We start from the raw sequence: 54130 nt of genomic DNA, 5'->3' as shown, positions 1-54130 counted from the left end.
GCGAGCTCATGCTGCACTGGGCTGATGGTTATGCGCGCCATGGTGCACTGACACAAGCCGACATTGAGGAATTCCCGACCTTCCTTATGCAGCGCCGCTTGCAACTGCTGGCCTGGATGGCATCGCACAGTGAAACCGAATTGGCACAAAGCCTCGGTGAGCGCTGGGTGGCAGACACTGCCGAGTTGGCAACGGACTATCTGCACCAAATGGGCTAATGGTCTGAAAATTGCTAGCACGGTCGAGAAATTATTTACCATGAAAATGGAGTCCGACCATGCCCAGTGCGCCGCGCGTATCTCCCGCTACCGACCGCCAGTCGTGCATCCTTTCTGCGGCGGCAACGGGCCTGCTTGAATTCATCCAGAGCGAAGGCGGCGACCCTGAACGCATCCTCGGAGCCGCGGGCGCCGACTGCAATGCCATCGAGCAGCCGACCGCGACCTTGAGCCTCGACATCTATTGCAACGCGATGGAGCAAGCCGCACGCCAGACGCAAAATGAGCACTTCGGCTTGCGCTTTGGTCAACAGTTCATGCCTGCAGGGCTCGGTATGCTGGGCTATCTCGGGTTGACCTCTCCCACGGTAGGCGAGGCTCTGCGCAACATGGGTGCGATGTTCCATCATCATCAGCAGCGTTCTCATCTGGGTGTTACCCAGGTCGATGGTCTTGCCTACGTTGAATACCGCATCACTGACCCCCTCATTACGCAGCGCCGCCAGGACGCCGAATTGTCCATTGGGATGTTCTTCAATGTCCTGAGACAGGCCTTGGGCCAGCAATGGTCGCCATTGGAAATTCATTTTGAACATGGTGCATTGCACGGTGACGAGGAGCACGAGCACATTTTTGGTGCTCCGATCCAGTTCTCTCAGGCAACCAATGCCATCGTGCTTCGCGGAAATGACCTCAATGCGCCGATGCCCGGGGCGGATGCGCATCTCCACAGCCTGATGCGCAACAACCTCCGTCAGCTCGGGCTGGCCGCTTCGATCGCTGACACATTGGTGGATAAGGTGCGCGCTGCAATCCAGCAGCGGCTCGATGACAGCGAGCCGACCCTCGATGAAATCGCAAACGCACTGGGCATGGCGAACTGGACACTGCAACGCAGATTGCGCACCGCCGGGCTGACCTATCAGGAAGTTCTGCTGGATGTCCGCAAGAATATGGCGCTAGCGTATCTGAAGGACCCTGCCCTGCAGATTTCCGAACTCTCCTTCCTATTGGGCTACTCGGAGATCAGCGCATTCTCACGGGCCTTTCAGCGTTGGCACGGCATTTCTCCAACGGAATGGCGGCGCCAGCATCTCGCCGCGCGCCCGCGCGTTCAGTGAGATGGCCAGCCGGCAGCGGGCTGGGCGACGGCCTCCTTGGAGGCCGCTTTTTTATTGTCGTTGACTATCAAGAAGCTGTGTTTCCGGGTCAAACGGAAAACCGGGTTGAGGCGGCAAGATACCAAGGCGATAAGGCGGAAGCTTGACTTGTTCCGTCGCCAGTTCGCGAGTCAGCAGCTCTCGCCAACCCATTGATAGGGACCTACCGTGCAACCACAACTCAGTAAACAACGCCAGGTCATTGCCGCGATCGTCGGCAATGCCCTCGAATGGTACGACTTCATCGTCTATGGTTTTTTCTCGGCCATTATCGCCAGACTGTTCTTCCCGGCCGACAACGAATACACCTCCTTGCTGGTCGCCCTGGCGACCTTCGGTATCGGATTCTTCATGCGCCCGGTGGGTGGCATCCTGCTCGGCCTCTACGCCGACCGCAAAGGTCGAAAGGCTGCGATGCAGGTAATCATCGTGCTGATGACGCTGGCCATCGCCCTCATTGCCTTCGCACCCACCTACGCGACCATCGGCATCGCCGCGCCCATCATGATCGTGGTCGCGCGCATGCTGCAGGGTTTCGCCACCGGCGGTGAATATTCCAGTTCGACCGCATTTCTGGTCGAGAGTGCACCCGCCGACAAGCGTGGCCTGTACGGCTCGTGGCAGTTGGTCGGCCAGTGCCTGGCGGTGTTCTGCGGTGCCGGCATGGGCGCCCTGGTGACACGCAATCTGTCGCCACAGGCACTGGACAGCTGGGGATGGCGTCTGCCATTCGTGATCGGCCTGCTCATCGGCCCGGTCGGTCTCTGGATCCGTCGCCACATGCATGAGACAGAGGACTTCATGGCCAGCGCCAACAAGCCCGATGCGGTGCCCATCAAGCTGCTCGATGTGGTGAAGACAAATATGCGCGGCGTGCTGGTGTCGATGGGACAAGTCATCAACGGCACGGTGGCCTTCTACGTCGTTCTCGTGAACATGCCTACGTTCGCCAACAAGCAACTAGGACTGCCTCTGGACCAGGCGTTCATGGTCCAGATGATTGCGGTGGCGCTGCTCACAGTCGTCATTCCGCTTGCCGGCGCACTCTCGGATCGCATTGGCCGCCGAGCCGTTCTGCTCTATAGCGCGCTGACATTCCTAGTGATGGTGTACCCATTGTTCGTCTGGGTCTCCGCAGCGCCCAGTCTGCCGCGTCTACTGGTGATGCAAGTGCTCCTGTGCATCATAATCGGCGCAAATTACGGCCCGATGCCCACCGCTTTGTCTGAGCAATTCCCCACGCGTGTACGCTCCACGGGTCTTGCAGTCGCCTACAATCTAGCGGTGATGCTCTTCGGTGGCTTTGCTCCGTTCATCGTGACATGGCTCACCAAGACCTCGGGTTCGCCGGTAGCGCCGGCCTGGTACGTGCTCTTCGCAGCCTGTATCGGTGTTGCGGCAGCCTGGGCGATGCGTGACCCGAGCCCGGCAGCGAAGAGCCGGACGACGGAAGTCTTCGCTGGCATTGGAGAGGCCAAGTGACAGAAGCTGTGCGTGCGCAAGCAATTAAAGGAGCAGAAAAGATGGATCAACTTGTCACGCTGGATGCACTAGCGTTGTCCGCTTCCATTCGTAGCAAGGAAATTTCTTGCCGTGAAGTGATGCAGGCGTATCTGGACCATATCGAGAAGATCAATCCGCTTGTCAACGCTATCGTTTCGCTTCGTCCGGCAGAGGAGCTGCTCGGCGAAGCGAAGCGCGCTGACCAGTTGCTTGCGCAAGGCATGTATCTGGGTTGGATGCACGGGATGCCCCAGGCGCCCAAGGACCTTGCTTCATGCAGAGGGATACCTACCAGCAAAGGCTCTCCGCTGTCCTCGTTGAAGCCGGACCTGAACGATGCAATTTGTGTAGCGCGGGTTCGTGAAGCGGGTGCAATTTTCATTGGCAAGACCAACGTCTCCGAATTCGGACTGGGCTCGAACAGCTACAACCCGGTGTTTGGAGTGACCAGGAATGCTTATGACACCTCGCGCATTGCTGGCGGGAGCAGCGGTGGTGCCGGCGCGGCGCTAGCGATGCGGATGTTGCCAGTGGCGGACGGCAGCGACATGATGGGCTCCTTGAGAAATCCTGCGGCTTTCAACAACGTCTATGGCTTCAGGCCGACGCAGGGCCGTGTCCCTTACGGCGCAGGAGGAGAACTTTTCCTGCAGCAATTGAGTACAGAAGGTCCGATGGGACGAACCGTGGCCGACGTCGCACGGCTTTTCGCTACGCAAGCAGGCTATGACCACCACTGTCCCATGTCCGGCGACACGGATGTGACGGGAGATGCCGGGCAACTCGAACGCGATTTTAAGGGTGCAAGAATTGGCTGGCTCGGGAACTACGATGGTTACTTGCCGATAGAAGAGGACGTGATGGCGCTGTGCGAGGCAGCGCTATCGGACTTTACGGACCTTGGCTGTAAGGTAGAGCAATGCCAACCTGACTATCCGATGGAAAAGCTCTGGGAGACTTGGCTCGTTCACCGGCACTGGCTGGTGGGCGGAAACCTGGGCGCCTGCTTTGCCGACCCGGCGCAGCGCGGCTTGCTCAAGCCAGAGGCGCAATGGGAAGTGGAGTCCGGGCTACATTTGACGGCCGCCGATATTTTCCGCGCGTCAGCGGCGCGCAGCGATTGGTACCGTGCGATTCACAAGCTCTTCGAGCAATATGATTACCTGCTCCTGCCCAGTGCACAGATGTTTCCGTTCGACACGGCGACGAAGTGGCCACGAAAGGTAGCTGGCCGGGAAATGGATACCTACCATCGCTGGATGGAGGTGGTCATTGGCCCGACGCTGGCTGGATTACCTGCTATGAGTGTACCCGTCGGTTTTGGGACTAATGGTCTTCCTATGGGGATGCAAATCATTGGTCCAGCCCGAGATGACCTCGGTGTTTTGCAATTGGCGCATGCACTAGAAGGCTTGCGACCTTGGGCTTCCCAAGCACCGTTGGCAGTCGCAAGGGGCATTTAACCAATAAATGTCGGATTTCTGGTTGAGTCGTTTGAATTCATTCTCAGCCTTCTTGGCGGCTCTAACAGCCGCTTTTTTAAACCAACAAGCACTGTAGTGCTCAAGTCATCCCCGACAGCCACATCAGTTCGACATTGCGCTGCACCTCGCGCTCTAGGCACCGGCTTGTAGATATACATCTTGCGAAGTACTTAGGGATGATTCCCAGACTGGCCAGTTGCTACAGGCGTAATGACCAGCCGTCGAACAAACCCTCCATTTACCCAAAGCCGTTTTGTCAGAATGGGCAAAAAATCCCCCAGCATATGAAAAAGCGGCTTAGCGCAATTTGGCGCTAAGCCGCTCTGATACTGGTGGCCCCCCCGTGAGTCGAACACGGCACCAACGGATTATGAGACTTTCAGACTGCAAATAGACGAACAAGGAAAGTGCAGTCAAATCAACGGCCTGCAGCGGAAGCCATCCCATAGACCGGCTGCACTTTCCCGCCTATTTTGCCCGATTCGCCCCTACTTTGGGCAGGTTTTGGTCACAGCGCGCAACGCTTGTGCATCCGGAATAATGCCTTTCCTTTACTCGCTCAGCTTCTGCTGTCAGGCTGGCGTAAATTTCATAAAAGTTCTCGGGGAGCCAGATGAAAAAGACAATTTCAGTAATCGCCATGCTCGGTCTGACGGGCTGCGCCACCTGGGGGCAGCTTGATGAAGGGCTGACCGCTCTGGTTGGCAAACCCATTACTGCGGCCATTGAAAAGATCGGATACCCGAATACCGAGCAGACCATCGCAGGCCGAAAACTTTATCGCTGGGGCAGCAGCAGTCAGGGAGTTATATCCATGCCGACACAGACCACCACCACGGGGTCTGTGGGCACCGGTCTTGGGTATCGTCCCTACACCGCAACGACCTATGGTAGTGCCATGGTCCCGGTTAGTTACCAATGCACGCTCACCTTGGTGGTCAGTCCCAAAGATGTCATTATCGACTATGGCTACGACGGAAATCTGGGTGGCTGCGAGCGCTACATCAATGCTTTGAAGAAATAGTGCTGCCAAATTAATTTTGAGGGAACGGCAATGGCAAAGTTAATGGTCTATCAATTCGAGTGCTATGACATCACGTCAGATCAGTTTATTCGATCCAGACGATGGGCAACGACGGCTGCTATCGCAATGATTCCTGGCGCTCGCCCACTCCCGGGCTTTGGGGTCGAAGTGGAGGAAGACCTTGTGGAAAGCGATATCGAAGGAATGACAGAAATTGGCTTCAACCCAACAGCAGAACAGGGCTTTCAGCGTGCCATGAAGGACTGACCCTAGTATAACTCTGGAGTATGAATGTTTCTGAATGATGAAGAGCTTTTTGAGCTGACGGGCAAGCAGCGCGCCAGCTCTCAACAAAAAGCACTAAATCAAATGGGGATCACGTTTCGCGTGCGGGCAGATGGCAAGACGCTCGTACTGAAGGAGACGATCCACCAGCTTTTTTCGGAAAAACCTCCAAGCACTCCCAAGAGAGAATTCAAAATGAATTTGGAGAAAGCGAAGTAATCCGACGGAAAGATCGTACATCAGGATCATCGTAGTGCCGCAAAATCAGGCTCTATCCTGAGCGGCTTTTCCACAAGCTGGTTTTCTCCCGACATCCGCGCATCGTGGTATCGCCGCCATACCTGAGGGAAGCCACGGATGTTCTCCACATATGGCCACTCGTTTTTCGTGAGCCAGCGCTTCATGCACGAGAAGCTGTTCGGCCGGCAACCGATGAGTGAGGACAGCTCCGCCGCAGTCAGATACTCACTGATCATTTTCGTCAGCCCGGTCCTTTGTGATTGGATCGATCGCGGCCGCTATTGACATCGCCCAGCTTGCCCATCGCTCTGCCAGATCCCTATCTTCCGGGGTGCCATCCTTGGCGGCCAGCAGCCTGGCGTCAATAAACGCCCTGATCTCCTGTGCTTTTTTCCACTCTTCAACCTCCATCAGGAGATCGCCTCTCCGCTCCTCCTCGGCATTCTTCCAGCCATCGAGCTGCTCCTGTAGGCGCTCCTGTTTATGGCGCTGAATCTCAGCCTCCAATTCAGCCTTCTCTTGCCGAAGCCGCTCAACCCGATCAATTTCGTCACTCCTATAGGAAAATTCAGCGATGATTAGGAATCCCGCCACGATTTCCCTCATCTGTGCCTCGATCGGTCTGGATGCCGAATCGCACCATTCTGTCTTGATTCCAACCGTCGGCTCGCAACTTATCACCAGTTCCAGATCACTTGGCTCATCGCGCTCCTTTCGCCGTCGCGTCAGCTCGTTCATCGGTGCATTTACGTCTTTTAGTTCGAACGCCACCGACACGTCCCCAATTCGAACACTCCATTCATAAGCAAGTCCTTTGGTCTTCGCAGTTCCGGCTCCGCAGTATGCTAGGGCCTGAAGCAGTTGATTCAAGATCAGCAGCCTGCGACGTCCACGCTTTGTAAAGGAAATGACAGGGAAGAGATCGGCATCTAAAACGCGCCCCCTCCATCTCTTCTTATTTTCCTCATCTTTTATGAGCAGTTTAGAAATCGCGTGGTGCTTGTTGGATAGCGTCTTCAGCAATGGGGCGGCCGCTGCTAGCGCACGCGCTCTCAATTCAACTACGTCCATGCCTTCTTGAAATTTTGGAGTAGCCGGTGGCGGCTCCTCCAGAAGCATCCGCCGCCGCACACCGGACCCCATTCGCGATTCGTCAACGAGGGTGACATGTTCTGCCTGACCAAGCAGCCGATCCGGCAACTGCACCCTCTTGGGTTTCCCGCCGCCATTAACACTGTTCCAATACCCCCGACCTGGACGTGGAATCCTGGCCGTTTCACAGGCGGCCTTGAGCTGCTCGGGAGACATGCCAAGACGCTGCGCGACATCCTTCGCTGGCTCAGACCAAATCAGGTCGTGCAGTTCTGATCGAGATATACGAGTGCTGGGCATACATTCCCTTTCTGATAAAGGAAACGACCACCCATAAGCTGAAAGAAAAATACCCGCATCGCTTCGGGGGGATGCAATGCGGGCTAGAAGTCCAGTGCTTACTGGATGGGGAAGCCGACGGAGAATGAAACCGCCAGCCGGCGGACTATACCAAAGATCAGTTTTTCTTGCTTGGCTGCCAGCCGCACAGCCGCTGGCCTGTCATATTGTGCGCCAGTATCTGATCGACCGTGCCCTGGCTCAGCTTGTCGGTCTTGTCAATGAAGATGGGGCGGGTCCAGTTGCAGCCGTTGTCGACGATGGCCGAGCCACCGGCAACCGGATTACTCATGCGTCCAGTCATCTCGCAGCCGCTGCTCACGATCAGCAGCAGGCATAGCAGCAATCTCGTTTTCCACATTTCCGCGTTCTCCTGTGGCCTTGGCCGCAGTCTGGGCGGCCGCAGCGGTTCGATCGGCAACTTCTTGCTTGGTCTCGGCAACTTCTTGCGCTGCCTGGGCTTTGGTAGCCTTGGCCTGCTGACGCATGAACAGGCTGGCGATGATGCCGGCCAGGGCGGCAAGCCATGGGCCGATCTTGAATAAAAGCGCGATCATAGGCCGCTCCCATAAGTAGTGCCGACCGAGGAAAACTTGGCTGTCAGCACCTGGCGACGGGGCTTGATGCCCTCGGCGGCCAGGCCGATGTGCACCCAAGCGCCCTCCTGGATTAGTTGATCAAACTCCACACCCAGCGAATCCAGGCGCTGGCAGATCGCCAATGGGGTGCCGAATCCCGGACAGATGAAGTCGGCAGCCAGGCCCTGCATGTGCGCGCTGGTCTTGGATCCGCCGACAGCAGCATTCAGGGCTGGCGAGCGATACCCGGATGAAACCAGAATCGGCTTGCTGCCCAGAAGAACGCGGACACGTTCCAGAAGCTGCGCAGTGCGGGTCAGGTTCTTGATGATGGCCGGCGACGGGGTATTGTCGATGCCCTTGCGCGCGGCGGTCTCGCTGACGGTCATCTCAGACAAGGAAAAGTGATCAGTGAGCTTGTCCATCGTCGCCCTCCTTCTCGCTCTGCTCTGGCTGCTTGAGATACGCGGAACCGCAGATGCACACCAGGATAACGCCAGCCACCGTCTGGGCAACCCAGATGGGCAATGTACTGCCCAGACCTGCTGTGGTCAGCGCGCCCCAGCCAATCATGCCGGCGGCACCAATTTTCGCCAACTGCACGCTCCAGCGGCGATGGATGACGCTCTTGTCATCTACCAGTTGAATTTTCATTTCGTCCACTTCCCCAGGCTCTGCGGCGGCTTGGTGCCCACAGTCCTTTCCAGGTTCTCGATGCGGATGTCCTGCCGCGCGTCGTTCAGTTTGACTTCTGCCACAGCGGTGAGCTGGGCGGCCTTAAAGGCCTCGTCACGCTGGTCCCGCGCAGCCATTTGCGTTTTCATCTCGCGCTGCGTTTCGAGCAAGGTGTTGATGGTGCTGGTCTGCTGGGATGCCATCCAGACCAGAGTGATAAGCCCTGCCACCACGGTGGCACCGAACGGGGCCAGCCAGGCCAGCGCGATCTTGGTATCAATGACTTTGGTGTCGTTCACGGGTAAGGCTCCCAGGTCGGGGGATTGGCCGTGCCATCGACCAGGCGCCATTGTCCTGGGATCAGGTCGAAGTCCCAAGGCACTTCCACCCACGGATCGCACGGCAGCACATTAGTCGGATCGTTGATGTCCTGCCTACAGTTGGATTCCGTGTAGCCCCACGCCGTCAGCATTTTGGTAGTTGCATCGTAAAAAGCGCGTTTTTCCATTTAGAACCCCGTTTCCCACCCAAGAATTGAGACGGTTTGTTGGTAGGCCTGCGGGCCTGATGGATTGCTATACCCGTAGTAAATAGCAAGTGCTGTAGTCACAGGGAGTGCTTGTGTGAAGATGAGTGCATACTTGGTCCCCGTCGAGGCATATACAGGAATGCTAATGAGCGCCGATGCGGAAAGGTGCGAGAGGTTGAGAAAGGCTGATGCAGCGGTACCCCCACCCTCAAAAGCAAGACTCGTCAGGCTAATCACGGTTGCAGCCTTCGATGGCACAAAGTTGGCATAGCTGGCTGTCGTCGGGAAAGCGCCTGTAACCAGATTCGCAATAATCTGCTGCGCGTTAAATGTGAACTTATTCGCCACAAGCATTCCCTGGTAGAACTGCGCAGAGCCATTCAGCTTATGGTTCATGATTGGCGCAAATTCGGTGTAGCCGGTCGGGCCAGTCGCAAAATTATTCATGGAAGCCACCACACTCAAGCCCCCGCTTCCATTTGGCACATAGAACAGGTTCGGCTCTGCGTAGGCAGCGAATGCGCCGGCCTGGTCACGGCCGCCCAGGCCCTGAATGGTGATGTCCACCGTCTTGGTGCCGACGCCGGTATAGGTCTTGGTCTTGCCGGTGGTGCTGATCGTAGTAACCCGGGATGCCGTCACGTCAAACTTGGTAGTCGGCGTGCCGGCATTGAAGGTACCGCTCAGGCCGGTGATTAAAGGCACGGCGTTGAGCGCAGTGTCCGGAGCGGCGATATTGTCAGCGCGCAGGATGCTGAGATATGCGCGGGACAGGCCCGAGTCGAGCGCCGAGCTGCCATCCATGCGCATGACGATGGTAGTCAGCGTGCTATACGCGCTGCTCACGATAGTGCCGTAGGCGGTGCCGGCCGTGACATTGAACTGCACGCGGCGGCCTACATGGAACTCAGCGGTGCGATTTCCAGCCAAGTTGAATGTGGTTGCGTTGACGTACAGCGGCGACAGCGAATTGGTCACCCACTGGAGCGTTGCCGAGCCCACCGGATTGCCGCCGGGCGTCACGCCGTCATGCACGCGCAGCGAGTTGTCGTCAGTGTTGACGGTGACCTCCCTGGCCGAGCCGGTGAAAACGTTGTGCTCGTCGGTAGTGCCTCCGCGCAGCTTTAATACGGTAGCCATTATGGGACGCCCCCTAAATCAGTGTTGAAAATGGTGAGTGAGTCGGCCACCGAACCCAGATCATAAAAAGTAGATTCGGCAAAGCCAGTGCCGTGTTGGGCGTAATAAAGTGCCTGGGATGCTGAAAGCGTTGCGGAGCTTGCTGCGGCCGTGGCGATGAACTGGTTTGATTGCGCGCTGCTCGCGCTGTCAGCGGCAGCGGCAGCAGAGAATGCTGCATCAGTGGCCTGGTCAGCGTAGTTGTCCTGCGAGACAGTGATATTCCCGTCGCTGTCAAAGATCAACGCCTTGTTGGCGCGCTCTTCTGCGTTCTGGGAAAGAACCTGGTCCGTGGTATCCGTCGCCGGCATCTTGATAGACCGCTGCGCCCACAGATCCTGCTGCTGAACCATCATGACCACGCGGTCCAGGTCATTATTCAAGACATCGGATGGCAGCTCACCCTGATATTGGTAATCGGTGCTCCGGTCAAGGGTCACATCGCGGCGGAGTTCAAGCAGGCCAGCCGGCGGCGCGGTTGCAAAATTGACCTGGCCGCCTTCATCGTCGGAGTTGAAAACTACGGTGTAGCCAGGGAGGCCCGAGACGGACAGGGACACCTTGAGGTCTGCCGCCTCCAGGATCTTAAAGGGGAACGAAAAGGATGTCGTAACACCGTTCGTGTTGTAACCGATGACCGGAGACGTGTTGTTGACCGACATGAAATTTCCTTAATTTTCGACCGTGACTTCGTAGACCGCAGAATTGGGCCTCCAATTATTGACTGGGTGATCTGTCGGAATCCCGACGATTTTCCCGATCCGGACCGGCGTCTGCTTAATGGCGCGGGCGGTCACGTCGGGGAAGTCATCTGGCTGATTCTTCAGCGTGGGATTGAAATCCCGCATCTGGGTATAGGCCGGGCCGTCGAAGACGCTGACGTGCGCCCACAGGAAGCGGTTGGACAGCGGGGCATCGAAGGCGTCCAGAATGTCCAAGTTCTTATTGGTGGTGGCGAAGTCCTCCACCACGGCGCAGCCGGTGCCGGCCAGGTGCTTGCGCAGGATCGGCGGAACGAAGCCCCCCGGACCGTTCGTTTCCACCGTGATGCTGGGGATGTTGAAATGCTCAACCAGCGCACGGACCCGCTTGCACTGCTCATCCAAGTCGCCCACCAGGCCCTCGGCGTGCTGCCAGTACAGGCGGCCGGCAGCGTCCGTCAGGATCAGCGTGAACGCCGACACGTCCGAATTGATCTTGCCCAGCGAGCAGTCCCAGCGGCAGACGGCCCCCATCACCTGGACATTGCCCAGCATCATGACTGGCTGGCGGTTGGCGATCCTGATTGTCGGCACCACGTCGTAAGCAATCATGCGCTCTGGATCAAGGCGCACATCGGTGATGGGCTTGGCCTCCAGCTGGTACTGGCTATCCCAGGCATTGAGCGTGCGGGTTTCCTTACGGCGCTGGGCGATATCGTCACGGGTGAAGCGCTCCGGCCAAGCGCAGCCAGCGCAGATATCCAGAACCAGCCCGGGCGGCTTTTCGAACACAACTTCGTTGCCCTCTACTCGGTAGTCCGCGCCTTCCGCCAGCATGCGCGCCTGGCTGTGGATGCCCAGCATCACATACAGTCCATCTTCGTCCGGCTTGAAATCGAACCGATAACGCGTATTTTTCGTGGTTTCCTGATAACGAACCACCTGCCCGAATAGCGGGATCTTCAGCACGGCCGCTCCGGCGCTAATCCGTTCTGGATAGATAGATTCGTGATGGTGAGGCGTACCGATGTATGTCTTTTGCGCGCCGGGCACGCCGATGTGCGTAGATTCCGAGATGCGGTCTCGCAACTTTTTGCGCGCCTCAGGGGTTTCGATGTTCCCGGGCACTTCCACATCGTCAAAGTCAATGTCGTCAGCCCGTGCAGCTGTCGCATTGGAATCTGCACCTACCGCACGCATGCTGGCATTTCGCTGATCAGCAGCTTCAGCCACCCAGAATCGCTTACGCCCAGGTTTCGTTTTGGTCGGAAGCATATCGCCGCACAGCGGATGATTACGGATCACGTGAATAACATCACGTGTCAGCATTTCCGCCGTCGGCCCATCGGCTGACCATACCAGCGAGCGAAGCCGAGTGTTGTAGCGTAGGCGATACGCCTTGTAGACGGCATAGATGGTCGACTTGGCCGCGCCACGGAAGACCATCAGGACGCGCTCCGGGGCCTTGCACTCATCCAGCCATGTACAGATGCGCACATGCAGCAAGGGCACTTCCCACCCTTGATACTTGGCCCACATCAGGAAAAAGACCAGAAAGCTGACTTTGCGTGGAATCATGCTTGCGGATGCATCCCTTTTTTCTGCAGCTTGGCCATCAGACGAGCTGCCTCTTTTTCGACTGCGTCGATTTCCTTATCCACTGAGTCACTGGTTTCGCCGGCATCAAGAGCCTCGCCATTTTGAGAAGCCGCTCCATCTGGCAAGCGGCGGCGGCTCGCATCAATCACCGTGATGGTTCTCAAGCACAAGCTGAGAGTAGCGGCAGCGTTCTTCTTGCACCAGTACCGGTCTCCTCTCGTCTGAGAATCCATATCTTTAGGCAAGACTTCGCCGCCCGGCCAGTTATCTGGCTCAGCCTCTGCAAAGAAGACATCCATCAACTTTTCATTGAGTGCCTCCAGGCGCTGACGTTGATCGTCTCGCATTACTTTCCTCCAATCGCTGTAAAGTCGGGTGCCCGATCCGGGCCACCGGTGCCAGGTTTCCACCAGAAATCTTGTCCCCATTGCTTATGGGCCCGCTGCTGCATGCGCGATAGGTAGCCTGGCGAAAGGTTCTCTTGCAGCGCATGCATGCCGGCATGGTCCAGCGCGGCCTTGGCGTACCACAGGTTGACATAGGGCAGATGCGAGCGAAGCAACGTGATTGATTCCGCAGCTGCGTGCGATTCCTTGCCGGCGGCGGCCTTGTCGATATTCCCCTTGATGACCTTCAGTGCCAATTCAGACGCGGCCCCGATGGTCGGCCCGGCCAACCCGCTAACTGTCTTGGACGCATATTGCCCCGCCTCCTCGGTGGAATCCGCCAGCAGGATGTCACCCATGATCGAGAGCACGCCACCTTGTGCGATCGCCTTGACCCAAAATTTCCCGGTGGTCATGTCGGCGGGGTCCTTGCCCGAGACGATCTGCTTGGTCTGGTAAGCAATGGCGCCCAGCGCACCCAGCGAAGCGAACAGCGCACCGGCATAGGCCATGCGATTGGCAGCAATGGGCGCTCCCTCCAAGCCCTGCGGGGTGTCCAGCATGCGCCGCCAGTGGCGCGAGACCATGGCGATGGGGAAAGACTTGAACTGCATTACCGATCTGGCCAGCTCACCGCGCATCGTGCCGCGCTGCTCGCCGCCACCACTGGACATGACGCGCGTTGCCAGGTCGGGATTGAGCACCGCATATTCGGATTCGTCGGTGATCAGGCCCAGAACCTTGGCGACCACACGGTCTGCCTCGGGCGAGCCGCTGGCCCGCATGGCCTCGGGGGTCAGGAACTCGCTGCCCCTGTGGGTGGTGAGCTGCGCCTGCCGGATGACTGCCCAGTCGTCCTCGGTGATGCCTTTGCTGGTCATGCGCCAGCGGTCGTATTCGCTGAGCTTGCCCCAGTCCGTTTTGCTCATCTTGGCCAGGCCGCCCATCATGGTCATGGAGAAACTGCGGCGCAGCGTATCGGTCCAGGCATTCATGAGCGACAGCTTCATGGTGCTGTTGGCGATGCGGCCGGACCAGTTGTTCTTGATGTTGTCGCCGCTCCAGCGGTTCATGTCGGAAACCATGGTCTCCGCGATGATGCCGTGCATGGTCAGAAAGTCCCGGGTCTCGCTGCTGGCCTGGGCCGCGATGTTCTTCAGCGCATCCCAGTACGAAAGCTTGTTGAAACCGGTGGTCACGAAGTGCGTGCCCAGGTCGGTAATGCTGGTGAGCACCGCGCCCTGCAGCTTGCCGAAGGTCTGGATGTTGCGCAGGTCCTGGCCGATCTGCGCCAGGTTGCCGTTGTCGGCCATGCCTGTCTTGCCACTGACCACATCCCAATAGCTTTGCGGCTTCAGGCCGAAGGAGCGCTGCACGCCATTGTCAGCCTTCTCGGCCAGGTCGAATTGCAGGCGCATCTGCTGCTCAGGGTTCGGGCCGTAGCGCTCCACCAGCCCAATATCGCGAGACATGCCACCCACGTGCCCCAGCATTGCGTCGTACATGCTGCCGCCGCCGTACTGGCTCAGGTAGGTGAGATAGGCATCGGCATCACGGAAGTGAATCTGGCGGCTCTCTGCACCCGAGTTCGCGCGCGCGCCACGGCCGCCGCCCTTCCCCGGTTCAATCTTGTTGATACCGCCGCTGGCCAGGGTTTCCCATGCGCGGGACAGCAGCGCGGTAACCTGCGCATCGTTCATCAGGCTGCCGTCTTCCAGCAGGTACTGCCGGCGATCGAGCAGCGGCAGCGTCTTCTGCACCCAATCAGCCTGCGCGGCCTGGTCGCCCTTGCCGCGCACGCGCCCTTGGTCATGCGGCTGCGGCAGGTAGCCATAATCCAGCTTTCCGACGTCGCCGCCCGAGGCGTTGAAGCGCTTGCGCATGCCCTCGATGGTATCCAGCCAGGCCCGCGCGCCCTGCTGCGCCAGCTTATTGCCAGTGGTACCGGAAGCATTGCTGAAGATTTCCCGCGCCAAGTCCCGGCTCATGGTGGGGTTCTCAGCGTCGAACAGCAGCATGAGGCCCTGCCGACCGATGCCTGCACCCTGCTTGCTGGTGGCTGCCTCCATCAGGTCAACCAGCCGCGCCATGTTCTCGCGCTTGATGCCTTCGATATACAGCGAGGTCTGATCCAGCTCATGCACCAGCGCACGGTTGCGGCCGGTGGCGTAGCTGGCCATCAGGTCGCCCACGCGGGTTTCCATCGAAGCCGTGCGCAGGATCTGCAGCTGGGCGCGCTGTACCTTGAGGGCAGCGCCAGCCTGGATATCCTGCATGCCGGCCGCAGCGGCTTCTAGCACGCGCTGGTCGGCGGACTTGGCCGCCCAGCCGTTGGGGTCTTGCCGCGCCAGGCGGCGCATGTTGGCGCTCATGGCGTCGTCAATCTTCTGGATCTCGCTGTCGGTCAGCGCGCGGCCGGCGGCCTGCTGCACGGCCTGTCTGCATTTCGGGTGCATGGTTTCCTCTCGTTAAGAATTGCGCAGGAAGCATTCGGCGGCGACCTGCAGCAGCCCGGCGTCCTTGGTCTCGGCTGCGGCCTGCTCTTTCACCTTGGCCAGCGCGTCGGCCAGCGGCAGCGGTGTGTCCATGCCTTCCAGCTGCACCATCATGTCGGGGGACAGGCGGGCGATTTCAGCGGTCTGCCCGTCGAGTACGGCCGCGACTGCACCGGCTTGGCCACCTGATGTTCCAGTTTCTGCGGCAGATGTTCCACCTGGAGCCGCTTCTGTTGCGGCTTTCGGGGCTGGTGGTGCAGCTTCGGGGGCTTTTGTTGCAGCAGATGTTCCACTCTCGGCAGTGCCAGATTTGGCACTTTTCGCGGGCGGTTCGGCCAGCGCTTGCTGCACGGCCAGAGCGCTGCGCTTGGGGGTGGGGGCATCGATGGCGGCGCGCTGCTGCCGCACCTGGGCAATCTGCTGATCGAGCTGCGCGATCTGCTCATTGGCGCGCGTGGCCTCGGCGTTGCGGTCGATCTGCTGCAGCAGCAGGTCAATTCGCTGATTTACATCCTGGCTGCGGCCGTCCAGTTCCTTCTTCGCTGCCGCAAGCGCCTGCTTGTAGCTGCCGCCCTCGGCCTGGATTTCCTTGGCGCGGGCGCGCACGGCAGTGTCCGAGGTGTCGGGGAGCTGCTGGCGCAGGGTGGCCAGCTCGTCGCGCATGGACCGGATGGCCCCAGGCTCGGCCACATTGCCGGCGTCCTGCAGCAGTGCCGCGCGCACTTCTTCCATTCGGCTGCCGAAGTCATTCAGCATGCGCGCCTGCGCCAGGTTGTCCAGGTTCAAGGTGTCGCTGACGGAAACTCGCTCACCGGCCCCGATCTGGTCCGCCGCCCGGGCGAAGGCGGCCAAGTGCTCCTGTGCGCCGGCGATATCGGCGGGGTCTTTCAGGTTCCAGGAATTGACGGTATCGCGGATCAGGTTGACGCGCGCGGCGGCCACGGCCTCCGGGTCGGAAGCGGCCGCCCGGCCTGCCTCGGTGCCCTGCCGCTCTGCAATGAACTTGTCCGTGCGTTCCAGGTAGGCGCGGGTCTCAGCGGCCGGCGGGGCCTTCCCTGCCTGCACCGCCTTGCCCGCCAGTGTGCCGCCGTTGTAGTGCGCCAGGGCAGCACGCCAGTCGCCACCGTACTGCTTGCCCAGATCAGCCAGGTAGGCCGCGCCGGCATCGATCGAGGCCACGGGGTCACGCACGTTGCCCTTCCCATACTGCGCCCAGGTGGCATCCATGAATTGCATGATGCCCTTGGCACCCACCGGGGAGGTGGCGGCGCTGCTGCTCGATCGCTCGCCGGCATTCTTCGCGGCGAGCAGAACCTCGGGCGGCACCCCAGCGCGCTGGGCGGCGGTGACCGCATAGGCATCCAGTCGCGCATCGTCATAGCGCAGTGCCTGGCGCTCGTTCATGCCCATGGCCACCAGCTCGCGGGAAGCGGCTGCATCGACCGGTGCGGCAACCGGGCGCGCACCGCGCAGGCCGCGCGAGGCATAGGCACCGAAGCCGGCAGGGATCAGGGTTGCGACGGCCAGGCCGACCGGGTCAAAGGGATCGTACTGCTCTGCGATCTTGTCATAGCCCGCGTTCTGCAGGATGGAGCGCGTAGCCGCCTGCTGGGCAATGAAGCCGCCAGGGCCACCGGCCGCGACTAGGCCGACAGTCTGCGCCACGGTGCGGCCAGCGACCGGTAGGGCCGTTGCAGCTGCTGCCGCGCCGCCGGCCACCGCTGCGGCCTTCGTCCGGGTCTGGAAATCAACGCCCTCGGCCTTGAGCTTCTCAGCCTCCACGAAGGCTTCATCAGTGCCGGTAAGCACCGCGCCGGGGATCGGCGTGGCCGCGATGGAATAGCCCACGGCCTTGGCCGCGAACCTGCCCAGGCCGAAGAGAATGCTTTCGGCAACGTTCGCCGTGGCCGGGTCGGGCATCATGGTACGGGCCGTGGCGCGCAGGCCGGTGCCGGTGTCGCTGGTGAAGGCCGCGCCGGACTGCACATCCGCCCGCGCCTTTTCGCCTTCAGCCCCCTGGACGCGCTCGCGCATGTCCTCATCGAACAGCATAGCCGGGTCGGCTTGGATACCGTAGCCCGCCTGGACAGATCCGAAGGCCCCCAGGATATCCGAGCCGAATGCCGCGGACTCGGTGGCACCGGTGGCCACGCCCTTGGGGAGTGCCTTCGTAGTGTTCCACAGGCTCATGCCAAAGGATGGCTTGGCGGGAGGGGTTGCCACTGGACGCGCCACCCGGTCATCCAGCACCTTGTCGGTGCTGTCTTGGAACATGGACTCAATCATGGGGCGATCCTGAGAGTGATGCGCTGGCCTTGGCTATTCGTGACCAGCGTACCGCCGGCCTTCACGTTGTAGCGGCCAGGGCCTGCGTTGATGAGTTGGGCGCTGGGGAGCTGCTTGACGAAGTCGGCAGCAGGGATCGAGGCTCCTCCGACGTAGACCCGCTGGTCGGTGGACTGGGAAGCGATATCGGCGGTCGTGATCGAATTGAGGCGCTTCTCGAAGTCCTTCTCTTCCATGCCGCGCGGCAGCGGGATCTTCACACCATTGCGATCCACGATGCTGCCCACGGTCAGGCGCAGCGCCCGCGCCGGATCCGAGCTGCCACCATCGGCCACCAGGCCAGCGTTGATCAGGTATGCCGAGTTGATGACCTGCTGCCGCACTTCCTGATTGGGGAAGGCATCACCGACGATGTTGGCGATCGCGCCGCGCCATCCGGTTTCCTTGGCAGCGTCGATCATGATGGCCTTATCCTTGATAGCACGGTCACCGCGCAACAGGAGTTCGCTGCTGTACCGGCCTTGCGTGGTGCGGTCGCCGGCCAGCATCATGGCCAAGCCCAGCGTCTGGTCCTTGTCGTGCATCTGCTTAGCCAGGGCGGCTACGCGGTCGGAGTCACCGATGATCGTTCCCAAGCTGGCCAGTGCGCCAGACTGCTGGTCCGGTGGCAGCGCCTTGACGAGGCGTGCAATCTGGTCAGCCTCCTGCGGCTGCAGAGGCGATACCTTGCGGCCGGCGGCAATCTCCACCTGGCCGATCAACTTCATGCGCTGGGCCAGCACCTGCTGCGCGGTCTGCACGTCGTTGAGCTGGATTGTCGGCGCATCCTTGATGACGCCGCGTTCCTGGGCGGCCTGCCAGGGGTTCTCGGCATATGCCTTCGTGCCGCCGTCGTAGATGCGCTGGAACTGCTCTTGCACCTTCTGCTCTTCAGGGCTGACGCCGACCGATGGATCGGATCCAGCGGCGCGCATGCGCTCCAGCGTGGCAGCCTGTTGCTGCAGCGGCAGCGACGCAAAGCCGGCCACCTTGGCCTGAGACTTCACCAGCTCCTGCACGGGCCCGGCCATACGGGTGCCGGTGGTGCTGGTCACCAGATCATTGACGGCATCGGTCGAGAGGAAGCGGCCCTGGCTCACCAGGTCGAAATACTTGTTGTAGGTATCGACGGCCTTGTTCTCCAGGGCATCCTGCTCACGCTGGGCTCGATCGCGGTCCCGCTGCGCCTGCGCCTCGATGCCATTCTCGTAGGCATAGGCTTTGGTGATAAGGGCGGTGCGCTTGGCCGGATCGATAGCCTCCCCTTCCGGACCCTGCAGGCGTTCGCGCACGGCCCGCACCTGGCCAATGTCACCGGTCTGCGCCGCGCCCTCGATGGCAGCATTGCCGACGTTGAAGCTCGTACCTTCCTTGAAACTCTGCTTGTACTTGGCGATCTGCTCAGGTTGCCAGCCAGCCTGCGGCCCCATGGTGTCGAGGATCTGCTCGTACTTGGTGATCGCGCCCGGCAGGTCGCGCATTGCATCACGCTGCAGCGCTTCCCCGGTATTCAGAATGTCGGCACCGATGTTCTGCTGGGTGCGCTTGATCGCCGCGCCCTGCACCGTTCGGCCAAGCGCCCCGGTGGTAGCAACGAATTGCGGTTCGATGACATCGATCTGGTATTGCGAAAGTCCATCCAGCCGCGTCTTCTTGGCTTCGGCCGCCCTCTTCTGCCATTCGGACATGGCGTCTTCAGGCTTGATCGTGCCCGCCTGCAAATCGCGGTCAAGACTGTCGCGCGCATCATGCAGATCGTTGTTCAGCCCGGCCATGGAGGACACGGCCGCCATGCGCTGCTGCTGCTCGTCCACGCGCTGGTACTGCTGCGCCAGGTCCATGCCGGTCTGCGCCAAGACCTGCAGCGCTTGATTCACGCCGCCATCCGTGTTCACCGTGGGCGTGCGCGTGGCCTGGGGCAGCACAGTACCGAAATTGCCAGTTGGAATTTTTGCCATAGCGATACCTTAGAAGGAGCCGTCAGCGCTGGAAAATACGCCAGAGGCCGTTGGATTCTTTCCCTTCCATCCACTCGCCCTGCCGAATGCCGATAACGCGGTGCTCGCGCCGCGCAGGTAGCCAGCCGTCTGCGCATTGTTGCCGGCGATGGTGAACGCGTCGGCCTGGGAATTGAGCTTGGCCGCCGAGTTCCTGCCGTTGAGGATGGTGGTGAGCGCATCCTGCTCGCCCTGCTGCTGGATGTCGGACTGCACGAGTTCGGCGCTGCCCACGTCTACATTCACCCCCGAGTCAGCAAGGGCCGCCCTCGCCGCCGCTCGCTGCTTCAAGGTGGCTTTGCGGATCTGCGCTGCTTCGACCTCGGCCTGGCCGGCAGCCGCATTAGCGTCGGCCTGCGCCTGGGCAGCCTGATAATCGGCCTGATCCTTGGCCTGCTTGCCCTGCTGGATGGCGCTGTAGGTTCCTACTGCCGCCGAAGCCAGGGCCGCATACGCGACGAGTTCTACTCCTGTTCCCATCACAACTCCTTTTTGAACATGGGGCCGACATTGGTAAAACCGGCCAATTCGTAAAATTTCGACAGGCCATCGACATTCAGCCCGGTCGAGATACCCAGCTGCAGCGCGATCGCACCGCGCGCCTTGCACCAGATTTCCAGTGCGCGAATCAGCTTCAGTGCCGTGATGCCATGGCGCTGGCTGGGCTCAATGAAGAAGGAATAGTCGAAGCCGAGCTTTTCATGCGAGAAGAAATATTCGGTGATGCCGCCGGCCAGGCCGCCGATCACAACACCATCGCGCTCTGCAACGAAGACCACGCCAGCACCTTCCATGAGGGCGTGCATGGTGGCCGCCACCTTCTCTTGGTCGAATGGAATGTTGCGGAAGGACGAGGCGGCGTGCAGCATTGCGCCCAGTTCAAGGATTCGCGGGATATCTGCGGGAGTGCCTGCACGGATCATGGTTATCAGTCGTTGATGGTGATCTTGCGGATAACGTCCAGCAGATGGAACGGTGCCGGATATGGCTGCTCGATGATCTGCTGCGTGGTGTACACCTGGTCGGAGAGAGCCAGCACCCGGTAGTCCCCGGTAACCTTCGGCGATGGCATGTCCAGCACCTGAGTGTCGAACTGGCGGAACTGAACCGGCTTTCCGTTGACGACGGCGGCCTGGGTGTCCAAGACTCGGATGACCACTTCGCGCACCGAGACAGGGTTGCCTTGCGAGGTGGTCCCGTTGGCACCCAGCTCAGGTTGCATCAGCTCAATGCGGGCGGTGTAGGCCAGGCCGATCTGCACGGACTTGGCGGCGCGCGGCAGCGTGATCTGGCCGCCCTGCACAGTGAATTCGCCGCGATAGGACTGATCTGCATAGACCTGGACCTTCAGCCCTTCCAGATGCCCGAGGCCTGTCCAGGTGATCTTCCCTGCCGTGTCGCTGGCGACCACTGCGCAATCCAGCATCACGTCTCGGTCAAACACCTCGATGTAGCGCTTGAGAACGCCGCCGACCGTGCGCGCGACGATGACATAGGTATCCTCTGCCGTGGCCGTGGGGATGGTGGTGATGGATTCGAAGCCACCCTGAGTGATCCAGCGCCCCCAGCCGACTACCTCCTGGTCAACGTCATAGGCGCACACCGCCATCACCCCATCATTGCGGATCGCGTACAGGGTCGAATCCTTCTTCTCGAAGGACATTTCACGGATGCCGCTTCTGGTGATGTGCTCAGCGAAGATCGTGCGGTCAGGTGCCGGGAAGCCGTCGATGTCGTACCGGTATCCCATGGCATGCACCTTCAGGCCTTCGGCGCTCACGAACAGCAGCTCGTTGCCGACCTTCAGCGGCCGAACCGTGCCACTGCAGCCCGCGCTGGATTCGTCGTTCTTGTCAATATTGGTCGGCGCGATGGACTTGTCCGTACCGCCGGACAGGCTCATTTCGTCCGACTCGGTGAGCACCAGCATCTTGCGCGATGGCGCAAGGTGGTTGATCGGGCTGTTATTGGCGCCGTCCAGCTCAAAGGCAAAGGCGTCGTCGTCATTGGTACCGATCTGGAAGCTCAAGTATGCACGGATCGCGCTACCCCATACCGTCTGCGGAAAGGCGAAGGTATTGGCGTAGTACAGGCGTTGCTTATTGATCGTGACGGCACGCGGATAGCCCCGCGAAGGGTTCCACGCAACCTCCATCAGAATCCAGGAATCTGCCGGAGCCTTCACGACAGAGCTTATCGGCGCGAGGGTGCGCGCCTCGACGCGGGCGGAATCAAGAATGTTCGTGATGACAGCCAGACCGCTATTGATCGATACATACTTGCCATAGTCCGCGATAGTCCATATGGCGGGATCGATGGTCAACACGACAGCCTGATTAATCTCTGCTGCCACGCTGGGAGTGAGGGTGGCATTCGGTGTATTGCCCAGATCAGCAAATGGCTCGGTCACGAACGGCGCATTTGCCATCACCCAAGACGCATCCCCCAGCCGCTGCAGGCGCTGCGGATAAACCGACTGATGCGCAAAGAAGGCGGTGTCCGACTTCTGCACATAGCTGACGGCCGGCATTTGGGCGATGGTGTACGGGGTGGCAATCTCATAGGTGCCGATGCGTGCACGGTTCTTGTAGAACCACATGTAGCCGCCGCCCATCAAGAGGACATACGCTTGATCGCGGCTGTAGACGAAGCTGATAAGCCGGCCTGGTTGAGAGTTCTTGATTTCCCCGATGAAGCGCGTGCCCGGCCGGCGGATCGCGCCACCTTGGATCGTCACAATGCAGTTTTCGAGCGTCTTGCAGCCGTTAGCATACTTCGCCACGTCCATGCGGCCCAGCGCCACTCGGGGCGACAGCTCACCGGACGTGAAATTGGTCTGGATGATCGATGCGCGGGCCATATCAGTAGCGCCCCATAATCAGCGGCGAATCATCGCCCAGCATCGGTGATGGGTTCTCCTGAGAGTCCACGTTGCGCGCTACGCGTGCCAGGTCCGCATACTCGCCCTTCAGCTCATCGCGCAGGCTGGTCGACTGAGTGATCGGATACGCAAGCTTCCACAGCAGGCGGGCTGTCATCAGCTCCACCAGTTTCGAATCCCAGACGCTCTCTGGCGCGCGGTAGACATATTCGATCTTCAGCGCAGTGCCTGAAGCCAGAATGTTCTTGCCCTCGATCTTGAAGTTTTGCGCATTGTCGCTGTCGATGGGACGATCACCGATTGCTACCAGGCGCAGAAAATCAGCCGGCAGGGGGAACTGCGCAGTGAAACCGAAGGCCGGGACGGTGGAAGACGGGGAAAGGATGGCGCGAGCGCGGGCGCAGTTCCAAGGGAACTCGCGGAGGATGGCATCACGCTCTTGCGGGTAGAGGTTGCTGCAGAGGCGCGAAGCATCGGTTGCCTCGGTAAAGGACGCGATGGGTGCCTTTCCAAGTTGCAGCAGCGCGGCGCTGCAGATCGAGATATTGGTTGCGATGATGGACTCCTTACGGAAAAAAGGGGCGACCGAAGCCGCCCCGAAGGATCAACAGCAGGAGCGCAGCGAATTAGGGCGCCACGTACTGGACTTCAACGCGAATAGCAGCGTTAGCCAGCGGGGTTGCACCACCGAAGGTGCCGTACAGTTCAACGTCCTGCGGCATGACGTAATACTGGCCGTTGACGATCTTGGTGCCGGTACTGATCTGGCCGGCGCTGGCAGCTGCCAGAGAGGCTGCATTGATCAGTGCGGTGGCGTCGATGGCCACGCCGGTGACCGCATCGCGGATACCGATGCTCAGGGTCGAGGACGCGTTGCCGGCGGCATTCGACAGGTACGGGGCGAGCAAGCGCGCGCCTTTCGGGATGATGATGCCGGTGCCGAAGGTATCGCCATTGGCAGCGCTGTAGGCAGCGGCGGTATCGATGATCGCCACGCGCTCGCGGTTGTTGGCGGTCGCGGTCATCTTGCTGCCGGCGACCTGCGCGACTTTAGTACGGGTGACAGTGCTCAGTTCAGCCATGATTTACTCCAAGAAATTTTTCCTGTGATTGACGACAGCGCCACGCGGGCGCTGCCTGTTACGGATTACTGGTACGAGATCTGAACAACCTTGGCCTCGTCCTGGCGGCCTGCACCGTAGGAACCCTCGATGCTGGTCTGCCACAGGTTCTTCTTGTCCGGACGCTTGTCCACGTCGCCCTGCTCGTAGCCATAGCCGAAGTGCACGGCCGACTTGGAGTAGGCGGCGCTGGTACGCACGCCAGCGACGTTGCGCACGCGCTCGAACGGGATCCAGGTGAAACCCATCCACTTGCCGCCCACGCCACCTTCCTGCAGCATCTTGCCGGTCATGAAGTCGGCGCTGGTCAGCGTGGTATCCGACAGGATCTGAGTCAGCGCCAGCGAGTCGTACAGGAAGAACAGTTCGTCGCCATCACCGTCCACGCCGTCGGTTTCGTTGGCACGGAAGATGGAGCGGGCCTGGATGATCTTGGCCTTGGTCAGGCCGGTACCGCCAGCAGCGATGATCTGCGAGGCAGGCAGCTGGTACGTGGTCTGGCCGTCGAAGCTCACGATGTTGTTCAGCACCGCGTTGAAGATCACATCGTCGATCTGGCGATTGCGCGCGGCGATCAGGGTCTGCATGTACTGGCCACCGGTGACCGGGTTCACCAGCATCTTGGGCAGGTCGGCGCGGTCCATCGGCAGCGCCTTGAAGTAGTCGCGCAGCGGCACGTTGCGGGCGGTGTGATCGATTTCACCGAAGATGGTGTCACCGTGGCGGACGGTGTTTTCGTCCATGTTCACAGCGCCCAGGTTGTTGATGGTGAAGCTGGCACCCACGATCTGGCCACGGTCGGTGACGGTCTTGCGCAGACGGGAAACCTTCTGCTGAGCCAGCAGGCGCAGTTCATTGTCGAATCGGGTGACAAACTGCCGGGTTACGGTATCGGTCATTTTCTAGCTCCGAAAATTGAGAAAAGGTGGTGTTTGCCTTTGCCTGTTTCGGGTTGTCCGTTTCCGGGCCTTACTCGGCTCAGTAGCCAGGTTGTCCAATGCTGGGCCTGATGCGTTGCATGGTATGGAGTTGCCTTGTCGGAATCCCGACAAAATGCAAACGGGCCGCACGATGGCGGCCCGCTGTGTGGAGTAGATCGGAGTGTTACTTGATGCCGTTCGGGTTCTTCGCATACCAGGCGTTCACCTGGTCAGTGACCTTCTTGTGCTCGGGGTGCGCAGAGTTGGTGTAAGCCTCGCTGGTAATGGCGGCCTCGATGCTGAAGCCAGCCGGCAGCGCGTTGTTTGCGGCCGCCGGGGTCTTGTCCTCGGAAACTTCGTCAGCGAAGGATGCGAGGATGCGCAGCGCCATGGGATTGTTGCCCACCGCTGCCTCCACCTCGGAGAACGGGACGCCCATCTTCTCGGCCACGCGATTGGCCACGGTGAATGCACCCGCGAAATTCGCCTTGGCACTCTCGCCCCACAGTTCATTGAGCTGGGCGACGACTTCTTGGCTCTGTGCCTGGGCCTGGCCCTGCACCAGATTCGGCAGCAGGTTGAGGTATTCCGCCATCACGCCGGCATATTGCTCCTGCGAGAGGCCGAGATCGTGGGCCTTCTTGGCGAAGTCAGCGGTCTCCAGCTTCACATCCTTGAGCGCCTCTGGCATGTCGGGCAGCTTGTACTCGGCCGGATCCTTCGGGCGGATGCCACCCGCACCCATGCGCTTTTCCAGCTCGGCGCGCGATTCCTCGGTCTTGCGCAGCATCGCTTCGACGTCGAAGGTACCGTCGTCCTTCTTCACATGGAATTTTTCGGGCACGCTCTCCAGCTTCCATTCCGGCGCGCCGCCAGCGGACAGGGCGGATTGGCCGCCAGCACCTTCCTGTCCGCCAGCAGCGGCACCGCCCTCGCCTCCTGCTGCTCCAGCCGCGGCAGCGGCTGCTGCGCCACCATCACCAGCGCCACCACCAGCCGCACCGCCGCCGTCGCCGGTGGCCGCATCCATCAGCACGAATTTCATCCAGTTGCGATTACGCATCTTCTTCTCCTACGTTGTTGGCCAGGTTGATCTGCCGCACGATGAACTGCACGACGTTGTTTTCCCCACAGTGGGTATAGGTCTTGAGCACCGCATCGATGCCACCGGCTGTCACCGCCGGCTTGGAAAAGCGGCGCACCAGGTCTTCCAGCACCTGGACGCCGCGCGGGTTGTCCTCGAACAGCGCCTTGTAGTCGTCGGCTGTGGTCATTTGGGCTTCAGATAGGGCCATTTACTCCTCCAAATTTGGCTCAAGCATCGTCACATCGCTGCGAACGCTGGCAACTGGGCTGCGAGCCAAGGCGCCATGTATCCGGAAACGGTGTATTGATAGTGCGTGCCTTCCAGCGTGCCCCCTCGATAGCTATTGCTGACCCAATCGGCGGAATATGGCCACTTGCCGGAGCCTGCGCCAGCGTTGACGATGGATAAACCAGCGGCCGTCGCGCCGTCGTAGAGTTGCTGCCATGCATCGGCTGCAACATCAGGATCGCCGTTTGCAGGAACGAACCCGCCAGCAAGCAATTTCGTGCGGTACTGTACTTGCGCACCATTGGCGTCAATGCTGGTCGCGGTAGGCGTCTGGCCTGTGTCAGTAGCGAAAGTGCCTGTTGCTTGCGGCATCAGCGTCATTGCAAACACTTTGGTTTGCGCTCCGCGCTTCGCCGCGTTCCGGTAGATGTTGTTCCATGCCTGCATCGTTGCATTGAAGCCCACACCAGCAGCACCAGCCCACGGCAAAGCACGGTCATTGTGCCCATTGATATGAATTATGTGCGTGCAGTTGCGGACCATGAATTTCCGCAGCCAATTGCCGCCATAAAGCACTTCGTTGGAAGGCTTCGATCCGGAAACCGCTAACCGGACAAAAGGAATTCCAGCCTGGTTGCAGGCTCTGCCGATGATGCCTTGCGCACCATCAGCATCCCCCCAGCTGTTATCGGGATTTTGGTCATGGTTGTCGTTACAGATCGAGTCGCCAGGGCCGGCAAAGCAAGGAGCATTCGCGCTGTTCGTGCCAGAAACCTCCAGCAGAGTTGTGTAGCTTGTGCCCGAGGCCTGCGTCACGCCGGTAACTCCGCCGCCAGCAGTCCAGTTCTTCAGGAACACGCACTTACGGCCAGTAGCAGACGAAGTGGTGGCATCACCAAGCGTTGCATTCGAGATGGCGTTGCATGCCGGATAGCGCGAGTTCAGCTGAATTGTCTGGCCAGCCGTCGAAGTGAAGGACTTGGAAAGCGTCAGGTTTGTACCGTCGAAAGTGGCAACGGTCCCAGTGGCATCGTTCAGGCCAGCGGTCACAGCAGTGATGCCGGTGCCGGTGGCCAGATAGCCCCAGTTCGTCGCAGGCGTCGTGCCGGTGAACGGAATGGGCGTGCCAGCAGGATAGGTTGCCGCGTTCGGAATGGTCAGCGTCAATTGAGGCGCGCCGCCGATTTCGAACTGAATTGCATACCGCCCGGCCGCCAACGTGAGCGGCGCCGTATCGAACAGCGGGAGAAACCCGGGCGGCACCAGCAGCGTCTGTTTGTCACCGGACAACGTTGCGCCGGCCGCGATGAATTCAGCGCTGGTCGCAGCACGGCCAAGGATCGCGTTGTAGAGGTAGCCGGGCACGCCGTTATAGGCGTTCTGCCAGGTCAGCGGCGTGAGCGTTGCGGCCGACTGGTCAAGCGCCGATCCGCTGACGCCCTGCACCAGCGCCGCAGTCACATAAACCGGGCTGATGTTGGCGATTTCCTGAACGGCATTGGCAAGCCCGGACCACACAGATACATTGGCGAATCCGCCGTTGATGTTCTGGCCTTGGACGATGGCCTTCTCCATCATCCGATAGGTGATGTATGGATTCGTCCCGAAGTTGTTGGCAGCGTATGGGATCTTGGTGCGGATTGCCATCGATGTGATGACTCCGCCGCTGCGATGCCGCGCAGAGCGCAGATATTCGCGGAGCTTCATACCAGCGCCCATTCATTGGGGCCGACGCGCTGCACGGCGATGGTGCCGTACTGGACAGCAGCGGCTACGCCAGAAGGCGAGCGCAGGGTCACTCCCGAGCCAGCCACGAACGAAACGGCGCCAGCGCCTGCCTGATACGCTGCAACCATTTCGCTGCCTTGCCACGGCCCGGTGGAGTCATCGGGAATGGTGATCTGCACTGGGCTTGCCGAATTCACATCGATGCGGCCGTTCACATCTGCGGCAGTCGCAACGGTGTTACCGGTGACCGCGCGACGCGGCCCATTGGTATCGATCGAGACGATCCAACCGCTGCCGGTGAGAGTGGCATTGAGAGGCATATCAGTTCCTATTGCGAAAGAGTGTTTTCAACGACCTTCTGCCCGGCCGCCTGCATCAGCTCTTGCTGCTGAGCCTGGGCTTGGGCCTGCTGGCGTGCTTGGTTGTCGGCCTGGCGCTTCTCGACCAGCTGATCCGGGCCGCGCAGCAGCTTGGCCGGCACGCCGAGCGCAAGGCCCTTCTCGTAGTTCGCGGCATCCATGTCCAGGATGTCGAGCGTGCTGGTGTTACCGGTGGCAGCCGCCTGCTGGATCAGGCCATCGATGAACATGTCGAGCGCGGTGACCTCTTCCATCTTCTGGGCGCGGGCCAGCGGGCTGATGTACTTGACGATGAAGTCACGGCCCAGCAGGGATTCGGGTATCGGGCCGAGTTCGGCGGTCAGCGCGCCGGCCCGGTAGGCGATGGCGAAACAGCGTTCGATCATGACCTGCAGGTACTCGCCTTGGAAGCGGGCGAACATCGGCCCGAGCTGCTGGCGGATCTGGTTGGCGCGCAGCTGGATCTCGGTGGCCGAGCGCACAGGACCATCCAGCGGGGTGAGCTGGTCGGCCAGCAGGGACCGGCTGATGCTCTTGCGCAGCTGCTCGGCCTTGGAGAAGGTGACCTGAAAGTCTGCGCCAGTGGTCAACGGCTGCAGGTTGTCCATATCGGCCATCATCACAACACGGCGCGGGCCAATCTTCAGGGTGCGGGCGTTCAACACGCCATCGTCCTTTGCCTTCCACATGCCAGATGCTGCGATATCCAGGCTCTGCAGCTCCATGCGCAGGATGTCGTTCAGGGTCTTGACCGTGGGCAGGACGTTGGAGCCGATGCCGGTGGCGTAAGGCGTGGAGGGAATCAAGCGCCAGCGTGGCACCGCGCAGGGGAATTCGTGGAAGCCGCTTTCACGCACCAGGTGCTTGCCGTCCTCGATGTGCACCGACTTGAACGGCAGATTCCGGTTCAGGATGCCTTTCTTGCCATCGCGGTTCGGGTAGATGGCCCAGGTCATGTTCACGGTCTCGGACAGCTTGTTGTCCATGAACTTGCGCTGCGTGGCCTCGGACATGGCATCAAGGCCATACTCGGCCACGGCCTGTTCCACGGTCGGGCACCACTGGCGATGGATCGTGTCCACGCGGCCCTTGGAGGTGGAGGCAGCGACGTAGCACTGCCACAGCGGCCAGGGCTCAAAGTTGAAGCCGCCGATGGGCCTGCCCTGCTCGTCCTTGGCCTGGTCGATGAACATGACAAACCAGCCGGCCGGGATCAGGTCGCTCAGGTTCTCGTAAGCGGTGGAGTCGAAGCCGGACGAATGGATGTTCTCGAAGAGGAACTGCGTTGCACCGTCCATCCAGCGGGTCTCGTCCTCGGCCTTCTGGCCGGCATCCAGGTCAAACCAGCGGGAGTTCGGCGGGTGCATGCCGGACGCGATTGCCGATTTCAGCGTTTCGGCATCGTCCATGGCGGTGTTGTCGTAGAGGCGCGCGCGCTGGGCGGCGGCGTTGTTGCTGGCCCCATCGGGGGCGCCGTACCAGCCGATAGCGCGCTCGGGAGCCAGGTAGTCGAACACCTCGCGCCAGTTGGAATCGTGAGTCTGCCGCTGGCCCACCATGAGGCTATGCCGGCGCATCACCTTTTCGACGAGTTCATTCATTGCCCGAGCGTGGCCTTACCGAGAGAGAGCGCAGTGCCTGCGCCGGTGGAGAGAGCGGACGCCTGTTGCTGGCGACGGCGGGCGGCATTCGAAGAATTCGTCTTCTGCGCCGCCTCTGCCGCTGCAGCAGCTGCTTCCGCCTTGGGATCGGTCTGTACGACCGCTGGGGTGCTACCGCCGCCGCCGCACATGTCAGGCAGCCTTTGCGCCAGCGGTGACCTGCCAGACCTTCGATTCGGGGACGAACCAGCCATCCTTCGTCAGCACCGGCACGGTGGAAGCGCGCACGGTCTTGTCATCGATGCTGGGCAGCGGGACCGGTGCGGGGCTGTGAGCTTGGGCGGTGCGCAAGCCAGCGGCCAGCAGCGCCTTCACCTGCTCGACCAAGGCAGCATTCTGCTCGGCCATGGACTCGGTGACGGCCTTCATCTCGTCCAGCTGGGCCTGCAGCGAGGCGTCAGCGCCGGTACCGGATTCGCTGCCGGTGCCGGCGGCGCTGGCCGTGGTGCCGGTGACCTGAGCGTCAGCCTGGGTATCGGTGGTGCCGGTGATGGTGGGATCCTGGCCGGGGGTGGCCACGGTGCGAGGGGAAGTCGCCATTGCTGCTCTCCTGGTTGTGTTGCCGGCGCTGGCCGGAATGGGTCAGCGGCAACTGTACCGAGAAGGCCTGTCGGAATCCCGACAATCAGAATCGGGCTATGCGGGGGATCTGGTCGCGGTTCTGGCCCGTGACCTGGCACCAGAGGGCGATGACGCGCTCACCGTCAGGATGGCGCGGGGTGGCGTCGAGGTCGCGCCAGCCGATGAGGGTTGTGCGGGGGATATCCACGGCAGCGGCCAGCGTCTGCAGCGTATAGCCGCGACGCTGGATGTCCAGCAGGAGCTGGAACCAATCAATCGGCGCTAGGACAGGAACCTTGACCTTTATCACAGGCGATATTCCTCCAAAATTCCATCTGCACGGGAAAGAAAAGTACTGCGCGTGGTATCGAGGATGCCGAAGTAAATCGCCTTGCAGGCGGCGACATCGACCGCTGCATCGTGCGCATTCTTGAGGGGCTCGCCGGTGAAGAACTGGTAGGCCTCGCCCAGGTCAGGAGCCTTCGCCCCCTTCAAGCCGCGTGCAAGCATCCTCTCCGTCGCTGGAAGGTTCACGATCGGCTTCGATTTCTGGCAAGTGCAGAACGCCGGGCCCGCTTTCCATTGATCCGCGAAGGCCTCGCTGAAAGTGCTGTCGCGCTTGATCGCAATCCGGATGAGGCGTGCGTCAAATCCCTCGTTATGACCAACGCGGTGCTCGGTGGCCATGCCCCACAGCGACAAGAAAATGGGCAGCACGACCCGGAGGTCCAGCCCGAACATGGCCGCGCGTTCTGTGCTGATGCCGGTCAAAGCTTCAACGTCCGCCGGAATGCTCCAGTCGGCTGGCTTGATCAGGTGATTGAAGCTGGCGATGGTCCGGCGCGTGTCGACGTCCACCAACTCGGCCGCCAGCTGGACGATATCCGGCTGTGTCGGATCTTCAGACGACTTGCCGTATTCGATCAGGCCAGTGCTTTCCGCATCGTAGAAGAACGCTGTTCTCACAATCGATTTCCTTTTGATTCAAACCGCCCGGCTGCGGCCGGGCATGGTGGTAACGCTCAGGCCGTGCGCCTGCCGACGACTCCCGGCCGCAGTATCTCGGCCTTGGTGTTCTTGTAGACCGTGGCCACTGCCTTGGCGTAGATCTCTGGATCACCGCTGTATGGGACTTGATTGGCGGCGCTCGAAGCCACGAAGTGCGCATCTTGCTCGCGGCAGATGTCAGCAGTCAGCACCGAGGCCACGGAGGCCGTCTGCTTTTCCAGCGCCTCGGTCTTGGCCGCCTGGCCCTTCTGGTAAGGCATCCACTCGGCGTAGAACTGCGGCAGCTCCTGGCCTTCCGGCTCATCGCCCTGGATCAGCGGCACGCTGGTGGCGCTGAATGGCTTGCCGTCCGCATCAAAGCCGCCGATGTTGATCAGGCGATCATTCCAGACACGCGAGATCAGCGCGGGCAACGGATCACCGTCAGGCGTCTGGACTCCTGCGAAGCCGATACCAGGACGGAACAGAACTACGCGGCCAACGGTTGGGGTGATGATGGGCATTGCGATTTCTCCTATGGTTGGTGCTGCAAACGCGCGCACGCGCGAGGAAATAGGGCCTTGCGCATGTCTTTTCGCGCTTCCAAAGCCAAATTGTTTCAAATTAGAAATTGTTTCGATGGTTCCGCCTGGCACCATGATTCACCTCAATAGATTCAGGAAAATGGCGTCAGCCTCGGTCCTGTCGCGGTGGTCGGAGCCATCTTCGTCACTGAGCATGAAGCGCATCACGGATAGGGCCTCTTCCTTGTCTCTTGGGCGGATCGTAGTCATCAGATGGAAGATGAAGTCGCGGCGCACCCATTCCTCATAGAGCGAGTCGCCGCAGTCCGAATCAATCGCGTGACGCAGCCGGTACAGGTCACTCCAGTAACGCAATTCATGCAGGCAGTCCGACAGAGTGTGAGGGAGGAAATCTGAAGCCTGCTGGAACCCGGTTTTCACATCGGGCGTCAATTGCGGGAAGCCCGAGTCTCCGCAAAAAACGATGTCCTTGAGGGTAGCGATGATGAATCCCTCAGCCGGCGTATCGGTGAAACATGCTTCTTCACTTCCGAATCTCGCTATCGCCTCCTGGGCCGACGCCTTGCGATTGACGGCGCGCTCAGCTTGGCCACGAAGGTCCCCGAAACCAAACGTCGACAGTGCGGCAAATAGGCTCCCCGGGTTCTTCGCCATCACGAAATCGCGGTAGCGCTTTTCCAGAGTGGCCATCGGGGTCTTGATCTTCTTCAGTGCTTCCATGGCCTTGGCAATCAAATCCGCCTGGCCTGTTGCAACCACCTGTTGCAGCCACAAAACCGCATCGATCTCCTTATCACCGGTCACCTCCTCTTGCGGCGGTATGGTCGGTACCGCGAGTTGGCGCGACTCGCTCTCAACGATGGGGGGCAAAGTGAACAGCGCACGGTGCTTCTGGTTATCCCGGAAAATGCCAGAGCGTGAGCAGATCGTCTTCACGGTACCCACGGGGATGCCGGTCTCACGCGCCACCTGATGCAGAGAATGAGAGCGGCGCAGATCAAGAACGCGTTGACGCGCTTCCGGTGAAACAGGTTGTTTCGCCTGCTCGATCATGCGTGCGCCCTCCTCGGCTCCACCGCCATGGCGTCAAGGACGGCGAGGTCAAATCCAGGCGCGAACGGATCTCCAAGATGCTGTTCCATGCACCAGGCCTGCAGGCGAATGAATCCATTGGCGGCACATTGCTCATAGCCGGCCCGATGAGCAGCAGCCAGGACGGTGAAGAAATGGACCATCTCTGGGCAGTCGGTGAAAGCTGCGCGCACCTCGGCCTTGTCCTCTGCGCTCCACTCGTAGCGCTTGGCCAGGTACTGTAGGTCGGCGGATAGGCTGGCGGGATAGAGCATGGTCAGAACTCCACCTCTGCACCGGTGATGCCGGGCTCGATGCGATAGACCCTGGGGCGGTCATGGCGCGATTCCAGGTATTGCATGGAGCCAGGGTGGAACCATAGGCGATAGGAACCCTCGGTTTCACCGTGCCGTTGTTTCTCCAGTTTCAACAGGCAATCAGGGTCATCAGCGTGCTCGTGATTTCCTTCCCGGAATTCTTCCTCCTTGGCCTTGTTGCGCCAGACGATCCAGACATTGTCGACCAGGTCCGCAATGGCACCCGAGCCCTTGATGTCGAACTTGCCGGGCACCGCGTGTTCGGATTGGCCTTTTTTCACGTGTAGCACCAGGTGGACATGCACGCCGGTATCCTTGGCCACAGTGCAGAGGCTGTTGACGAAGCTTTTTTGAGCGTTGTAATCGTCTTCCCTCTCGACCACCTTCGCCAGGTTGTCGACCACGAAGTGCTGCACACCGAACTTCTCGACCGAGTAGCGGATCACCGCGAGGATCGTGCGCGGATCAGTGGTGCCCACATGGTCGTAGATCCACAGCCGGTTGTCGGTCCAGCGGTGGAAGGTCTTCAGGAAAGGGATGGTCACGTCAAGGCGGCCGCCGGCCTGCCGCGCCATGCGCGCCATCACCTTCGTGGGAGCCATTTCCAGCGAAGCAACGCAGACGCGCTGGTCCTGGTCCATCAGGTCCAGGCTGACCTGGCCCACCACCTGACTCTTTCCGTGGCCATTGATGCCAGCCCACAGGCTCACCTCGGCCGGCCGGAATTCGAAATCGCCATGGGTTTTGTGCCAGCCCATCTGGACCTTCGGCGCATCGACTGGTTTGAAAAAGTGATCGATGACGGCATCCAGCATCGAGCTGGCCGGTACCACGCGGTGCTCCGCCGGCGGCTCGTCCATGAAGGCCGAAAAATCAATGCTGTCGGGGATCAGGTGCATCAGGGGCTCCATGCAAAATTTTCGTTATCGAAGTCCGACCATGGCTCAAACTCCATGGCCCAGCGCCAGCTAGCGCGAGGCTTTTCGATGTCGGCAGGGTTCGGCAGCACGACGACGCGCGCGCCCTTGAACTGGTCCACGTTCCAGGCATGGAGCTGGGCCGGCGAGTCCTTGCCGATGGCCAGGAGCAGGTCCAGCGCTGCCTGGCGAGTCTGTGCGTTGACCATGAGGCAGAGCTGCAGGTCGATCACCCAGCGCCAGTCGTAGGCACCGTTCGGGTTCACGAACACGGTGTGGTTGGTCTCGGCCACGGGCCCGATAAGCGAAACCAGAATCAGCTCGTCCGGCTTCATGCCGCGCTTCCGGGCGTCGATGACGGGCTGGGCACCCTTGGGGATCGGAGTCATTTCGCCCCCTTGAACCGCGGGTCATCGTGACCACGCTCCGCCCCGCCGTCAGGCCCACTGCCCTTGGCATTCGTGTCGGCCACATCGTCCAACCAGCGCCGCTGGTTCAGGAACGTGAGGGGAGCAGGATCGTAGCCGTCCTGCCATTTTTTCGTCAGTTTTTGGGCATTCAAGGCGCTCACGATCGCTGCCGCATCCGCCTCCAGGCCCCTAGCCTTCCATCGCTTGAGACATTCCGCCTTTGCTGCCTTGCGCTCACCTCGCGGCCAAGCCGCCCAGAACTCGGCGAAGCCGGGAGGCATTTCGTCCGGGCCACCGGACAAGGGTTTTAGGTTCTTTGTTTTTAATGAAGATGAAGATGAAGATGAAGGCAAATCACTTTTGGGGGGCATTGGTGCTGCACCCGACAATTCACCCAAGGGGGGCATTGGTGAAGTGTTTTCCTCATCACCAATGGGGGGCATTGGTGAGTAGTTAGGTGAATCCTTGTACAACTCCGGATTGGCTTTTTTCTGGCGGACATACTCATCACGAACCATGCGCGACGAGAACCAAATCGGCCCTTGGGTGATGGGAATCAGTGTTACTGTGGGACCAGCTTGCCGGCCAGAGCGCGGGGTATATTCGAGCGCATCGCACTCGCCCTTGTCCGTGCCTTTCAGCACCTTCTTCTCAACGAGCTCTTTCAGCAGTGCCACCGGGCAGCCAATTGCCTGGGCAATTTCCTTCAGCGGCCACCGAAGTATTCCGTACTCGTCCGAGTCATGCAGTAAGCACATGACGTCGGCCCATGCACCGCGCGCGGCCCAAGAGCAGCGACGCAGCTTGGCGTTATTCCGCCAGTCGGCAGGATAGAACTGGAAGGACGGGCGCGTCATACACTCCCCCCAAAATAGGAGGGAGTTGCTTCAGGCGCATTTAACCTTGGGTCGCTTCTTGTATGGCCTCGTACTCCACCACGATGGCATTCAGAACATCCTTCACACGATCCGGAGGGATGACGATGTAGTGATCGTCTTCGCCCATCGAGTCTTGCTGTCGTATAACAATATCCCCCTTCTCGTTCTGATAAACGGCGATCGCATCGACGCGCTGTACGACCACCGCGTCCTTGTCGTTCCAGTCGAATTTGTCCGACATACTTTGCCTCTCCTTCCACCAAGAAATAGGAGCGGGAATACCAAGCGCGGCGGAATAGCACTTGGCCCTGGTCAATACCGGGTTCCCCACTGAACTTGGTCTTCATTATATTTGGCATTCCTAGCTTCCAGTCCTAGCAGAATTCTTGAACATCACGAACATCTCATCGATTCGCATTACAGGGTCGAGGCGTGATGCAGTGGGCTCGTATCACCACATCGCGGCTGCGCAGCCGCTGCCTCGTTTGAAGGGCGGAGCCCCACGCCATGGCAGAATTGAGCTCCCACGCGTCAATTTCTTTCATAGGGGGACTCCAATGGACTTAAATGCGCTGTTCGGCGCCGTAGGCGCTGCGAAATCGGCCGTAGATCTGCTCAAGACGTCGGTTGCTGCACGCGACCAGGCCAAAGCAGATGAAGCAATCGCGGATGCGAAAAAGAACCTCGCCATCGCCTATGACAGCCTCCTTTCGGTTTCTCAGCAATCTTTGGAGCTCTATAAGCAGGTGGCTTCTGCGGAACAACGCATCAACGAGTTGCGCCAAGAGAACCAGCGCCTTGCAGCGGAGATCGAGGACCGCAAGAGATACGTACTGACGGACATCGGCGGGGGCATAAAGGCTTACGCGTTCCAGCCCGTTGATGGCGAATCCGACGCCGCGCATTACCTCTGTCAGCCTTGCATGGCGAAAGGCCATAAATCGGTGCTCCAGCCGCACGGACCTCGCCGCAACTTCAAGTGCTTTGCTTGCGATTCGGTCTACATCTCCGAACCGCTTAGCGCCCCTTCCTCCCCGCTGCCGAGAACAACCAATTTTTGGGAGTCTTGATCTCACGGCGCCTCCCCGGCCCCGCCGGCCAGCTCAATCTCGGAAAGGTAGTCAGTGACCGGCCGCAATGTTTCAGGCCGCATCCGCAACAGGCGGTCGCGTTCAATCGCGGCCGCCCTCTTCTCCTGTTCTTCGTTCAAGCGCGCGGCCTCTTCCTGGGCGCGCTCCTTCGTCATGCCCGTCGATACGACAGTCATCACTGAGCAACCAGGTGTGGGGTAGCCGACGGCGTAGGTGTCGTCTGGCAGTGGGCCAATAAGGGTATGGGTCAGCATGCTTCGTCACCGGCTGCGATAACCGAGCCAGCTTCGTCAAACAAGTCAGGCCGCGCCAACTTTATGTACATGAGGCGCGATCTGGGGATGCCGTTTTTGCGCCAGCCTGACACCGATGCAGGATCAATATCGAACATCAGCGCAGTCTTAGAGGTTCCGCCGAGGGCATCGATGATCTGGGAGTGGAGTGTTTTTTCCATCCCCCTATTTTAGGTTCGCCTAATTTTTGGCGCAACAATTATTTTAGGCATACCTAACACTCCAAATGTTAGGATTGCCTAACTTTTATTAGGAGCGCCTTATGAACTGGAATGATCGCCTCAAAGAAGCACGCGCCAAACGCGGGATTACCAAGTCGGATTTAGCCAAGACAGTGGGGGTCAGCGCCCCAACCATGACCGACTGGGAAAGCGGCGAAATTAAGCGTATTGATGGTGAAAACTTACTGAGATTATCTGATGCTCTTGGCGTTTCACCGCACTGGCTGATATGGGGAAAACAGTCAGCCACATCGGCCGATCCCCAATCTAATGAAATAGCACTAGCTATCTCACGATTAACGGACACAGCTCAACGAGATGCAATTGTCACTCAATTGAAGGCATTTGGAGTTCTCCAATAAAGCCTACTACTACTGCCAAGGGGAAATAATCATGCTTGTTCAAAAACGAGGCTCCCGGCTCCCAAGGTTAGGGCGAAGAAAAAGGAACCATTCTTCCGATGGTCAATACGCTGAACAAATTGAGTTGTTACAGGGAATAATTTTTGCCGGGATGGAGAGGCTCGGTATAAACACTAATGACTCAGATCTGATTGCCCAGCTTATGGCAGAAAATAGCTTATCAGATTACCAACCCCAGCAAGGCGATGGATTAAGACGACATTGCGAATGGCTCGTTGCTCAGGCGATGATCAACCTTACAGAGATTGTCACGGGTGAATTGGACGATTCGTCGACTGTTGCCAAGCTTTGCAGATCGTTTTTATACGTTGGAATGGCCGCGAGCGTGCGTGACCTGGACCAAAACCCAATGTGTCCAACTTGCATCGTCAAGCAATATTCTTCGCAAAATGGAGCATCAGGAGCAAATGTTAGGCATGCAGGAATGCGAGATTTAAAAGCATGGGCCATCAGAAAATACAAAGCAAAAGAATGGAGGTCGGCGAACCACGCAGCCCAGCAACTAATGCCAGAAATCATCGAGCACGGCAAAGCTATCGGAGCTGTATTGATGGAATCAAACGCCCAAAGAACTATTGCAGAGTGGTTTCGGAAGTCGGTCTAGCCGCTACGCCGACACGTCTAGTCGCCAAGATGATACGTCTAGCGGCTAGACGATACAGACTCTCACTCTCCTATTTGCGAATCTTGCACCACCCCGCCAAATTGTGGCGACAACGTGCAAGGATTGGTGAACATGGAAAACGCAGCATCCCCAAGCAAGACCCTTCCAGCTGACGGTATGAGTCGCTGGAAGCAGATCGAACCCTTCTCCCCTTTCTCACGCGAAAAATTCCGGCAACTGGTCATTGCCGGCAAAGCGCCCCAGCCGGTGAAGTTCTCCGAACGATGCACGGCGTATCCTAACCGCGAGCTGCACAAGTTCTTTGCTGACCCGTTGAATTATCGCGCAACGGGCGGCGGTCAATCGGTCCATACAGACGATCAAAAATAAGGCTCACCTAAATATTTATTGACGCAAAAATTAGGCGTGCCTAAAATAGAAACACCGTAAAAGTGGATCAGGAGTTGATCATGGAAGAAAAACTAGAAATCGTGTCTGTGACCGTCGCGAAAGACGAAGTGGAAGAAAATTTGTCCAGCGCAGCGGCAATTATCGATTGCGTCAGAGCGCTGACAGAAAGCGGAGCGAATTTTTCCTGCAAAGACAGCAGCATCTCGGTGGCATTGCATCAAGCTCTTCGGAATATTGAGAAATCCCGGTCGCAGATATCCACTCTCTGAAAAATTATGGCCACCAAGTGCTGCAAACACTTGATGGCCTGATGAAACCTACCCTGTCAGGAGTTAATTTCATGAGCAGAAATAGTAGCACAGACGCGTCCCGCGTCAAGGGCGTGGAGTCCGCCTCCACGCGCCCCGTCCCCAAAGATGCCGGCTATCTGGCCCACCAGGCAGAGCAGCTCCTCGCGCAGCTGGAAATCCTGCATGTCTTCGCAACGCAGAATCCCGAAGCATGCAAGCCTGCAGTCGCCGGTGCCATTGGTGCCGCATTCGACACTGCCGCCAATCTGAGCCGCGAGCTCGATTTACTGGAGGCCGCAGAATGAAGCCTTCCGCCATCCTCCTGTCACATCCGGCGTTCGATCGCCCCAAGGTCATCAACCCGGTTTTCCCTGGGCGAAAGAAGGGATGCGCTACCCTCGCGACAGCGCGTCGCATGCGCGCTCACGCGCAAATAGACGCCTTGCTTGGACGCGCCGCCCCTGCTCAGGTGGCCGAGCAGCCTCGCCCCTCAGCCTGCGTCGTGCTGGAGAAAATCAACAATCTCTATCTGTCTGCGGATCCAAATCGCGCAGCCCACATGCTGCGGTTCCTGTGCGTGATCGTTGAAATGGAAATCGAACATCGGCTGAAGCCCGCATCGCTGGGAGTCCAGAAATGAACAACGTGGACGAGAACCTCAAACAGGCCGTTCGGACCTGCATTGATGCCAGCGATTGCGCAGTCGGGATGCTCAATTCTCTGGACAGTCTCTTCGCCGGTATCCAAGCGCTGGCGGACAACCACCGAAACATCCAGCAACTGGCCATGCTGGGGCAGGAAGTGATCGACGGCTACATGGAGACCATGCGCTCCTACAAGGAAAATCTGCCAGCGCTTACTGATGGAGGGGCAAAGTGAAAAATGAAAATCGCTCAGCTATAAAGCTGGCGGCCAGCCAACAGCCGACTGCTACCCTCACCGCTACCGAGGCGGCGCTTATCAGGGACTTTCGCTTGTTACCTGCGTCCGATCAACACTCGATCATTGGTTTTTTCGGCTTGAGGGTGGCACGCGCTTTGAAGGAATCAGCGCGCGAATCTGGCAATCATCTGAGGCTCGTAAAATGAAAAAGACACCTCAAAAATTCGGCGCTGCCAAGCGCCTGCGCGTGGATACATACCAGGTGCAGAAGGCGATGTATGTCTTCGTCGACGGTGAGCTAAAGAAGACCATGACGCTGGGTCTCTCGCCGCTCTTCGGCAGCCGCTTCGCCGCAGTGAAGGCACTACGAAAACTTCGTCGTAAGCATCCCACAGCAACACTGGTGCATGTGCGTTCTGAGTTCACCGAACAGGAGAAGTGGGCGCGGTTTTGCCTGCTGTCGATGGTGGTCCGCGCTGGCCAGAAATGGGGGCGACCATGAGTAACCCCCACGAGAATAATGGCTGCGTTCACGATTGGGTCTGTGTTTGCATGGATTTCAACGATGCCCTCTATCGATGCCAACGTTGCCCCGCCTATGGTGATGGTCACGGTCACACTTGGCTTGTCGATCCAGTGACCACAAAACACTCGCCCATGCCGGCCGAAGGGAGTGCAGCATGAGCGACACCAATCAACTTCGCCAGGCCGTTGCGCTGATGCTTGACGTCATGCCGAACTCGCCCATTTTCAGCGCCGCCCAGGTCAATGATTTGATCGTTGATTTGGAGGGTGCTGCCGCCAAACCTCTCGACTTGGAACCGCCCCTCACCGGGCTCGTGGCCGGCGTGGTAGTGACCCAGGAGCAGGTCAACTCAATCCGCCACCTGGTTGACTCTGCCGCCAATGATGGCCGCCATAGGGAAAGCAGCCTGGCGACGGGAGTTCTTCACTGCGCCAAGTGCGGCTTGCACGCGACTCTCATCGGGAAGGCTTACCAGCAGTCCAAGGAAGAGGGTTGCCCGAACGGCTGCGGCCCGCTCTGGCCGCTCACCTGGGAGCAGCACGTCCAGAAGCTGGAGGCGCGCGTCGCGGAACTGGAATCTTCACTTAACGCAAACCCCATTGCGCTAAGCAGGCCTGACACAAATCGCCCACCGCGCGGATGAAGCGCAATGAACGACGAAACCGCTCTCACGCTGCGCGAGGCAGCGAATCGCCTGAAGCTGTCCTACAGCACGGTCTTCGCCATGCGCGAACACATCGGATTCCGCCTGCCGGGGTCGCGCGTGTGGCGCGTCTGGCCCTCCCGCCTTGCAGAACTCAGCGAGAAACGCAACAATGTGACCCGGCTACCGCTGCGGGTTGCAGGAGAAAACAATTGCCAATCCGCAAAAATCCCTCTTCCGGCATCTGGTGGATTGATATCCGCGCGCCAGGCGTCCCGCGAATTAGACGCTCTTCTGGCACGACGGACAAACAAGCCGCGCAAGAACTCCACGACCGAGTAAAGGCCGACCTGTGGCGTTCCACCAAGCTGGGCGAGGAACCTGATCACACCTTTGACGAAGCCGCACTGGGCATGCTGAAACTAGCGGAAGGCCAGAGCGACTACGAATCAAAGGTGAGGCACGTGCAGTATTGGCGCGCCGCTCTAGGGGCATCGACCCCAATCCGCTCTTTAACCGCCGGCAACATCCTCCAGAAGCTGCCAACGCACACCACGCACAAGCATCGCAAGGCCAAACCCGTATCTGCAGCCACGAAGAATCGATACCTGGCCACCATCAAGCGCATCCTGACGCTGGCCACAGAGTGGGGCTGGATCAGCCGCCCACCGAAACTGAGCAAGTTCCAGGAGCCAGACAAGCGAGTACGCTTCGAATCCAAGCCAGTCATCAAGGCTCTGATCGATGCGATTTCCATTGAGTGGATGCGCGACATTGCGCTTGTGGCGGTGACCACTGGCATGCGCGCGGACGAACTACTTTCTTTGGAGCCGAAGAACGTAGATCTGCCGAACCGCAATGCCTGGGTGATTGCTGAAGAGGCCAAGTCCGGATATGCCCGGGCCGTGCCGCTCAATGCCGACGCGCTTGCAGTGATTGCGCGCCGGCTGAAGACGGCACAACAGTATGTTTTTGAGCGGGCGACGAAGGACGGCAAACCCAGCAGGATCAGCCAGATCGATGACCGCTGTTTCAAGCGAGCATGCGCCACAGCGCAGATCACAGATTTCCGATTTCATGATCTGCGCCACACCTGGGCATCCTGGCACGTGCAGGCCGGCACGCCGCTGCTGGTGCTCAAGGACCTGGGCGGATGGGAGACGTTGGACATGGTGCAGCGCTATGCCCACCTGGCTCCCTCCCACCTGGCGCACCACGCAGAAACGGTCACGTTTTGGTCACAGCAGGAGGCAGAAACAAAAACACCACTCCGAAGAGTGGTGTAAATGCCTGATTTCTCAGTGTTTTTTGGTGGCCCCCCCGTGAGTCGAACACGGCACCAACGGATTATGAGTCCGCTGCTCTAACCAAGCATGAGCTAGGGGGCCAAAAAATCAGCCGGCGATTTTAACATCTCGCCGGCCAATCCTGACTCACCCTTGAGATCAGTTCCCTTCCAGGAAGCTCTTGAGCTTGTCCGAACGCGAAGGATGACGCAGCTTGCGCAATGCCTTGGCTTCGATCTGACGAATACGCTCGCGGGTCACGTCGAACTGCTTGCCCACTTCTTCCAGCGTATGGTCGGTCGACATCTCGATACCGAAACGCATGCGCAGCACCTTCGCTTCGCGCGGGGTCAGGGAATCCAGGATGTCCTTGACCACGTTGCGCATCGAAGCATGCAAGGCCGCATCAGCCGGCGCCAGCGTGTTGTTGTCTTCGATGAAGTCGCCCAGATGGGAATCGTCGTCGTCACCGATCGGCGTTTCCATGGAGATCGGTTCCTTGGCGATCTTCATGATCTTGCGGATCTTGTCTTCCGGCATTTCCATCTTGATCGCCAGGGTCGCGGGATCCGGCTCGGCACCGGTTTCCTGCAGGATCTGACGCGAGATGCGGTTCATCTTGTTGATCGTTTCGATCATGTGCACCGGAATACGGATGGTGCGCGCCTGGTCAGCGATCGAACGGGTGATGGCCTGGCGAATCCACCAGGTCGCATAGGTCGAGAACTTGTAGCCGCGACGATATTCGAACTTGTCCACCGCCTTCATCAGACCGATGTTGCCTTCCTGGATCAGGTCCAGGAACTGCAGGCCACGGTTGGTGTACTTCTTGGCGATCGAGATCACCAGACGCAGGTTGGCCTCGGTCATTTCACGCTTGGCCATGCGCGCCTTCTTCTCGCCGGCGCCCATCTTCTTGTTGATCGCACGCAGGTCAGGCAGCGGCAGTACCACGCGCGCCTGCAGGTCGATCAGCTTCTGCTGCAGTTCCTTGATGGCCGGCACGTTGCGGCTCAGCACGGTGCTGTAGTCATGGTTGGCGGCGACTTCGCCGTCCACCCAGTCCAGGTTCACTTCATTGCCCGGGAACACCTTGATGAAGTGCGCGCGCGGCATGTTGCACTTGTTGACAGCCACGTCCAGGATCTGGCGTTCCACGGTACGCACTTCGTCCACCTGCGCACGCAGGGTGTCGCACAGCTTCTCGACGATCTTGGCGGTGAAGCGGATACCCAGCAGCTCGTTGGAAATGATTTCCTGGGCCTTGACGTAAGGCTTGGAGTTGTAGCCTTCCTTCTCGAAGGCCTTGCGCATGTTCTCGAACTGGGTGCCGATGACGGCGAACTTGCCCAGCGCGTCGCGCTTCAACTGTTCCAGCTGTTCGGCGGAGAAGCCTGCGGCACCAGAGCCACTGCTCTCGTTTTCCTCTTCTTCTTCGTCTTCTTCCTCTTCTTCCTCTTCTTCGTCGTCCTCATCGGAGTCGGAAGAGGCGGCCTCGACCTGCTGTTCGCTCTCGTTGGGGTCGACCAGGCCGTCGACGATTTCGTCGACCTTGATCTCGTCCTTGGAGATGCGGTCAGCCGCGGCCAGGATCTCGGCGATCGTGGTCGGGCAGGCGGAGATGGCCTGGATCATGTCCTTGAGACCGTCTTCGATGCGCTTGGCGATTTCGATTTCGCCTTCGCGGGTCAGCAGTTCGACTGAACCCATTTCACGCATGTACATGCGCACCGGGTCGGTGGTACGGCCGAAATCGGAATCGACGGTCGACAGCGCGGCTTCTGCAGCGGCTTCGGCGTCGTCATCGCTGGCCACGTTGGCCACGTTGTCCGACAGCAGCAGGGTTTCCGCATCAGGAGCGTGCTCGTAGACCGAGATGCCCATGTCGCTGAAGGTACCGATGATGCCTTCGATGGCTTCCGGATCGACGATGTTTTCCGGGAGGTGGTCGTTGATTTCCGAGAAGGTCAGGAAACCACGCTCCTTGCCCAGCTTGATCAGGGTCTTCAGCTTCTGGCGACGGCGCTCCAGCTCTTCTTCGCTGGCTTCGGTGTCGGAAGAGAAGGCGTCCTTCAGCAGGGCCTTTTCCTTGGCCTTGCGATCCTTGGCCTTGGCCTTGTCGGCGGCCTTCAGTTCGGTACGCTCGATGGTGTTCAGTGCTGCAACTTCATCGCTCTCGGGCTGGAATTCCTTGGGCTTGCGGCCACGGCGGCCCGGCACCTTGACGCTCGGCAGCACATAGCCGGACGTGTCGATGGCTGCCAGGGCAGCGGCATCAGTGGTTTGGCTTACGCTCGACGCAGCAGTCGCGCTGACGTCTTTGCCTTCCACCTGTGCGGCTTTGGTGGTCTTGGCGGTCTTGGTTTCGGGTTTCTTGGTGGTCACGGAAGTCTTCGTCGCTTTCACAGAAACCGCTTGTTCGGCGGCTTGAGGTAACTTGTTGGCTGGCGTTGCAGTCGCTTTGGGCGATGCGGCGCGGGCCGGCTTGGCGGCAGTTGTCTGGGCTGCCGTCTTCTTCGGCGTCGCTGCTGCTGCAGTCTTGGCCGTGGGTTTTACGGTGACAGCAGCCTTCGCCGTCCCCTTGACTGGCGATTTGGCGGCTACCGCCTGGGTGGTCTTGGCCGCGGCGGTCGATTTTACCGCCGCTGCCGTCCTGCTGCTCTTTGCCGACGCTGCTGGAGTTTTCGCGGGTTTCTTCATTGCATTTGCCATAGAATCAACTGCCAATTGAGAATTCACTCATTGCGCCAATCAAGTCATGCTAATAATGCAACTCCGGTACCGGTTGCCCGGTAGACTCCGGCTGCACGCGCAACGTTCCTTTTTCCGGCGGGCCATCGATCGCGTGCAGCAGGCAGTCATGCCGCTTGCAATCCGGCAGGCGATACCGCTGTCTGCCGTCCTCCCTCCCGATGCGCCGGGGTGAAGGCATGTCGCCGCAGGGTGGGGGATGCAAGAGCCATCCGGCGGAACTAAAGCCCTATAGTATAGCACAGATGGGGCTCTTTTCCCGGGGATCAAGCCGCGATATTCGGCCATCCGCCAGCGATCCGGTGCGTAAAACACGACAATTTGCAGTGCTTTACCGCGTTTTCCACACCAGGCCGATTCCTGCCTTCCTGCTCCTGCCCACTCTCCAGATCAGGTCACGCAGCACCTCACGCAAGACCCTTTCTGCCGATTCCTTTCCAGGCCTCCGGTTTTCCCCGGAAAAGCCGTCACTCAACCTGCTGCGACTGCACCGCCGGTCTGGCGCTTGAGCCATTCCTTGCGCTGCATCAGCTCGCGGTAGCGATTGCGCTCTTCCTCGGTGCGCAGGTTGGATGCCACCAGCATCTGCATCTCGTCATCGAGTGCACGGATCCTGGCCTGGCGGATGGCACCGGCCATCTCGGCCCGCACCACATCGAATTCGGATTCCGACTCGGCCGCGATTTCCGCGATCATCGAGTCAAACTCGGGCCCGCCCTCGCGCAGGTGCTCGACCAGCGCGGCGAAATTGGCCTGTTCGCCCATGCCCTGGGCCACACCGACCAGGTGCGAGAGCATCTCGGCCTGGTCCGGCGCGATGCGGGCGATGGCTTCCAGCGCGGCGGCATCGAGGTCGGCCGAGAGTTGCGGATGTGCCACCAAGAGCCGCATGATCTGGCGCTCCAGCCCGACCGGGGCGGTGCGCTTGGTGCGGGGCGGGGCGCTGCGTACGCGCGCCACCGGCTTTTCCAGCTCAAACAGCACTTCCAGCTCGGCCGGCGTGGTCTGCGTGGCCTGGGCCACGCTGCGCACGATCTGCAAACGCAAACCGGAGGCCGGCAAGGCCTGCAGCAGCGGCTTGGCGGCAAACTGCGCATGGGCGCGGCCTTCGAGCGTGCGCAAGTCGTTCTCGCCAATGATTTCCTGGAGAAGGAACTGCGACAGCGGCATGGCTTCGCGGATCTGCGCCTCAAAGGCCGGGGCACCCATCTCGCGCACGTAACTGTCAGGGTCATGTTCCTTGGGCAGGAACAGGAACTTGATCGTCTTGTTGTCCGAAGCATGCGGCAGGCAGGCCTCCAGCGCGCGGCGGGCGGCGCGGCGGCCGGCGTTGTCGCCGTCGAAGCTGAAGATGACTTCATCGGTCTGGCGAACCAGCTTCTGCACATGGATGGGGGTGCAGGCCGTTCCCAGCGTGGCCACGGCCTGCGGGAAACCCAGTTGGGCCAGCGCCACCACATCCATGTAGCCCTCGGTCACCAGCACATAACCTGCTTCACGGATCGCCTGGCGCGCTTCGAACAGGCCATACAACTCGCTGCCCTTCTGGAACAGCGGCGTTTCGGGCGAGTTCAGGTACTTCGGTTCGCCGCCATCCATCACCCGGCCGCCAAAGCCGATCACCTGGCCTTTGGTATTGCGGATGGGGAACATGATGCGGCCACGGAAGCGGTCATAACGCTTGCGATGGCCACCGCCCTCTTCGCTCTTGTCGATCACCAGGCCGGACTCGACCAGCACGTCGTTCTCGTAGTCGGGGAAGACCTGGCGCAGGCTGTCCCATTCGTCCGGCGAATAGCCCAGGCCAAAGCGGGCGGCGACTTCGCCGGTCAATCCACGTCCCTTGAGATAGGCAATGGCGGGCTGGGCACTGCGCAACTGGTGACGATAGAAATCGTTGGCACGCGTCATCACGTCCGACAGGGCCATGCTCTTGGCCTGCTTTTCCTGGCGCTGGGCCAGGGGGATGTTGTCTTCGCGCTCCGGCACCACCATGCCCACGTTCTGGGCCAGGTCCTTCACCGCTTCCACGAATCCCATGCCCGAATACTCGATCAGGAAACTGATCGCCGTGCCATGCGCCCCGCAGCCGAAGCAGTGATAGAACTGCTTGGTCGGGCTGACGGTGAAACTGGGGGATTTCTCGTTGTGGAAGGGGCACAGGCCCATGAAATTGGCGCCACCCTTCTTCAGTTGCACATAGCGGCCCACCACGTCAACGATGTCGACGCGGTTGAGCAGGTCCTGGATGAACGACTGGGGAATCACCTGGGCAGCGTGGCAGTAGGCAACGAGGCTAAGGACTGCTTAAGCAGCCAGCGCGGCCTTGACCAGGGCGGACACTGCCGTCATGTCGGCACGTCCGGCCAGCTTGGGCTTCAACACGCCCATGACCTTGCCCATGTCCTGGGGACCGGCGGCGCCCGTGGCGGCAACCGCAGCCTGGACTTCAGCCTTGATCTCGTCATCCGACAGGCTGGCCGGCATGTAGGCGGCCAGCACGGCCAGTTCGGCCTTTTCGACGTCAGCCAGGTCCTGGCGGCCGCCGGCTTCGAACTGCGAGATGGAATCCTTGCGCTGCTTGACCATCTTGTCGATGATGGCCAGCACGTGGGTGTCGGTCAGCTCGACGCGCTCATCGACTTCCTTTTGCTTCATCGCGGCGGTCAAGAGGCGGATGGTGCCCAGCTTGCCCATGTCCTTGGCACGCATGGCGGCCTTCATGTCTTCCGTGATCTGCTCTTTCAAACCCATGGGGTACTCCGAAGATGAGGTGGATGAGTATTCTGCGATCTGGCGCCATCCCGCATCCAGTATTCCGGGCAGCAACAAAGCAGGGCCCGGTCTTGGCATCGTAGAACATGGATGGGCTTATCGCCAGCCCGAATTGGTGCTTTCCTTCCTATCTGGGGCTGCCAACAGGAAAAACCAGGCCAATACCCGCCCGGAGAAAACACCACGACAAATCGGGAATAAATGCGAAAACCCGCTGCGGACCAACACCGGAGCGGGTTTACACATCGGCCGCACGAATGCGCGGCGAGAAATTCTTAGTACAGCTTCTTCGGCAGCTGTTGGCTGCGGATACGCTTGTAGTGACGCTTCACGGCAGCAGCCAGCTTGCGCTTGCGCTCAGCGGTCGGCTTTTCGTAGAACTCGCGTGCGCGCAGTTCGGTCAGCAGACCGGTCTTTTCGATGGTGCGCTTGAAGCGACGCATTGCAACTTCGAACGGCTCGTTCTCTTTAACGCGAATAGTGGTCATGTAAATTCAAACCAGAAAGGTTAGGTTGGATTAGCAAAGAAGGCGATTGTAGCAGTACTGGCACCCGATTGGAAGGCCAAACGTGGCATTTTTTCCACCACCGTGGTAAAAAACGGATAAGAATCAGGCACTTATCACAGTCAAGATGATCCTTCACCTGAAGTCAAGGGCAAATGAAGGAAAAAGTCCAACGCCTGCCCTGCCGGCCGGCCTCACACCGCTGAACCCGCCGCCACGCCTGAGGCCCACGCCCACTGGAAATTGTAGCCCCCAAGCCAGCCGGTCACATCCATGGCCTCGCCGATGAAATGCAGTCCCGGCACCTTGCTGGCCATCATGGTCTGCTGCGACAGCTCGCGCGTATCCACGCCGCCCAGGGTGACCTCGGCCTTGCGATAGCCTTCCGAGCCGCTGGGCAGGATCACCCAGCGATTGAGTGAATCGCCCAGCTTCTTGAGGGACTTGTCGGGCATGTCGGCAATGCGCGCACCGGCATCGAAACCATTGATCTTGAGCCAGCCTTCGGCCAGGCGATTGGGCAGCCATTGCGCCAGCAGATTGCCGAGATTCTTCTTCAGCGCACCCTTGCCCTCGATGAGCGTGTCGGCCACATCCAGTTGCGGCAACAGGTTCAGCGTCAGCGGTGTGCCGGGTTTCCAGAAACTGGAAATCTGCAGGATGGCCGGCCCCGAGAGCCCGCGATGGGTGAACAGCAGGTCTTCCAGGAAGTGCCCGCGCTCCTTCTTCACGCCGGTCTCCACCTCCACTTCCAGCGCAATCCCGGCCAGCTCGGTGAGCGACTGCCAAGCCTTGCCGTCGAAGGTCAACGGCACCAGGCCGGGACGCGTCTCCACCAGCTTCAGGTCGAACTGGCGGGCGATGCGATAGGCAAAGTCGGTGGCGCCGATCTTGGGAATGGAGAGCCCGCCGGTCGCAATCACCAGACTGCTGGCCTGGATCTCGCCAGCACTGGTGGCAATGCGGAACTGCTCTGCGCTCTTGCCAACCTCCTGCACCGTGCAGGGCATGCGCCAGCTGACGTTACCCGCATCGCACTCAGCCTTGAGCATGGCGATGATGTCTTCAGCGGAGTCGTCGCAGAAGAGCTGCCCCTTGTGCTTCTCATGGAAACCGATGCGATGGCGCTTGACCAGCCCGATGAAATCCTGCGGCGTATAGCGCGACAAGGCGCTGCGGCAGAAATGCGGATTCTGCGAGAGATAGTGCTGCGGCCCCGCGCCCACATTGGTGAAATTGCAGCGGCCACCGCCGGAGATGCGGATCTTCTCGGCCAGTTTGCTGGCATGGTCGATGAGCACCACGCGCCGGCCGCGCTGGCCGGCCACGGCCGCGCACATCATGCCGGCCGCACCGGCGCCGATGATGGCCACGTCAAATTGATTGGGGTTGTTCTTGCTCATGCTTCCTCCGGCACGCATCTCGGTGCAGCCCGAGGCCGCTTCAAAGCCGTGATTGTCCGCGATCCCGCCCCGAAAGCACAAGGGCCAGGAAACAACGCCGATGCCATCAGCCGGTCAGCCATAAAGACAAAGGGCCGGCATCTTGCGATACCGGCCCTTCGCCTTCTTCCTCCCATCATTCCGCGCGCTCTGCAAACACGCGGAATGCCAGGTGCCTCAACTTTGGTGCAACTTTATCCTAACCAGCAATTTATATCATTTATATCGTTTACTGGAAGTATGGCGGCGGCTCCACGCCCATCCACAATTCCGAAGACAAGCGCATCATGTCATTGAGCGAACCCCGCTGCGCAAACATCTGGCGCAGCCAGCCGGCGTCGGACAGGCGATCATGCGCGATGCGGCGCAGGCGCGTGAGGGTCTGCTGCTCGGCCTCGTTGGCCACATAGGGCTCCAGCAGCTGCAATTGCTGCAGCAGGTGTTCATAGATGGGCAGCTTGCGCGATTGCGCGGGAGTCGCGCCATGCAGGGCCAACTGGCCATTGAGCCCGAAGCGGCTGGCCTCGAAACGGTTGAACTGGTACAGCAGGTAGAAATCATCGCCCACCACGAAAGGCCGCTCGGTCAGGATCCAGCGCGCCAGCAATTGCGCATAGGCACCCAGGTGCGCGGCATGCTCGATGGTCAGCGGCGTATCGCAGACGCGGATCTCCACGGTGCCGTATTCGGGCTTGGGACGGATATCCCAGTAGAAATCCTTCATGCTGGCGATGATGCCCATCTGGTGCAGCTCATCGTAATAGGTTTCGAACTCGGCCCACTTGGTATGCACCGGTGCCGTGCCCGACAGCGGGAACGCCCGCACCACGTTGCTGCGCGAGGAATCGAACTTGGTGTCCGCGCCCTGGTAAAAGGGCGACGCCGCCGACAGCGCGATGAAATGCGGCACGTAACGCGAGAAGCCATGGGTGAGATACAGCGCATCATCGCCGTTCTCCACACCGATGTGGATGTGCTGCCCGAAGACCGTAAAGGTCTTGGCCAGGTAGCCGTACTTCTCGTGCAAATAATGGAAGCGTTCGCTGGGCGTAATGCGCTGCTCGTTCCAGTGCTGGAAGGGGTGCGCGCCACCGCCGGAGACATCGATGTTGAGGTACTGCGCGCCGCGGTTCAAGGCGCCGCGCAAGCCCTTCAATTCCTCGATCAGTTCATCCACGCGGGTGTGGATGCCGGAGTTCAGCTCGATCATCCCCTGCGTCATTTCCAGCTTGATCTGCTTTTGCAAATCACGCGGCTCGATCCAGTTCAGCAGGTCCACTGCATCGCTGGCCAGGTTGTAGTTGCGGCGGTTCACCAGTTGCAGTTCCAGCTCGATGCCCATGGTAAAGGGCGTGGAGGAACCGAACGGCAGGATGCCGGCGCTCCCCTGCGGACCGGCCACGTGGGCCTGGGTGCCGGGGATATCGTGTTCATTGCGGATCAGTGTCTCGGTATTCATTCGCGTCCACTCTCTCCAGATTTGATCAGGGCAAACTGGGTTGCCACCGGCCCCAGGAATTCCAGGACCACCATGCTGCCCGCCAGCAGCGGCAAGACATTGGCCGTGGTGTGCGGATACAGCGACGACACCGTCTGCATCAGGCCCACGCCGACCTCGGTCATGGGCAGGGTGCCCAGCGTGAGCAGGCCGGCCTGGCGCCAGTTCATGCGGGCAAAGCGGGCAAACAGGAAGACGCCCAGGCCCATGGCCAAAAAGCGCGCGGCGATCAGGATCAAGACCGAGAAGCCCAGAAGACTCAGGTCCGACAGCTTCATCGACGCGCCCACGGTGACGAACAGCATCACCACGAACAACTCATTGGCGACACCAAACTCCAGCTCCATCAGGTCGAACTGGCGATCCAGGTTCTTGGAGAGGATGGCGAAGATCAGCATCGTCAACATCACCGGCAGATGCAGCGCATGCGCCACACCGATGGCCAAAGCGATCACCGAGATCACCAGCACGAACTGCGAGCTGTTCTCGCGGCCCAGCAGGCGCGCCAGCGGCATCATCAGCCAGTAGGTCAGGTAGGCCAGGATGGCCGAGCCCACCAGCGAATACAGGGTGTGCTGGATCAGGGTCCAGACGGGCGTGCCGGCCTCATGCGCGATCACCGGCAAGAGTGCATAGGCTGCCAGTACGGCCACGAAGTTGTTGAGCGCGGTCATGGCCGCCAGGCGGCGCGTGACCTGGCCTTCCGCCTTGAGGTCGCGCAGCACCACCAGCACCACGGCCGGTGCGGTGGCAATGGCCATCACGCCGCCCAGGAGCGCCATCACCGAATCGGTACCGAACCAGGTAAGCGCGATGCTGACGAAACCGAAACACAGCACGGCCGACACGGCCACCGTGATCATCAGCCATTTTTCGCGGCGCAGCCAGCCGATGTCGACGTAGCGTCCCAGCTGATACACCACCAGCGCGACAGCGATATCGGCAAAGATGTTGGTGACCTTGAGGACTTCACCGGAAAGCAGATTGAACCCGCCGGCCCCCAAGAGGAAGCCGACCAGCAGATAACCCGTGATGCGTGGCACCCATGGGGACTTGGAAACTACGTAGCCCGCGATCAGCCCGAAGAGCAGCAGGCCGCCGAATACCAGCAGGGCATTCCATTGCAGCGTCTGTGCGAGGGTGAACGACGGAAGAGCCCACTCCATATCTCCTCCTGTAACGATGTGGTGTTGAACCGCAGTGGCACGCCAACCATTGACGGTGACGTGCAGTTTGCGGATCGCGTGAGCAACATGCCTGGCATGTGCAGCTAGCGCTGCCCGACGAGACCGGGCCCGATTTGGCAAGAAGATTTTTGAAGAAAAAATCCCTCATCAAAAAACCGGAGCACAGAAGATATCACTCTTGCTCTACGCGATGATCTTTTTTTTAACCTACAACGGAAATCTGAATTTCCTGATTTGATATTTATTGAATTTCTGGAAGTTATCCGAAGCGCATTGAGAAGATGAATGTGGTTAGGGGAGCCTCAATGTTCGGTCAGTGTGCCGTCAGCGGTAATCAGAGCAGACCTGATTCGCTTGTCAGAAAAGACTGACACGAGCGCACTGCGATAGCGCGCCAGCTGCGCGGCGTAATCGGCGCGCTCGCTCTCCAGCAGACGGCGCTTGTAATCGATTACCCAGACTTCGTCATCGAACATGACCACGCGATCCAGCCGCATGACACCAGATGGGGCGACGATCTCCATTTCATTGCGCGCCCAGCGATGCAGCGCCGGGTTGAAGAAGCGCTCCAGTTCCGGCTGTGCCAGCACCACGCGTGCCTGCGCATGCACTACCTGCGCCATCTCCGCAGAGATGCCCAGCCAGCGCACCAGGGCCGGTGGCGAGGGCAACTGCAGCGGCCATGCGTTGCCGTGCGTGAGCCGCTCCAGCAGCGCATGCAGGGCCACACCTTCATCGATGGCTTCGGTGCTGACCAGGGTGCCATCGGCATCGACCTCAGGCAGCACGTCCTCCTCCTGCGCCGCGCCGAAGAGCGACATCGGCACCGGCTTGGGATCAAACAGCGCCAGCGAGAATTGCTCCTCGATGGCGGCGGCATCGGCACCGTGAACGGCGTCCTCGCCGATCTCGCGCACCGGCGCATCGCTGGCGAAGAGGCGCTGATACCAGCTGCCTTCCACCACCCCGCCCTCGTCCGCACCGCGCGTGCCGGCCACGCCCGACACCAGCAGCAATTGCTTGGCGCGCGTGACGGCGACGTAGAGCAGGTTCCAGTCTTCCTGCGTCTTCAGGCTTTCCTCTTCCGCGAACAGCGTGTCACGCGCGCAGCCGCGTTCGCTGCGCCGGCCAAAGGCCGAGAAGTGCGTGGGCGCATCCTGGTCCTGCGGCCAGGCGCAGAGGATGCCGAGATTGTCTTCCACCGACTCGCTGTGATTGGCATCGAGGATGGCCACCACCGGCGCTTCCAGGCCCTTGGCGCTGTGCACGGTGAGGATGCGCACCGCGTCGGCACTGGCGTCCACGCTCGCCTCATCGGGGGCATCGCCGCCGGAGGTACGCTGCAGGACGCGCAAGGCATCGATGAATTTGGGCAAGCTCGGATAGCGCCCTGCATCCATGTTCAACGACAGTTCCACGAAGGCCGCAATGTTGCCCAGGGTCTGGCTGCGCGTGAGCGGCGAGGCATGCTGCGCATAGCGCGCCACCAGCTCGCCCTGGTGCAGGATCATGTCCAGCAAGTCATGCACCGGCAGATGCGGTGCCGCCTGCAGCCAGCGTTGCAGCAGGGTCACGGCACGCACCAGGGCGGCAGATGCCGTTCCTTCTTCCTGCATGCCCTGCAGATGCTGCCACCAGTGCCCGCCTTCGGCTTGCGCGACACGGCGTGCGATCTGCACCAGGTCGTCATCGGCCGCGCCGATGATCGGGCTCTTGAGCACATGGGCCAGCGCGCGCGTGTCGTTGGGCGTGATGAGGAACGTCAGCAACGCGATCAGGTCGGCGATTTCCAGCGATTCGAGCAGGCCGCCGCGCTTGTCGG

Annotated in this window: 65 protein-coding genes and 1 tRNA gene (2 of these 66 running past the window's edge); 19 read left to right on the top strand and 47 right to left on the bottom strand. The window is 60.0% G+C overall.

Annotation, left to right across the window (positions count from 1 at the left end; all coding sequences use genetic code 11):
- The 7 genes from CEJ45_RS08575 to CEJ45_RS08545 all read left to right on the top strand — a co-directional run.
- On the top strand, positions 1-218 hold the 3' end of the coding sequence (locus CEJ45_RS08575) for a phosphotransferase enzyme family protein (RefSeq protein WP_158214910.1). Its footprint begins 784 nt before the window's first position; 218 of the gene's 1002 nt are visible here — the last part of the coding sequence; the start codon falls outside the window, past its left edge; its stop codon occupies positions 216-218.
- Positions 219-277: 59 nt separating this feature from the next.
- On the top strand, positions 278-1339 hold the full coding sequence (gene qhpR / locus CEJ45_RS08570; protein ID WP_088754734.1) for an AraC-like transcriptional regulator QhpR: 1062 nt from the start codon (positions 278-280) through the stop codon (positions 1337-1339).
- Between the two features lie 207 nt (positions 1340-1546).
- Positions 1547-2860 carry a citrate-proton symporter gene (locus CEJ45_RS08565; RefSeq protein WP_088754733.1) on the top strand — a complete coding sequence of 438 codons (1314 nt, stop codon included), beginning with the start codon at positions 1547-1549 and terminating at the stop codon, positions 2858-2860.
- A complete protein-coding gene (locus tag CEJ45_RS08560) occupies positions 2857-4344 on the top strand; it encodes an amidase (protein WP_420913288.1) in 1488 nt (495 codons plus the stop codon). The genes CEJ45_RS08565 and CEJ45_RS08560 overlap by 4 nt, the downstream gene beginning before the upstream one ends.
- A 634-nt stretch (positions 4345-4978) precedes the next feature.
- Entirely contained in the window at positions 4979-5389 is a 411-nt protein-coding gene (locus CEJ45_RS08555; RefSeq protein WP_141106980.1) for a hypothetical protein, read from the top strand.
- 30 nt (positions 5390-5419) lie between these two features.
- Entirely contained in the window at positions 5420-5656 is a 237-nt protein-coding gene (locus CEJ45_RS08550; RefSeq protein WP_088754730.1) for a hypothetical protein, read from the top strand.
- A 24-nt stretch (positions 5657-5680) separates the two neighbouring features.
- Entirely contained in the window at positions 5681-5893 is a 213-nt protein-coding gene (locus tag CEJ45_RS08545; protein WP_088754729.1) for a DUF4224 domain-containing protein, read from the top strand.
- Between the two features lie 26 nt (positions 5894-5919).
- Here the strand turns inward: CEJ45_RS08545 and CEJ45_RS25365 are convergent, their stop codons facing one another.
- From CEJ45_RS25365 to CEJ45_RS08370, 36 genes are all read right to left on the bottom strand, one after another.
- Positions 5920-6150 carry a DUF4224 domain-containing protein gene (locus tag CEJ45_RS25365; RefSeq protein WP_088754728.1) on the bottom strand — a complete coding sequence of 77 codons (231 nt, stop codon included), beginning with the start codon at positions 6148-6150 and terminating at the stop codon, positions 5920-5922.
- Entirely contained in the window at positions 6140-7306 is a 1167-nt protein-coding gene (locus CEJ45_RS08535) for a hypothetical protein (protein WP_141106979.1), read from the bottom strand. The genes CEJ45_RS25365 and CEJ45_RS08535 overlap by 11 nt, the downstream gene beginning before the upstream one ends.
- A gap of 157 nt (positions 7307-7463) precedes the next feature.
- Entirely contained in the window at positions 7464-7637 is a 174-nt protein-coding gene (locus CEJ45_RS08530) for a hypothetical protein (RefSeq protein WP_241517308.1), read from the bottom strand.
- On the bottom strand, positions 7630-7902 hold the full coding sequence (locus CEJ45_RS24880; protein WP_162292100.1) for a hypothetical protein: 273 nt from the start codon (positions 7900-7902) through the stop codon (positions 7630-7632). The genes CEJ45_RS08530 and CEJ45_RS24880 overlap by 8 nt, the downstream gene beginning before the upstream one ends.
- On the bottom strand, positions 7899-8348 hold the full coding sequence (locus CEJ45_RS08525; protein WP_088754725.1) for a D-Ala-D-Ala carboxypeptidase family metallohydrolase: 450 nt from the start codon (positions 8346-8348) through the stop codon (positions 7899-7901). The genes CEJ45_RS24880 and CEJ45_RS08525 overlap by 4 nt, the downstream gene beginning before the upstream one ends.
- Positions 8332-8577, bottom strand: coding sequence for a DUF7940 domain-containing protein (locus CEJ45_RS08520; RefSeq protein ID WP_141106978.1), 246 nt, complete (start codon positions 8575-8577; stop codon positions 8332-8334). Before CEJ45_RS08520 ends, CEJ45_RS08525 begins: the two co-directional genes overlap by 17 nt.
- On the bottom strand, positions 8574-8897 hold the full coding sequence (locus tag CEJ45_RS08515) for a hypothetical protein (protein WP_088754723.1): 324 nt from the start codon (positions 8895-8897) through the stop codon (positions 8574-8576). Before CEJ45_RS08515 ends, CEJ45_RS08520 begins: the two co-directional genes overlap by 4 nt.
- Positions 8894-9106, bottom strand: coding sequence for a hypothetical protein (locus CEJ45_RS24515; RefSeq protein ID WP_141106977.1), 213 nt, complete (start codon positions 9104-9106; stop codon positions 8894-8896). Before CEJ45_RS24515 ends, CEJ45_RS08515 begins: the two co-directional genes overlap by 4 nt.
- Positions 9107-10267: a hyaluronate lyase N-terminal domain-containing protein gene (locus CEJ45_RS08510; RefSeq protein ID WP_088754722.1), complete on the bottom strand. Its 1161-nt coding sequence runs from the start codon at positions 10265-10267 to the stop codon at positions 9107-9109.
- On the bottom strand, positions 10267-10968 hold the full coding sequence (locus CEJ45_RS08505; RefSeq protein WP_088754721.1) for a hypothetical protein: 702 nt from the start codon (positions 10966-10968) through the stop codon (positions 10267-10269). The genes CEJ45_RS08510 and CEJ45_RS08505 overlap by 1 nt, the downstream gene beginning before the upstream one ends.
- Positions 10969-10977: 9 nt before the next feature.
- Entirely contained in the window at positions 10978-12585 is a 1608-nt protein-coding gene (gene terL / locus CEJ45_RS08500) for a phage terminase large subunit (RefSeq protein ID WP_088754720.1), read from the bottom strand.
- Complete coding sequence (locus tag CEJ45_RS08495) at positions 12582-12953, bottom strand: hypothetical protein (RefSeq protein ID WP_088754719.1); 372 nt, start codon at positions 12951-12953, stop codon at positions 12582-12584. The genes terL and CEJ45_RS08495 overlap by 4 nt, the downstream gene beginning before the upstream one ends.
- The gene (locus tag CEJ45_RS08490; RefSeq protein ID WP_141106976.1) at positions 12953-15448 is read right to left on the bottom strand and encodes a hypothetical protein; all 2496 of its coding nucleotides are present in this window, start codon (positions 15446-15448) and stop codon (positions 12953-12955) included. The genes CEJ45_RS08495 and CEJ45_RS08490 overlap by 1 nt, the downstream gene beginning before the upstream one ends.
- Positions 15449-15460: 12 nt before the next feature.
- Complete coding sequence (locus CEJ45_RS08485; protein WP_158214909.1) at positions 15461-17761, bottom strand: lytic transglycosylase domain-containing protein; 2301 nt, start codon at positions 17759-17761, stop codon at positions 15461-15463.
- Between the two features lie 8 nt (positions 17762-17769).
- Positions 17770-19770 (bottom strand): hypothetical protein, encoded by a 2001-nt coding sequence (locus CEJ45_RS08480; protein ID WP_141106975.1) that lies wholly within the window; start codon positions 19768-19770, stop codon positions 17770-17772.
- 9 nt (positions 19771-19779) lie between these two features.
- Positions 19780-20289: a hypothetical protein gene (locus CEJ45_RS08475; RefSeq protein ID WP_088754715.1), complete on the bottom strand. Its 510-nt coding sequence runs from the start codon at positions 20287-20289 to the stop codon at positions 19780-19782.
- Positions 20289-20732, bottom strand: a complete 444-nt coding sequence (locus CEJ45_RS08470) for a GNAT family N-acetyltransferase (protein WP_141106974.1) — start codon at positions 20730-20732, stop codon at positions 20289-20291. Before CEJ45_RS08470 ends, CEJ45_RS08475 begins: the two co-directional genes overlap by 1 nt.
- Before the next feature lie 5 nt (positions 20733-20737).
- Positions 20738-22669 (bottom strand): phage tail protein, encoded by a 1932-nt coding sequence (locus CEJ45_RS08465; RefSeq protein WP_088754713.1) that lies wholly within the window; start codon positions 22667-22669, stop codon positions 20738-20740.
- 1 nt (position 22670) lies between these two features.
- Positions 22671-22847, bottom strand: coding sequence for a hypothetical protein (locus tag CEJ45_RS25115; RefSeq protein WP_241517307.1), 177 nt, complete (start codon positions 22845-22847; stop codon positions 22671-22673).
- A 469-nt stretch (positions 22848-23316) separates the two neighbouring features.
- A complete protein-coding gene (locus CEJ45_RS08455) occupies positions 23317-23772 on the bottom strand; it encodes a hypothetical protein (RefSeq protein ID WP_088754711.1) in 456 nt (151 codons plus the stop codon).
- A 65-nt stretch (positions 23773-23837) separates the two neighbouring features.
- Entirely contained in the window at positions 23838-24710 is an 873-nt protein-coding gene (locus CEJ45_RS08450) for a phage capsid protein (protein WP_088754710.1), read from the bottom strand.
- Positions 24711-24915: 205 nt separating this feature from the next.
- Positions 24916-25794, bottom strand: coding sequence for a hypothetical protein (locus tag CEJ45_RS08445; RefSeq protein ID WP_141106973.1), 879 nt, complete (start codon positions 25792-25794; stop codon positions 24916-24918).
- Complete coding sequence (locus CEJ45_RS08440; protein ID WP_241517306.1) at positions 25787-26005, bottom strand: Bbp19 family protein; 219 nt, start codon at positions 26003-26005, stop codon at positions 25787-25789. Before CEJ45_RS08440 ends, CEJ45_RS08445 begins: the two co-directional genes overlap by 8 nt.
- A 50-nt stretch (positions 26006-26055) precedes the next feature.
- The gene (locus CEJ45_RS08435) at positions 26056-27753 is read right to left on the bottom strand and encodes a hypothetical protein (protein ID WP_088754707.1); all 1698 of its coding nucleotides are present in this window, start codon (positions 27751-27753) and stop codon (positions 26056-26058) included.
- On the bottom strand, positions 27750-28094 hold the full coding sequence (locus CEJ45_RS08430) for a hypothetical protein (protein ID WP_088754706.1): 345 nt from the start codon (positions 28092-28094) through the stop codon (positions 27750-27752). Before CEJ45_RS08430 ends, CEJ45_RS08435 begins: the two co-directional genes overlap by 4 nt.
- Before the next feature lie 8 nt (positions 28095-28102).
- Positions 28103-29734, bottom strand: coding sequence for a portal protein (locus CEJ45_RS08425; RefSeq protein WP_088754705.1), 1632 nt, complete (start codon positions 29732-29734; stop codon positions 28103-28105).
- A 192-nt stretch (positions 29735-29926) separates the two neighbouring features.
- A complete protein-coding gene (locus CEJ45_RS08415; RefSeq protein ID WP_088754703.1) occupies positions 29927-30334 on the bottom strand; it encodes a hypothetical protein in 408 nt (135 codons plus the stop codon).
- An 85-nt stretch (positions 30335-30419) separates the two neighbouring features.
- On the bottom strand, positions 30420-30665 hold the full coding sequence (locus CEJ45_RS08410) for a hypothetical protein (RefSeq protein ID WP_088754702.1): 246 nt from the start codon (positions 30663-30665) through the stop codon (positions 30420-30422).
- On the bottom strand, positions 30662-31321 hold the full coding sequence (locus tag CEJ45_RS08405) for a 3'-5' exonuclease (protein ID WP_088754701.1): 660 nt from the start codon (positions 31319-31321) through the stop codon (positions 30662-30664). The genes CEJ45_RS08410 and CEJ45_RS08405 overlap by 4 nt, the downstream gene beginning before the upstream one ends.
- 56 nt (positions 31322-31377) lie before the next feature.
- Positions 31378-31866, bottom strand: coding sequence for a hypothetical protein (locus tag CEJ45_RS08400; protein ID WP_141106971.1), 489 nt, complete (start codon positions 31864-31866; stop codon positions 31378-31380).
- Between the two features lie 138 nt (positions 31867-32004).
- A complete protein-coding gene (locus tag CEJ45_RS08395; RefSeq protein WP_206601738.1) occupies positions 32005-32940 on the bottom strand; it encodes a SigE family RNA polymerase sigma factor in 936 nt (311 codons plus the stop codon).
- A complete protein-coding gene (locus CEJ45_RS08390; protein WP_088754699.1) occupies positions 32937-33233 on the bottom strand; it encodes a hypothetical protein in 297 nt (98 codons plus the stop codon). Before CEJ45_RS08390 ends, CEJ45_RS08395 begins: the two co-directional genes overlap by 4 nt.
- A 2-nt stretch (positions 33234-33235) precedes the next feature.
- A complete protein-coding gene (locus tag CEJ45_RS08385; protein ID WP_088754698.1) occupies positions 33236-34174 on the bottom strand; it encodes a DnaB-like helicase C-terminal domain-containing protein in 939 nt (312 codons plus the stop codon).
- A complete protein-coding gene (locus tag CEJ45_RS08380) occupies positions 34174-34581 on the bottom strand; it encodes a hypothetical protein (RefSeq protein ID WP_088754697.1) in 408 nt (135 codons plus the stop codon). The genes CEJ45_RS08385 and CEJ45_RS08380 overlap by 1 nt, the downstream gene beginning before the upstream one ends.
- Positions 34578-35459, bottom strand: a complete 882-nt coding sequence (locus CEJ45_RS24510) for a hypothetical protein (protein WP_141106970.1) — start codon at positions 35457-35459, stop codon at positions 34578-34580. The genes CEJ45_RS08380 and CEJ45_RS24510 overlap by 4 nt, the downstream gene beginning before the upstream one ends.
- A gap of 40 nt (positions 35460-35499) precedes the next feature.
- The gene (locus CEJ45_RS08370; protein WP_088754695.1) at positions 35500-35721 is read right to left on the bottom strand and encodes a hypothetical protein; all 222 of its coding nucleotides are present in this window, start codon (positions 35719-35721) and stop codon (positions 35500-35502) included.
- A 145-nt stretch (positions 35722-35866) separates the two neighbouring features.
- On the opposite strand from CEJ45_RS08370, the gene CEJ45_RS08365 reads away from it, so the two are divergent.
- Complete coding sequence (locus CEJ45_RS08365; RefSeq protein ID WP_141106969.1) at positions 35867-36550, top strand: DNA replication initiation control protein YabA; 684 nt, start codon at positions 35867-35869, stop codon at positions 36548-36550.
- A 2-nt stretch (positions 36551-36552) separates the two neighbouring features.
- On the opposite strand, the gene CEJ45_RS08360 is transcribed toward CEJ45_RS08365, so the two are convergent.
- Both CEJ45_RS08360 and CEJ45_RS08355 read right to left on the bottom strand, forming a co-directional pair.
- On the bottom strand, positions 36553-36825 hold the full coding sequence (locus CEJ45_RS08360) for a hypothetical protein (RefSeq protein WP_088754693.1): 273 nt from the start codon (positions 36823-36825) through the stop codon (positions 36553-36555).
- Positions 36819-37025, bottom strand: coding sequence for a hypothetical protein (locus tag CEJ45_RS08355; RefSeq protein WP_088754692.1), 207 nt, complete (start codon positions 37023-37025; stop codon positions 36819-36821). The genes CEJ45_RS08360 and CEJ45_RS08355 overlap by 7 nt, the downstream gene beginning before the upstream one ends.
- A gap of 101 nt (positions 37026-37126) precedes the next feature.
- Here CEJ45_RS08355 and CEJ45_RS08350 point away from each other — a divergent pair, with 101 nt between their 5' ends.
- From CEJ45_RS08350 to CEJ45_RS08305, 11 genes are all read left to right on the top strand, one after another.
- Positions 37127-37447, top strand: coding sequence for a helix-turn-helix domain-containing protein (locus tag CEJ45_RS08350; protein ID WP_088754691.1), 321 nt, complete (start codon positions 37127-37129; stop codon positions 37445-37447).
- A complete protein-coding gene (locus CEJ45_RS24505) occupies positions 37431-38111 on the top strand; it encodes a hypothetical protein (protein WP_158214908.1) in 681 nt (226 codons plus the stop codon). The genes CEJ45_RS08350 and CEJ45_RS24505 overlap by 17 nt, the downstream gene beginning before the upstream one ends.
- 132 nt (positions 38112-38243) lie before the next feature.
- A complete protein-coding gene (locus CEJ45_RS08345) occupies positions 38244-38501 on the top strand; it encodes a helix-turn-helix transcriptional regulator (protein ID WP_088754690.1) in 258 nt (85 codons plus the stop codon).
- 80 nt (positions 38502-38581) lie between these two features.
- Positions 38582-38791, top strand: coding sequence for a hypothetical protein (locus CEJ45_RS08340; protein ID WP_088754689.1), 210 nt, complete (start codon positions 38582-38584; stop codon positions 38789-38791).
- 71 nt (positions 38792-38862) lie between these two features.
- Positions 38863-39117 carry a hypothetical protein gene (locus CEJ45_RS08335; protein ID WP_088754688.1) on the top strand — a complete coding sequence of 85 codons (255 nt, stop codon included), beginning with the start codon at positions 38863-38865 and terminating at the stop codon, positions 39115-39117.
- The gene (locus CEJ45_RS08330) at positions 39114-39452 is read left to right on the top strand and encodes a hypothetical protein (RefSeq protein WP_088754687.1); all 339 of its coding nucleotides are present in this window, start codon (positions 39114-39116) and stop codon (positions 39450-39452) included. Before CEJ45_RS08335 ends, CEJ45_RS08330 begins: the two co-directional genes overlap by 4 nt.
- A complete protein-coding gene (locus CEJ45_RS08325) occupies positions 39449-39691 on the top strand; it encodes a hypothetical protein (protein WP_088754686.1) in 243 nt (80 codons plus the stop codon). The genes CEJ45_RS08330 and CEJ45_RS08325 overlap by 4 nt, the downstream gene beginning before the upstream one ends.
- A gap of 205 nt (positions 39692-39896) precedes the next feature.
- On the top strand, positions 39897-40196 hold the full coding sequence (locus tag CEJ45_RS08315) for a hypothetical protein (RefSeq protein ID WP_088754684.1): 300 nt from the start codon (positions 39897-39899) through the stop codon (positions 40194-40196).
- Between the two features lie 178 nt (positions 40197-40374).
- Positions 40375-40863, top strand: coding sequence for a hypothetical protein (locus CEJ45_RS08310; RefSeq protein ID WP_088754683.1), 489 nt, complete (start codon positions 40375-40377; stop codon positions 40861-40863).
- 6 nt (positions 40864-40869) lie between these two features.
- Entirely contained in the window at positions 40870-41205 is a 336-nt protein-coding gene (locus CEJ45_RS25110; RefSeq protein WP_241517305.1) for a hypothetical protein, read from the top strand.
- A 71-nt stretch (positions 41206-41276) separates the two neighbouring features.
- Positions 41277-42149 carry a tyrosine-type recombinase/integrase gene (locus CEJ45_RS08305; protein WP_241517304.1) on the top strand — a complete coding sequence of 291 codons (873 nt, stop codon included), beginning with the start codon at positions 41277-41279 and terminating at the stop codon, positions 42147-42149.
- Positions 42150-42172: 23 nt separating this feature from the next.
- Here the strand turns inward: CEJ45_RS08305 and CEJ45_RS08300 are convergent.
- The 9 genes from CEJ45_RS08300 to CEJ45_RS08260 all read right to left on the bottom strand — a co-directional run.
- A tRNA-Ile gene (locus CEJ45_RS08300) sits at positions 42173-42251 on the bottom strand.
- 57 nt (positions 42252-42308) lie between these two features.
- A complete protein-coding gene (gene rpoD, locus CEJ45_RS08295) occupies positions 42309-44861 on the bottom strand; it encodes an RNA polymerase sigma factor RpoD (protein ID WP_088754681.1) in 2553 nt (850 codons plus the stop codon).
- A gap of 510 nt (positions 44862-45371) precedes the next feature.
- On the bottom strand, positions 45372-47168 hold the full coding sequence (dnaG, locus tag CEJ45_RS08290; protein ID WP_088754680.1) for a DNA primase: 1797 nt from the start codon (positions 47166-47168) through the stop codon (positions 45372-45374).
- A gap of 39 nt (positions 47169-47207) precedes the next feature.
- On the bottom strand, positions 47208-47654 hold the full coding sequence (locus CEJ45_RS08285; RefSeq protein ID WP_088754679.1) for a GatB/YqeY domain-containing protein: 447 nt from the start codon (positions 47652-47654) through the stop codon (positions 47208-47210).
- Positions 47655-47950: 296 nt separating this feature from the next.
- Positions 47951-48163 carry a 30S ribosomal protein S21 gene (rpsU, locus tag CEJ45_RS08280; protein ID WP_006462949.1) on the bottom strand — a complete coding sequence of 71 codons (213 nt, stop codon included), beginning with the start codon at positions 48161-48163 and terminating at the stop codon, positions 47951-47953.
- A 212-nt stretch (positions 48164-48375) separates the two neighbouring features.
- Entirely contained in the window at positions 48376-49584 is a 1209-nt protein-coding gene (locus CEJ45_RS08275) for a BaiN/RdsA family NAD(P)/FAD-dependent oxidoreductase (RefSeq protein WP_088754678.1), read from the bottom strand.
- Between the two features lie 268 nt (positions 49585-49852).
- Positions 49853-51082, bottom strand: a complete 1230-nt coding sequence (locus CEJ45_RS08270) for a YbdK family carboxylate-amine ligase (RefSeq protein ID WP_255475315.1) — start codon at positions 51080-51082, stop codon at positions 49853-49855.
- Complete coding sequence (locus CEJ45_RS08265) at positions 51079-52287, bottom strand: cation:proton antiporter (protein ID WP_034331088.1); 1209 nt, start codon at positions 52285-52287, stop codon at positions 51079-51081. The genes CEJ45_RS08270 and CEJ45_RS08265 overlap by 4 nt, the downstream gene beginning before the upstream one ends.
- A 323-nt stretch (positions 52288-52610) precedes the next feature.
- Positions 52611-54130: the final stretch of a UvrD-helicase domain-containing protein gene (locus tag CEJ45_RS08260; protein WP_187697645.1), read on the bottom strand. The gene runs 1951 nt beyond the window's last position; 1520 of the gene's 3471 nt are visible here — the last part of the coding sequence; its start codon lies off the right edge, out of view; it ends in the stop codon at positions 52611-52613.

It is taken from the genome of Herbaspirillum aquaticum (assembly GCF_002213425.1).
Taxonomy (GTDB): Bacteria; Pseudomonadota; Gammaproteobacteria; order Burkholderiales; family Burkholderiaceae_D; genus Herbaspirillum; species Herbaspirillum aquaticum.
Note: the sequence above shows the minus strand (reverse complement) of the source record. Positions and strands in the feature narration are given on the sequence as shown.

What these genes read in the sequence shown, in the direction of transcription:
- CEJ45_RS08385 (WP_088754698.1), bottom strand. Translation starts at nt 34,174, where the DNA reads ATGCACCTGATCCCCGACAGCATTGATTTTTCGGCCTTCATGGACGAG.
- CEJ45_RS08345 (WP_088754690.1), top strand. Translation starts at nt 38,244, where the DNA reads ATGGAAAACGCAGCATCCCCAAGCAAGACCCTTCCAGCTGACGGTATG.
- rpoD (WP_088754681.1), bottom strand. Translation starts at nt 44,861, where the DNA reads ATGGCAAATGCAATGAAGAAACCCGCGAAAACTCCAGCAGCGTCGGCA.
- CEJ45_RS08275 (WP_088754678.1), bottom strand. Translation starts at nt 49,584, where the DNA reads ATGAGCAAGAACAACCCCAATCAATTTGACGTGGCCATCATCGGCGCC.
- CEJ45_RS08495 (WP_088754719.1), bottom strand. Translation starts at nt 12,953, where the DNA reads ATGCGAGACGATCAACGTCAGCGCCTGGAGGCACTCAATGAAAAGTTG.
- CEJ45_RS08335 (WP_088754688.1), top strand. Translation starts at nt 38,863, where the DNA reads ATGAGCAGAAATAGTAGCACAGACGCGTCCCGCGTCAAGGGCGTGGAG.
- CEJ45_RS08360 (WP_088754693.1), bottom strand. Translation starts at nt 36,825, where the DNA reads ATGCTGACCCATACCCTTATTGGCCCACTGCCAGACGACACCTACGCC.
- CEJ45_RS08265 (WP_034331088.1), bottom strand. Translation starts at nt 52,287, where the DNA reads ATGGAGTGGGCTCTTCCGTCGTTCACCCTCGCACAGACGCTGCAATGG.
- CEJ45_RS08510 (WP_088754722.1), bottom strand. Translation starts at nt 10,267, where the DNA reads ATGGCTACCGTATTAAAGCTGCGCGGAGGCACTACCGACGAGCACAAC.
- CEJ45_RS08380 (WP_088754697.1), bottom strand. Translation starts at nt 34,581, where the DNA reads ATGACTCCGATCCCCAAGGGTGCCCAGCCCGTCATCGACGCCCGGAAG.
- CEJ45_RS25365 (WP_088754728.1), bottom strand. Translation starts at nt 6,150, where the DNA reads ATGATCAGTGAGTATCTGACTGCGGCGGAGCTGTCCTCACTCATCGGT.
- CEJ45_RS08350 (WP_088754691.1), top strand. Translation starts at nt 37,127, where the DNA reads ATGAACTGGAATGATCGCCTCAAAGAAGCACGCGCCAAACGCGGGATT.
- CEJ45_RS08450 (WP_088754710.1), bottom strand. Translation starts at nt 24,710, where the DNA reads ATGACCGATACCGTAACCCGGCAGTTTGTCACCCGATTCGACAATGAA.
- CEJ45_RS08530 (WP_241517308.1), bottom strand. Translation starts at nt 7,637, where the DNA reads ATGAGTAATCCGGTTGCCGGTGGCTCGGCCATCGTCGACAACGGCTGC.
- CEJ45_RS08305 (WP_241517304.1), top strand. Translation starts at nt 41,277, where the DNA reads ATGCTGAAACTAGCGGAAGGCCAGAGCGACTACGAATCAAAGGTGAGG.
- CEJ45_RS08545 (WP_088754729.1), top strand. Translation starts at nt 5,681, where the DNA reads ATGTTTCTGAATGATGAAGAGCTTTTTGAGCTGACGGGCAAGCAGCGC.
- CEJ45_RS08370 (WP_088754695.1), bottom strand. Translation starts at nt 35,721, where the DNA reads ATGTCGGACAAATTCGACTGGAACGACAAGGACGCGGTGGTCGTACAG.
- CEJ45_RS25115 (WP_241517307.1), bottom strand. Translation starts at nt 22,847, where the DNA reads ATGACAGCCCGCCTGCTGTGGAAGCTTGCGTATCCGATCACTCAGTCG.
- CEJ45_RS24515 (WP_141106977.1), bottom strand. Translation starts at nt 9,106, where the DNA reads ATGGAAAAACGCGCTTTTTACGATGCAACTACCAAAATGCTGACGGCG.
- CEJ45_RS08355 (WP_088754692.1), bottom strand. Translation starts at nt 37,025, where the DNA reads ATGGAAAAAACACTCCACTCCCAGATCATCGATGCCCTCGGCGGAACC.
- terL (WP_088754720.1), bottom strand. Translation starts at nt 12,585, where the DNA reads ATGATTCCACGCAAAGTCAGCTTTCTGGTCTTTTTCCTGATGTGGGCC.
- CEJ45_RS08440 (WP_241517306.1), bottom strand. Translation starts at nt 26,005, where the DNA reads ATGACCACAGCCGACGACTACAAGGCGCTGTTCGAGGACAACCCGCGC.
- CEJ45_RS08520 (WP_141106978.1), bottom strand. Translation starts at nt 8,577, where the DNA reads ATGAAAATTCAACTGGTAGATGACAAGAGCGTCATCCATCGCCGCTGG.
- CEJ45_RS08555 (WP_141106980.1), top strand. Translation starts at nt 4,979, where the DNA reads ATGAAAAAGACAATTTCAGTAATCGCCATGCTCGGTCTGACGGGCTGC.
- rpsU (WP_006462949.1), bottom strand. Translation starts at nt 48,163, where the DNA reads ATGACCACTATTCGCGTTAAAGAGAACGAGCCGTTCGAAGTTGCAATG.
- CEJ45_RS08535 (WP_141106979.1), bottom strand. Translation starts at nt 7,306, where the DNA reads ATGCCCAGCACTCGTATATCTCGATCAGAACTGCACGACCTGATTTGG.
- CEJ45_RS25110 (WP_241517305.1), top strand. Translation starts at nt 40,870, where the DNA reads ATGAACGACGAAACCGCTCTCACGCTGCGCGAGGCAGCGAATCGCCTG.
- CEJ45_RS08485 (WP_158214909.1), bottom strand. Translation starts at nt 17,761, where the DNA reads ATGTTCCAAGACAGCACCGACAAGGTGCTGGATGACCGGGTGGCGCGT.
- CEJ45_RS08480 (WP_141106975.1), bottom strand. Translation starts at nt 19,770, where the DNA reads ATGGCAAAAATTCCAACTGGCAATTTCGGTACTGTGCTGCCCCAGGCC.
- CEJ45_RS08395 (WP_206601738.1), bottom strand. Translation starts at nt 32,940, where the DNA reads ATGATCGAGCAGGCGAAACAACCTGTTTCACCGGAAGCGCGTCAACGC.
- CEJ45_RS08505 (WP_088754721.1), bottom strand. Translation starts at nt 10,968, where the DNA reads ATGTCGGTCAACAACACGTCTCCGGTCATCGGTTACAACACGAACGGT.
- CEJ45_RS08525 (WP_088754725.1), bottom strand. Translation starts at nt 8,348, where the DNA reads ATGGACAAGCTCACTGATCACTTTTCCTTGTCTGAGATGACCGTCAGC.
- CEJ45_RS24880 (WP_162292100.1), bottom strand. Translation starts at nt 7,902, where the DNA reads ATGATCGCGCTTTTATTCAAGATCGGCCCATGGCTTGCCGCCCTGGCC.
- CEJ45_RS08490 (WP_141106976.1), bottom strand. Translation starts at nt 15,448, where the DNA reads ATGCACCCGAAATGCAGACAGGCCGTGCAGCAGGCCGCCGGCCGCGCG.
- CEJ45_RS08430 (WP_088754706.1), bottom strand. Translation starts at nt 28,094, where the DNA reads ATGCCTCTCAATGCCACTCTCACCGGCAGCGGTTGGATCGTCTCGATC.
- CEJ45_RS24510 (WP_141106970.1), bottom strand. Translation starts at nt 35,459, where the DNA reads ATGACGCGCCCGTCCTTCCAGTTCTATCCTGCCGACTGGCGGAATAAC.
- CEJ45_RS08470 (WP_141106974.1), bottom strand. Translation starts at nt 20,732, where the DNA reads ATGATCCGTGCAGGCACTCCCGCAGATATCCCGCGAATCCTTGAACTG.
- CEJ45_RS08330 (WP_088754687.1), top strand. Translation starts at nt 39,114, where the DNA reads ATGAAGCCTTCCGCCATCCTCCTGTCACATCCGGCGTTCGATCGCCCC.
- CEJ45_RS08270 (WP_255475315.1), bottom strand. Translation starts at nt 51,082, where the DNA reads ATGAATACCGAGACACTGATCCGCAATGAACACGATATCCCCGGCACC.
- CEJ45_RS08310 (WP_088754683.1), top strand. Translation starts at nt 40,375, where the DNA reads ATGAGCGACACCAATCAACTTCGCCAGGCCGTTGCGCTGATGCTTGAC.
- CEJ45_RS08400 (WP_141106971.1), bottom strand. Translation starts at nt 31,866, where the DNA reads ATGCCCATCATCACCCCAACCGTTGGCCGCGTAGTTCTGTTCCGTCCT.
- CEJ45_RS08325 (WP_088754686.1), top strand. Translation starts at nt 39,449, where the DNA reads ATGAACAACGTGGACGAGAACCTCAAACAGGCCGTTCGGACCTGCATT.
- CEJ45_RS08425 (WP_088754705.1), bottom strand. Translation starts at nt 29,734, where the DNA reads ATGAATGAACTCGTCGAAAAGGTGATGCGCCGGCATAGCCTCATGGTG.
- CEJ45_RS08445 (WP_141106973.1), bottom strand. Translation starts at nt 25,794, where the DNA reads ATGCGTAATCGCAACTGGATGAAATTCGTGCTGATGGATGCGGCCACC.
- CEJ45_RS08550 (WP_088754730.1), top strand. Translation starts at nt 5,420, where the DNA reads ATGGCAAAGTTAATGGTCTATCAATTCGAGTGCTATGACATCACGTCA.
- qhpR (WP_088754734.1), top strand. Translation starts at nt 278, where the DNA reads ATGCCCAGTGCGCCGCGCGTATCTCCCGCTACCGACCGCCAGTCGTGC.
- CEJ45_RS08315 (WP_088754684.1), top strand. Translation starts at nt 39,897, where the DNA reads ATGAAAAAGACACCTCAAAAATTCGGCGCTGCCAAGCGCCTGCGCGTG.
- CEJ45_RS08435 (WP_088754707.1), bottom strand. Translation starts at nt 27,753, where the DNA reads ATGAAGCTCCGCGAATATCTGCGCTCTGCGCGGCATCGCAGCGGCGGA.
- CEJ45_RS08465 (WP_088754713.1), bottom strand. Translation starts at nt 22,669, where the DNA reads ATGGCCCGCGCATCGATCATCCAGACCAATTTCACGTCCGGTGAGCTG.
- CEJ45_RS08475 (WP_088754715.1), bottom strand. Translation starts at nt 20,289, where the DNA reads ATGGGAACAGGAGTAGAACTCGTCGCGTATGCGGCCCTGGCTTCGGCG.
- CEJ45_RS08415 (WP_088754703.1), bottom strand. Translation starts at nt 30,334, where the DNA reads ATGGCGACTTCCCCTCGCACCGTGGCCACCCCCGGCCAGGATCCCACC.
- CEJ45_RS08285 (WP_088754679.1), bottom strand. Translation starts at nt 47,654, where the DNA reads ATGGGTTTGAAAGAGCAGATCACGGAAGACATGAAGGCCGCCATGCGT.
- CEJ45_RS08340 (WP_088754689.1), top strand. Translation starts at nt 38,582, where the DNA reads ATGGAAGAAAAACTAGAAATCGTGTCTGTGACCGTCGCGAAAGACGAA.
- CEJ45_RS08455 (WP_088754711.1), bottom strand. Translation starts at nt 23,772, where the DNA reads ATGGCTGAACTGAGCACTGTCACCCGTACTAAAGTCGCGCAGGTCGCC.
- CEJ45_RS08390 (WP_088754699.1), bottom strand. Translation starts at nt 33,233, where the DNA reads ATGCTCTATCCCGCCAGCCTATCCGCCGACCTACAGTACCTGGCCAAG.